The organism is Pseudomonas brassicacearum subsp. brassicacearum (genome assembly GCF_008801605.1).
Taxonomy (GTDB): domain Bacteria; phylum Pseudomonadota; class Gammaproteobacteria; order Pseudomonadales; family Pseudomonadaceae; genus Aquipseudomonas; species Aquipseudomonas brassicacearum.
Window position 1 is genome coordinate 230,687 of record NZ_VZPJ01000006.1, and the last position, 57,671, is coordinate 288,357.

Below are 57,671 nucleotides of genomic sequence, written 5' to 3' on the forward strand. Positions count from 1 at the left end.
AACTTTGACAGTGGCGAGCCCTTTGAAAACCAATGCAATTGAACGCGATCTTGTATTAGCCACAACAGGTGATGGGGGGGAGTAATGTCATCACGAGGCGCCGCAGACGGCAGCTCGGCGATTAGTTTTGAAGTGCAAGATCATGGGGACGGAACAGTAAAAATTAAAGCGGGATACTATAATTTGTGGGTGCAACTTACCGCCTATGACGTTAAAAACGCTCAATGGGACCTAACAGTCCTTACCAAAGATTGACTCAGCGCGACGCAGGGAACGGGTATTATTCTTTTACTGTAGATTTTTTATTTTCATGGAGTAGAAGACTCCTACATTTTTTGAAATACATTGAAGTACCTTGCGACGGTCTTTTTTTGGATGGAATGGGGTGGGGTGGGGTGTATATCCGTTTCTTCGGTAACGGCTGCTTACGGCTCCGCTCTTACAGCGGGTCACTTTTGGAAGAGCCGGGGGACAGGCCCACCAAAAGCGCTTTGCCCCACCACTCGGCGCCTCGCCTAGGCTCGGCATGCCCGCGTTCGGCCATCGCGGTTAACGGGGCGCCGAGATCAACGTCCACCGCGAGGCGGCCTAACGGCCGACCTGGCTCTCCTGGTCGTACACCTGTCAGATCTGAGGGAGCAAAGCTTGCTCGCGAGGCGGCCTGTCAGCCGACCTGGTCCTCCCAGATGAACCCAATCCCAGTGTGGGAGCTTGCTCGCGAAGGCGGCAGTGCATTTCACACCTGAATCCGCCCCCGCTTCTCGACCTGAAGGTCTATGCAGTCCGTGGCGAGGATGCATCGGCGACCTCAAGTGAACAGCTGGGTCTTCACTTGTGGTTCATAGGGTGGACGAGGCGCTATCGACTGTTTTGGGCACCCGCTGATCAATCACCCGATACAGCGCACTGTCCTGTGGCCAATTGCGCATGAACCGCGCGCGATCCCGGGCGTAGGCCTGGGCGAAGCTGGCGTGGGTGCGGTGTTGGCACATCGAGTCGAGGTCGATCAGCGCCCAGCGGTCGTGCTGCCAGAACAGGTTGTGGCCCTTGAAGTCGCCGTGGCTGATACGTTCACGGATGAGGTCGGCGAACAAGCGATCCAGCGCCAGCAATTCCGCCTCGGGGGCGTCACCGTTTTGCACGTAAGGGCCGAAGCGCTCGATGATGTCCGGCCCCGCCAGGTATTCGGTTACCAGGTAAGCGCCGCGGCGCAGCCACAGGAAACGCTTTTCCAGCAGCGCCAGGGGCTTGGGCGTAGCGATGCCGAGAAAGGCCAGGCGATGGCCTTCGCGCCAGGAATGCCAGGCGCGACTCGGGCGCCAGAAGCGCTTGAGCCAATGGGCGAAGTTCTTGATGTTGTAGCGCTTGATCACCAAGGTGCGACCGTTCGCCTCGACTTTGCCAACACTGGCCGCGCCGCCGGTCTTGTACAGGTGGCCCTGGTCGAGCAATGCATCGGCCTGCTCCAGCACCGGTATCATGGCCGCTTCTTCATCACGGCGGATCGCCCGCAGGCCAAAGGCCCCGCGCTGCACGCTGAACAGGCTGCAGTCGCGCCCGACTTTCGCGAGGAAATCCTTCAGGCGCCAGGCTTGCACTTTGTCGATCTGTTTTTGCAGCGCTTCCATGGGCAGCGCGTGTTCGGCGTTGCCCAGCAGGTAATGCACCAACAGCTCTTCATTGAACGGCTGGAGGGCTTTGGGAAGCTGGGCGAAAAACACCCCAAGGTTCTCCAATACTTTCTGCCGCGACAGCGGCTGCCCTGGGGTTTCAGCGCGGATGCCGGCGCCGTCGATCAAATAGAGCTTGCCGTCGTGACGCAGCAGATTGTCCAGGTGCAAGTCTTCCTGCCACAGGCCTTTGCTGTGCAATTGCGCGATAGCGCCCAGGGCTTCGGCCAGCACCGCCGTCTGTTCGTCGGCCAGCAATGGCAGGTGTTCGACCTGTTTCCAGGCATCCCCCAGGCTCTCGGCGTCTTCGAGCAATTCGAACAACAACCAGCCGCCTTCACCCTCTTTCAGTCCATCGGCCAGCAACAACGGCGTGGTCAGCCCCTGCTCTGCCAGCAGGCGAACGCCTTGCAGTTCCCGCTGGAAATGCCGGGCGGCCTTGTTGCCCACCAATAACTTGGCCAATACCGGCCGGCCACGCCAGACGCCCGCGCCGACGTAACGCTGCCCCGGCAACACCCGTAACAGCGAAAGCAGTTGCAACTTCGCCGGGCCGGCGGCATCGGCCAGTTCCAGGCTCATGGGCAGGCTGGGGCTGCGGCCGGCATTCTTCAATTCGGACAGATGCATCAACGGGCTTCCTTATGGCTGCGCCGAGCGTTCAGACGGGTCATCCAGCGGTCGACCAGCCCACTGTCGAGCGGCTGGTCCAGATAACTGGACAGCAACTGGCGCACATCGGCATCACTCCAGACAGAGGCGCGCCGCAGCAAAGGCTCCAGGTCCTTGACCCGATCACGCAGGCCGAACAATAGCGGCCGGGTCTTTTCCAGGTCGATCAATTGCGCCTGATAGCCGTCGGCGGTGGCTTGCAGGAAGATGTGTTTTGGATAGAAGCAACCGTGCACCTGATGCATGCCGTGCAGGCGCCGCGCCAGCAAACCGCAGGCGTTGAGGATGGTGGTGCGCTGCGCCGCCGTCAGGCTCGACCAACGCTGCACCAGTGAATCCAGGTCATCCCAGCCGTCCAGGGCACGGGTCAGCAGGACCGCCCGCACCTCGCCGTTCACCTTGCGCTGACCATAGAACACCGCTTGCAGGGCCGGAATGCCCAACTGGCGATAGCGGCTGATGTTGCGAAACTCCCGGGAGAAGCTTGGCTCGCCAAACGGGTGGGACAAGGTCCGGGTCAGGTAATTGCTCTGGCGCTTGAGGTAATAACCCTGCCCCTCCAGGTCCAACCGGAACACACTGCTCCAGCCGTCACCCGAGGTGTTGGGTTCGTCCACCGCGTCCAGTTGCCGCGTCCACAAGGCCTCGAAGCTGTCCAGGCCATGACGTTGCAACAACGCCTGGTCTTCAGCGGCCAGAAAATCAGTCATTCACGCCCCTCGAAAAATCTCACCACGTGACGGATGCGTTTCTTGTCGCACGCATCGAGCCGGTCGCGCTGGCGGTATTGCAGGTAGAACCGCAGGCGCTGCGTGGCCGACAAGTGATACTTGGCCACCTTGTCCAGGCATGCCAAATCCTTGGTAATACGGTACTTGAGCCAGAAACCGCGCCAGAAGTCGCCGTTCGGGCAGTCGATCAGGAACAGCTTCGCCTGGTCATCGACCAGCAGGTTGCGCCATTTCAGATCATTATGGGTGAAGCGCTGCTCGTGCATGGTCCGTGTGTAACCGGCCAGTTGCCGGCTCACCCCTTCGACCCAGGCCCGGTCGGCCAGCCTTGGATCGCGACGGTCGGCCAGGGCCGAAAGGTCTTCGGTATGCGGCAGCTCGCGGGTGATCAGCGCGCCACGGGCATAGGTCGCGCCGCTTCGCTCCAAGCCCCAGCCCACGACTTCGGCGGTGGGAATGCCCCATTTGGCGAAGCGCTTGAGGTTCTGCCATTCGGACTTGACCCGGGGTTTGCCCAGGTAACGCCGCAAGCCTTTGCCGGCCCCGACGTAGCGCTTGACGTAGTAATTCACGCCATTGCGCTGCACCCGGATCACCTCCGACAACGGATCACGGGTCAAACGCTCCCCTTGCAACGCGAACACCGCCTCGAGGCTGCCGAAATCCTGCGCCAGATCGGCGTAGGCCGGTTCCAGTTTCCAGCCTGACATCAGAGCGCGTCCCCGTATCGCTGCTTGCGGGCATACAGCTTGTTGGCCTTGCCTTCGAGCCAGGCCAGCAACGACGCCTCTTCGGCGAGGATCCGGCGCAATGGCTGCTGGAAATAGCCCTTGAGGAAACGCAGCTTGTCGCGGCGGGTCAAGCCGATGTCCAGCGCCGAGAAATACAGCGCCGCCAGGTCCTTGTTGCGCCAGCGAGTGGTAATGGCTGGACGGGTCTGGGCGCGGTGCAGGTCGATCACCGAAAGTTTGAAATCGGCAGGTGTCACCGGCTTGTCGGTGTGCAGCAGGAAGTGGCAGATGTAGCAGTCACGATGGTTGACCCCGGCGCGGTGCATCATGCCGGTCATGCGCGCCACTTCGGCGATCAGGGCACGCTTGAGTGCCGGTTGCGGCGGCTGCTTGACCCAGTCGATGCTGAAGTCTTCGAGGCTGACGGTCGGCGCCAGCTCTTCGGTGACGATGAACGAGTGCTGGTCTGCCGGGTTGCTGCCCTTCTCGCCGTACGCAACAGCGGTCATGGTCGGCACGCCGACTTCCTGCAAACGCTGGATCGCTTTCCATTCCTGACCTGCGCCGAGTACCGGCAGCTTGGCGGTGAACAGGTTCTTGAAGATCTCGCCCCAACCGATGCCGCGATGGATCTTCACGAAAAATCCACGACCGTCCACCTCCGTGCGCAAGGTGCGCCGGGCTTCCAGTTCGCGATAGACCTCGCCCTTGAGCGCCTCGACTTCGGCGAACGCATCGCGCCCGGCCCAAAGGCTCTTGAACGGTTCGGCCAGCATCAACTTCATTGTGCGTGCTCCGCCAAAATCACATCGGCCGCGTGCTGCGGCATGCTGTAGAGGTCGGCCGTCTCGGCGAAGGCCAGACCGTTGCGGCTCCAGGCCGCCCGGGCATCGGCATCGTTCAACATGCGACCCAGGTACTCGGTGAGTTGCGCTTGTTCAAACGGCTCGTCCAGCACCAGGCCACTGTCGGCCTCCGCGATGTAATGGGCGTACCCACACACTGCGCTGACCAGCACCGGCAACCCGGCCACCAGCGCTTCGAGCAGTACGGTGCCGGTGTTCTCGTTGTACGCCGGATGGATCAACAGGTCGGCGCCCAGCAGGAAACGCGGGATGTCACTGCGGCCCTTGAGGAACCGCACGTTGTCACCGAGCCCCAGTGCGGCGCTCTGCAGTTGGAATACCTTGGGGTCGTCCTGGCCGATTACAAACAGCCGAGTGCGTTTTCTCAATTCGGCGGGCAGCGCGGCCAGGGCCTTGAGACTGCGATCCACGCCCTTGGTCTTGAACCCGGAACCGATCTGCACCAGCAGCAGGTCGTCATCGGCCAGCTCGAATTCGGCCCGGAACGCCGTACGGATCTGGTCGGCGTCGGCGGGCCGCCGCCGGTCCTGGGCGATGCCCGGTGGCAGCAGGTGAAAGCGCTCGAGCGGCGTGCCGTAGTGCTTGATGAACAGTGGCTGCTGGACTTCGGAAATCATCAGCACGTCGGTCTTGGCGTCCTTGGCGAACACTGCCCGCTCGTACTCGGCGAAATGCCGGTAGCGGCCCCAGCGCCGGTACAGCGAATTGCGCAGGTTCTGCGCCTTGTCTTCGAAGCAGCCGTCGGCGGCGTAGTACACGTCCAGGCCGGGCATTTTGTTGAAGCCGATCAAACGGTCCACCGGGCGCTTGGCCAGGTCGGCCTCCATCCACGCGCTGAGCTTCTCGTTGCGGCGATGATTGAACAGCGCCTTGACCGGCGCCACCAGCACTTCGAAGCCGGGCGGCACGTCGCCTTCCCAGATCAGCGTGTAGACGCGGATCTGGTGACCGCGTCGCTGGCACTCCAGGGCGATGCGCATGAAGTCACGCTGCAGGCCACCGAAGGGGAAGTACTTATAAAGGACAAAAGCCAATTGCATCAGCGCGGCTCCTCAGCCAATAACGTGCTCAGGTGGCTGGCAACACGCTCGGGGTTCAGACGCGTGAAGCACAGGGGCTGCTCGCGTTTCAGGTCAAACCGCCGGGCATCTTCGGCGGTCGGCGGGTAAGTGCATTGTTTCTGCATGCACGGCGCGCAAGGGAAATCACTGGCAAGGTGAATCTGGCCCTTGCCGTAGGCGCCGGTCAGCACCGGATTGGTCGGGCCGAGCAGCGAAATGGTCGGTACGTCCAGGGCCGCGGCCAGATGACCGAGACCGGTGTCCACCGCCACACAGGCCTGGGCACCGGCAAGCACCTTGCCCATCCCGCCGAGGTTCAGCTTCGGCAGCACCAGGGCGTTGCGCAACCCGTTGGCGATGCGTTCGGCCCGGGCCTTCTCGGCGGGGTTGCCCCACGGCAGTTTTACCACCACGCCGAACTGCCCCATGCGTTCGGTGAGCTGGCGCCAGTAGAGCTCGGGCCAATGCTTGGACTCCCAGGTCGTGCCGTGCAGGAACACCACGTAGGGATAGGGGCGTGGCAATTCCACCAATCGGTCGACGTTGAGGCCATAGCTACCCAGCGTCTGCGGCAAGTCATAGCCCAGCGCCAGGGCAAATAGCTGCCGTACGCGCTCGACCGCATGCTGACCGCGAGCCACCGCCAGGCGCCGGGAATAAAAGCGCGCCGCCAGGGGCTCACGCGCCGAATTTTTATCCAGACCGGCCACCGGGGCCTTGACGTAACGGGTCAGCCAGGCACTTTTCAGCAGGCCTTGGGCGTCGATGACCAGGTCGTACTTTTCGGCGCGCACGCTCTGTTTGAAGCGTCGCCATTCGCCACTCTTGATGGTTTGCCAGAGGTTCTTGCGCCAGCGACGGATCGCTACCGGAATGACTTTGCCCACGGCCGGGTGCCAGATGGGGATTTCGGCGAAGCCTTCTTCCACCACCCAATCGAACTTGATGCCAGGAATCGCCCGCGCCGCGTCGGTCAGCGCCGGCAAGGTGTGGACCACATCCCCCAGCGAAGAGGTCTTGATCAGCAATACCCGCAAGTTACCGAACCTCCACGGGTGTGCCCTGCAGACGCTCCAGGGCCTCGTTCACCGACGACGGCATGAGCTGGCGCAAGCAATTGTAATGACCGAAGCGACAGGTGCGGTCGAAGCACGGACTGCACTCGATGCCCAGGCGCACGACTTCGACCTTGTCGGCCAGCGGTGGCGTGAAGCCCGGCGAGGTGGAACCGTAGACCGCCACCAATGGGCGGTTCAGGGCCGCGGCCACGTGCATCAGGCCGGAGTCGTTGGAGACCACCGAATCGGCGCAGGACAGCAGGTCGATGGCCTCGGCCAGGGAGGTGTCGCCGCTGAGGTTTACCGACTCTTCCCGAAGGCCCGGGATCAGCCGCGAGCGGATGTCTTCCCCCACCGGGTGATCTTTTTTCGAGCCGAACAGCCAGACCTGCCAGCCTTCGCGAATCTTCGCCTCGGCAACCTGGGCGTAATGCTCGGCCGGCCAGCGCTTGGACTCACCGAACTCGGCGCCCGGACACAGGGCCAATACCGGACGGTCCAGGCTCAGGCCGAACTTGGCCAGCGCTGCTTCGCGGGTGACCGGGTCGATCTGCAGGCTCGGTCGTGGATACGGCTTGGGCAACTCGGTCCCAGGCTCGTAGGCCAGGGCCATGAAGCGCTCGATCATCAGCGGATAACGTTCTTTGTCCAGCGTGCGCACGTCGTTGAGCAGGCCGTAGCGAAACTCGCCACGCCAGCCGGTGCGCTTGGGGATGCCAGCGAAGAACGGCACCAGTGCCGATTTCAACGAATTGGGCAACAGGATCGCCTGGTCGTACTGACCGGCCAGGGATTTGCCAATGCGCCGGCGGGTCGCCAGCTCCAGCACGCCGTGGCCGAGCGGGAAGCTCAAGGCCTTGCGTACCTCGGGCATACGCTCAAGGATCGGCCGGCTCCACTCGGGGGCCAGGACGTCGATTTCGCACTGCGGATGACGCTGCTTCAGACACTGGAACAGTGTCTGCGCCATCACCATGTCACCGACCCAGCTGGGCCCAACGATCAGAATATTCATGTGCTTTCCAAAAACGATACGGGGAGGCCTACGCCTCCCCGCCTCGAGAATCACTGTGGCTTAGGTCGTTGCCTGTTGCCCTAATCTACAACACACCACCCATCTACTGTGGAAGCGGGCTTGCTCGCGAAGAGGCCGGCACATCCAGCATCAATGTTGCCTGACACTCCGCTATCGCGAGCAAGCTCGCTTCCACAAGGGGTCTGTATATGTCTTCAGCACGGTGCAACACCGCAAATCCACTGTGGGAGCGAGCTTGCTCGCGATGAGGCCGGCACACTCAACATCAATGTCGCCTGACACTCCGTCATCGCGAGCAAGCTCGCTCCCACATTTAAATCTTCAGCTCAGCCCCAGCTCCCGCCAGATCCGCAGTACCTGCCGACGCTCATCCACGAACTGGTCGCCTGCGATCACCCCGGCATCTTTCTGCAAGGCCTGGCGGTGGGCGGCGGAGCGGTAGGCTTTGTAGGCTTCGCGCAACAGCGTGGCATCTTCGGCCGGCATCAGCCCGACCTCCTGCAACCCGTCCAGAATGCGGATGTTATCGGTGTAGCGCACCAGCGACGGGTGTTCCTCGGACCACGCCAGGGCCGCGTATTGCACCATAAATTCAATATCGACGATACCTCCGGCATCCTGCTTGAGGTCGAAGGGCGCCGTCGCCTCGAAGGCATTCGGCGCGGTCCCGGCGGCGGTGGCCTTGCTGCCAAGGTTGTCGCGCATCTTGGCACGCATCTCGCTGACCTCCTGACGCAGGGTCGGCAAGTCACGCTTGCATCCCAACACCAGGGCGCGGACCTTCTCGAACGCCTGGCCCACGTCCTGGCTGCCCACCAACACCCGCGCCCGCACCAACGCCTGATGCTCCCAGGTCCAGGCTTCGTTCTCCTGGTAACGGGCAAACGCCCCGAGTGAACTGACCAGCAACCCCGACGCCCCGGATGGCCGCAGGCGCATATCCACTTCATACAGCTGCCCGGAGTTGGTCTGGGCAGTCAGCAGGTGAATGATCCGCTGGCCGAGCCGGGTGAAGAACTGTGCACCGTCAATGGGTTTCGGGCCGTCGGTTTCCGCCTGAGGATCGCCATCGTGGATGAACACCAGGTCCAGGTCGGAACCATGCCCCAATTCCAGGCCGCCGACTTTCCCATAACCGACAATAATGAAGCCCGGATCGCACAAGCTGCCATCGGTGCGCAATGGCACGCCGTGCTTGGCGGCCGTCTGGCGCCAGGCCAGGGCCAGCACTTGTTCGAGAATCGCCTCGGCCAGCCAGGTCAGGTAATCGCTGACTTTCATCAGCGGCAGGCTGCCGGCGATTTCCGAGGCGGCCACCCGCAGGCGGTGCGCCAGCTTGAAATGCCGCAGCGCCTCCATTTGTTGCTCAAGGTCATCCTCGGGGATGCGCGTCAGGCGCTCTCGCAACTCCGCCGCCAACTCCGGTGCCAAGGGCGGCTTGAACAGCCGGCCCTCATTGAGCAATTCATCGAGCAGCAAGGGGAAACGGGTGATTTGTTCAGCAATCCACGGGCTCGCCGCGCACAACGTCAGCAAACGACGCAGGGCGCCGGGGTTTTCCGTCAACAGCACCAGGTAGGCCGAACGGCGGGCCACCGCCTCCACCAAAGGCAGCACCCGCTCCAGCACCAGGTCCGGATCGGCATGTTCCACGGCCTGGGCCAGCAGACGCGGGATGAAGGCGTCCAGACGCTCGCGCCCCAGGCGCTGCATGGCGCGCAGTTGCGGGCTGCCGCGCAGGGCGGCCAAGGCCTTGAGGGCTTTGGGTGCATCGACGAAGCCGCCCTCTTCCAACTGACGACACGCCGCCTCTTCATCCTGGCTGTCTTCCCACAATGGCAACCATTCGCCACCCACCACCACTTCGCTTTCGCCACCCGCCTCTTCATCAGGGTCGGCGATGACCTGGCCGAAATGCCAGGCCACACGCCCGCGCCAGTACATCAATTGCTCGTGAAAGGCCGACCAGTCGGCAAAACCCAGCATGAACGCAATGCGCGCCTGGTCCTGCGGGTTGTCCGGCAACATCTGGGTCTGGCGGTCGGCAATCGCCTGGATCGCATGTTCGGTATAACGCAGGAATTCATAACCCTGGCGCAGCTCGTCGATCACCTTGGCCGGCAGATAGCCCTGGCCTTCCAGAGTCCCCAGCACCTTGAGCAGCGGACGCTGCTGCAAGCTCAGGTCGCGACCGCCGTGGATCAACTGGAACGCCTGGGCAATGAACTCCACCTCACGAATGCCGCCCGAGCCCAGCTTGATGTTGTCGGCCATGCCCTTGCGCCGCACCTCCTGCTGGATCAGTTGTTTCATGGTGCGCAGCGCTTCGATGGCGGAAAAATCCAGGTAACGGCGATAGACGAACGGGCGCAGCATGTCGAGCAATTGCGCACCCGCCACCTGGTCACCCGCCACCACGCGCGCCTTGATCATGGCGTAGCGTTCCCAGTCGCGGCCCTGGTCCTGGTAATACTGCTCCAGGGCGTTGAAGCTCAGCACCAGCGCCCCGGCCGAGCCGTAGGGGCGCAGGCGCATGTCGACGCGGAACACAAAACCGTCGACGGTCATCGGGTCCAGGGCCTTGATCAGGCGCTGGCCGACACGGATGAAAAACTCCTGGTTATCCAGCGGTCGCTTGACGCCAACGGTTTCGCCGCCCTCGGGGTAGGCGAAGATCAGGTCGATGTCCGACGACAGGTTCAGCTCCACGGCACCCAGCTTGCCCATGCCCAGGATGACCATCTGCTGCGGCTCGCCGCTGCGCCGTCCGGTGGGTACGCCGAATTGCTGGCTGAGGCGCCGGTACAACCATTGATACGCCTGGTCGATGCAGGTGTCGGCCATGTCCGAGAGGTCGCGGCAGGTCTGGACCAGGTCGGCCTGGCGGGTCAGGTCGCGCCAGATGATCCGTACCTGCTGGCGGGTGCGCTGGCGGCGCAGGACGCGGCCCAGTTCTTCTTCAGTCTCGGCGGCCTGCACGGCGGCACCGATCTGCGCGCACATTTCTCCGGGCGCCAGGCTGCGGTCCAGTTCGCCGCTGCGCACCAGCTCCAGCAGCATCACCGGGTCACGGAGACTCTGCTCGATGACAAAGTCGCTGGCAGCGGCAATACGGTTGAATGCCTCCCAGCGCTGCGGGGTCCAGGCCGATAGCCCGTGATCGTCGTCGAGCAAGGCGACCACCGCACGGAACGACTGCTCGGCACGACTGACCAATGACTGGAGAATGGCCGGTACCGTTTCCAGTATTGGGGCAAGCGAGGGCAGGCTCATGGTCTATCCTTGATCGGCGCGGGGGAGGCTGGATGTAGTGTTTTTTCGAAAGACACTACCTGATCGACTGTCGAACAAAGATGATAAATAGCTGAAAATCTGATTTTATTGGCAGCCGGCATCAAGTTTTTACCTGTTCGAGTTGGCTAAAGACCAACAGTAACGATTATTCTCACAACGAAACGAGGGGCCATAAGCCGCTCATGTGTAGTTTTACTACTCGTCTATACATTCGAAAGGCTGAAACGGCCGACGATTTGTAGTAAAACTACACGCCGCCGAAACAACCTTCGGCAATCCAAGAATTTATATCGTCTGCCCACAAGGCCAGTCGCAAACTCAGGCAACCGATTCTGGTAGCCTTTCCGCCCTGGAGCAAGCCATGCAAGACCTCGATCCCGTCGAAACCCAGGAATGGCTGGACGCCCTGGAATCGGTTCTCGACAAAGAAGGCGAAGACCGTGCTCATTATCTGATGACCCGTATGGGCGAACTCGCAACCCGCAGCGGTTCGCAACTGCCCTACGCCATCACCACGCCGTACCGCAACACGATCCCCGTTACCCACGAAGCACGCATGCCTGGCGACCTGTTCATGGAACGCCGCATTCGCTCGCTGGTACGCTGGAACGCGTTGGCCATGGTCATGCGTACCAACCTGAAAGATTCTGACCTGGGCGGTCACATCTCCAGCTTCGCCTCCAGCGCGACGCTGTATGACATCGGCTTCAACTACTTCTTCCAGGCCCCGACCGACGAACACGGCGGCGACCTGATCTACTTCCAGGGGCACGCATCGCCAGGCGTCTACGCCCGTGCGTTCATGGAAGGCCGTATTTCCGAAGACCAGATGAACAACTTCCGCCAGGAAGTGGACGGCAACGGCCTGTCTTCGTACCCGCACCCTTGGCTGATGCCGGACTTCTGGCAGTTCCCGACCGTTTCCATGGGCCTGGGCCCGATCCAGGCGATCTACCAGGCACGCTTCATGAAGTACCTGGAAGCCCGTGGCTTCATCCAGCCAGGCAAGCAGAAAGTCTGGTGCTTCATGGGTGACGGCGAGTGCGACGAGCCGGAATCCCTGGGCGCAATCTCCCTGGCCGGCCGCGAGAAGCTGGACAACCTGATCTTTGTCATCAACTGCAACCTGCAGCGCCTCGACGGCCCGGTTCGCGGCAACGCCAAGATCATCCAGGAACTCGAAGGCGTGTTCCGTGGCGCCCAATGGAACGTCAACAAAGTCATCTGGGGCCGCTTCTGGGACCCACTGCTGGCCAAGGACGTCGACGGCATCCTGCAACGCCGCATGGACGAAGTCATCGACGGCGAATACCAGAACTACAAGGCCAAGGACGGCGCGTTCGTCCGCGAGCACTTCTTCAACTCGCCTGAACTCAAGGCCATGGTTGCCGACTTGTCCGACGACGAGATCTGGAAGCTCAACCGTGGCGGCCACGACCCGTACAAGGTCTACGCGGCGTACCACCAGGCGGTCAACCACAAAGAGCAGCCAACCGTCATCCTGGCCAAGACCATCAAGGGTTATGGCACCGGCGCCGGCGAAGCGAAGAACACCGCGCACAACACCAAGAAAGTCGATGTCGACAGCCTGAAGTTGTTCCGCGACCGCTTCGACATTCCGGTCAAGGACAGCGAGCTGGAAAACCTGCCGTTCTTCAAGCCCGAAGAAGGCAGCGCCGAAGCCCGTTACCTGGCCGAGCGCCGTGCCGCACTGGGCGGTTTCGTGCCGCAGCGTCGCGCCAAGAGCTTCAGCGTTCCGACCCCGCCACTGGAAACCCTCAAGGCGATCCTGGACGGCTCGGGCGACCGTGAAATCTCCACCACCATGGCCTTCGTGCGGATCCTCGCGCAACTGGTCAAGGACAAGGAAATTGGCCAGCGCATCGTTCCGATCATCCCGGACGAAGCCCGTACCTTCGGTATGGAAGGCATGTTCCGTCAGTTGGGCATCTACTCGTCCGTCGGCCAGCTCTACGAGCCAGTCGATAAAGACCAGGTGATGTTCTACCGCGAAGACAAGAAGGGCCAGATCCTCGAAGAAGGCATCAACGAAGCGGGCGCCATGAGCTCCTTCATTGCCGCCGGTACTTCGTACTCCAGCCACAACCAGCCGATGCTGCCGTTCTACATCTTCTACTCGATGTTCGGCTTCCAGCGTATCGGCGACCTGGCCTGGGCGGCCGGCGACAGCCGTACCCGTGGCTTCCTGATCGGCGGTACCGCGGGCCGGACCACGCTCAACGGTGAAGGCCTGCAGCACGAAGACGGCCACAGCCACATGCTGGCCGGGACCATCCCGAACTGCCGCACCTATGATCCGACCTACGGCTACGAGCTGGCGGTGATCATCCAGGACGGCATGAAGAAGATGACCGAAGAGCAACAGGACGTCTTCTACTACATCACCGTGATGAACGAGTCCTACCAGCAGCCAGCCATGCCGGCCGGTGTCGAGGCAGGCATCGTCAAGGGCATGTACCTGCTCGAGGAAGACACCCGCGAAGCGGCGCACCACGTCCAACTGATGGGCTCGGGCACCATCCTGCGCGAAGTGCGTGAGGCAGCGAAGATCCTGCGTGAAGAGTTCAACGTCGGCGCCGACGTCTGGAGCGTCACCAGCTTCAACGAACTGCGTCGCGACGGCCTGGCCGTAGAGCGCAGCAACCGCCTGCACCCTGGCCAGAAGCCAAAGCTGAGCTACGTCGAAGAATGCCTGAACGGCCGCAAAGGTCCGGTCATCGCGTCCACCGACTACATGAAGCTGTTCGCCGAGCAGATCCGCCAGTGGGTTCCTTCCAAGGAATTCAAAGTGCTGGGCACCGACGGTTTCGGCCGTAGCGACAGCCGCAAGAAGCTGCGTCACTTCTTCGAAGTCGACCGTAAGTTCGTTGTGTTGGCAGCCCTGGAAGCCCTGGCTGACCGTGGCGATATCGAACCTAAAGTGGTGGCCGAAGCCATCGCCAAGTTCGGCATCGATCCGGAAAAACGCAACCCACTGGACTGCTGAGGAGAATTTTCGTGAGCGAACTCATTCGCGTACCTGACATCGGCAGCGGTGAAGGTGAAGTAATTGAACTGTTTGTGAAGGTCGGCGACCGTATCGAAGCCGACCAGAGCATCCTGACGCTTGAATCGGACAAGGCCAGCATGGAAGTGCCTGCGCCGAAGGCCGGTGTCATCAAGAGCCTGAAAGTGAAGCTGGGCGACCGCCTGAAAGAAGGCGACGAACTGCTGGAGCTGGAAGTCGAGGGCGCCGCTGCGGCGCCTGAAGCGCCCGCCCCTGCTGCTGCCCCGGCCGCGGCTGAAAAGCCTGCCGCCGCACCGGCTGCCGAAGCGGCTCCCGCGCCAGCTGCTGCGCCTGCCGCTGCCACGGTCCAGGACATTCATGTCCCGGACATCGGCTCGTCGGGCAAGGCCAAGATCATCGAAGTGCTGGTCAAGGTTGGCGACACCGTCGAAGCCGACCAGTCGCTGATCACCCTGGAATCCGACAAGGCCAGCATGGAAATCCCATCGCCGGCTGCCGGCGTGGTGGAAAGCATCGCGGTCAAGCTGGAAGATGAAGTGGGCACAGGCGATTTCATCCTCAAGCTGAAAGTAGCCGGTGCCGCCGCACCTGCCGCGCCCGCCCAAGCCGCAGCGCCTGCCGCCAAAGCTGAAGCCGCTCCGGCTCCGGCTCCGGCTGCCGCGCCAGCCGCCAAGGCCGAGGCTGCTCCGGTTGCCGCCGCGCCTGCGCCAAGCGGTGCCAAGGTGCACGCCGGCCCTGCGGTGCGTCAGTTGGCCCGTGAATTCGGTGTCGAGCTGTCCGCCGTCGGCCCAAGCGGTCCTCACGGTCGCGTGCTGAAAGAAGACGTGCAAGCCTACGTCAAGGCCATGATGCAGAAGGCCAAGAACGCACCAGCCGAAGGCGCTGCTGGCGGCGCAGGCATTCCGCCGATCCCGGCGGTGGATTTCAGCCGCTTCGGCGAAACCGAAGAAGTGGCCATGACTCGCCTGATGCAGATCGGCGCGTCGAGCCTGCATCGCAGCTGGCTGAACATTCCGCACGTGACTCAGTTCGACCAGGCCGACATCACCGAGCTGGAAGCTTTCCGCGTTGCGCAGAAGGCCGTGGCGGAAAAGGCCGGCGTCAAGCTGACCGTGCTGCCGCTGCTGCTCAAGGCCTGTGCGCACCTGCTCAAGGAACTGCCGGACTTCAACGCCTCCCTGGCCCCGAGTGGCAAGGCTGTGATCCGCAAGAAATACGTGCACATCGGCTTTGCCGTCGACACCCCGGAAGGCCTGCTGGTACCGGTCATCCGCAACGTCGACCAGAAGAGCCTGCTGCAACTGGCTGCCGAAGCCGCTGCCCTGGCCGAAAAAGCCCGGAACAAGAAGCTCACCGCCGACGACATGCAAGGCGCCTGCTTCACCATCTCCAGTCTCGGCCACATTGGCGGCACCGGCTTCACGCCGATCGTCAACGCGCCGGAAGTGGCGATCCTGGGTGTTTCCAAGGCCACCATCCAGCCGGTCTGGGACGGTAAAGCCTTCCAGCCGAAGCTGATGCTGCCACTGTCGCTGTCCTACGATCACCGTGTGATCAACGGCGCCGCCGCTGCACGCTTCACCAAGCGTCTGAGCGACCTGCTGGGCGACATCCGCACCATCCTGCTGTAACACCGGGCGGCCCTCCCTTGCGGAGGGCCATTCGGAGCACTGTTTTCCGAGCGCCACGCTCGTACCTCAACCCCGTCCGTTTGGCGGGGCTTTTTTTTGCCTGGAATTCAGGCCAGGTGCATGGATGTTGGCTGTGCCGGCCGCATCGCGAGCAGGCTCGCTCCCACAATAGATTTTTGGCGCTGCACAGCACTTTAAACTGACACCTCTCCCCCTGTGGGAGCGAGCCTGTTCGCGATGGCGGTCTGTCAGGCAACCCCGGCATTTTCCTACCCCGCAAGTTTTAAATGACTACACCCCCTGTTAGTCATTACCCACAACCTGCGCCCCCTTCCCTATCGATATTTATGGCGCGCCGGGCTTTAGCATCAAGACCGCCAAGGCAACTTGATGCTTGCCCCCACTACTAAAACTTCGAATGGATTCGAATATGTTCAAACCTACCGTTGGCCCCATCGTCGGCCACACGACAACGGACCACGCGCGGATATTCCTGCGCGGCGATCGCGGCAACAACCGGGTATTCGCCGGTATTCGCCACCGGCGCCAAGGCGATACACGCTGGTCGAAAGGGCATTTTGTCCATTTGAAGGCCTACCGCGACATGTCCGATGTCATCGTGTTGAAAGGCCTTCAACCCGATACCGCCTACGAGTACCAGGCCGGCTGGTTCAGCCCCTTGAGCCCGACCCATACCGTGGAAACCGTCCAGGAACTGCCGCTGCAATGGCCCGGGAACACCTACTGCTTACGCACGCCGGCCAGCAAAACCGACGCACCACGCGCTTATATCGTGGGCTCTTGCCGCTACTTGCGAATCGCCGCCGGCACCCCGTTGCTACCGGGGCTTGGGGACCGCACCTTTGCCGGCATCAACCGCATCGTGGCGCAGGCCGACCCACCGATCAGCGCGATATTGATGACCGGCGACCAGGTTTATCTGGATGACCTGAATGTCATAGGACCGGCCCAAACCTATCAGAACATCCTTTTCAGATACCGATCGGTATTTAGCCAGCCACATATCCGGAAACTGATGTCTGGCGTCCCGACCTACATGATCCTTGACGACCATGAGATCGAAGACAACTGGCCCGCCAGGAAAACCGCTAACGACGATGTTCTATACGCCAATGCCATGGGCGCTTATGGGCTTTATCAGGCCAGCCATGGGCCCGCCCACGAACTGTCGAGCGACGGGACATTGAACAAGTCGTTAACCCGCTACTGGTACACCTTCACCCACGGCGATATCCAATGGTTCGTCACCGACAGCCGGACGCAACGCAACCTGTTGGCGAATGACCGGCGCATCCTCGACGAGGAGCAGGAACAGTCCCTGCTCCAATGGCTCATCGACAGCCCCGCCCGGGTCAAACTCGTCGTGACCAGCGTCATGTTCTTCCCTGACAGCAAGCACGATGACGGTGACGCCTGGCAGGCCTTCCCGGAACAACGCCTGCGCCTGCTGGAAACCATACGTCGCCATCGGATCAAAAACGTGGTTTTCGTCTCGGGCGATGTCCACGGCTCCATGACCAGCCGCCTGCGTCACAGCGAGGATCCTGATTTCGAGGTCAACACCGTGGTTTCCTCGCCGTTCTACAACAGTAAATTGCTGCCTTTTGCGAAAGCCTCGGATTTTATTTTCCACAGGCCCATGGCCCGTACCCAAAGCGGTGAGTACCGCTATGAACTGACCAGCAAAGTGGTGAGCCAGGACAACTTCGCCCATCTGCAGGTCACGGCCCAGAGCCTTCAAGTCACCTTCCACGACCGGGACGGCAACCCTTTGCAGACCGTCGATATCCCACTGCAATGATCTTCCACGCCCTCTGATCGGTCGGCGACTGGAGAAATCCTCTCGTCGGCCGATAAAAGGTTTATAGCACTTGGCCTTCATGTCTCTTGTCAGCCAGTGCCGCAATGATGCAACCTTGCGCCAATCCGTAATAACGAGGGCGTCAGCCCGGCGCGATCAGCATTTTCGAAGCGAGTTTCCCCATGAAAAGCCAACCCGATGCCGCCAGCCGTATGGCGGCCGAGGTAGTGACGCAGTTACCGGTGCCCTCGCGGCTCGGTATGCTGCGTTTCGAACGGCTGAATGAAGCAAGCTGGGCGCTGTTGTTCCTCGATCCCAACTGCGAGCGATACTTCGGCCTGCCGGCGGTAGAGCTGTGCTCGCTGGTCAGTTCGCCCTACGCCAGCTTGATGGAACCCGAAGCACGCTATCAGTTGCACGACGCCATCCAGCAACAATTGGCCCAGGCCGCGCATTACCAGATTCGCTACACGCTCCACACCGCCAAGGGCCCGATGAACGTGCTGGAGACGGGTGAAGCCTATAAGCAACACAATCGTCATCTGTTGCGCGGCTACCTGCTGGCGGTGGACAATTTGTTGCAGGGCGAACCCTCTATGCCGGCCCTGGACCTGGAAACCCAGAATTCACGCCTGCAGATCGCCCTGGAACTGAACCAGCGCGCCCAGCAAGAGCAGCTCCAGCACCTGGACCGGGTACGCGCCCAACAGGACCTGATCCTGCTGCTGACCCGTCAACGCTACAGCGCCAACAACTCCCTGCTCGAAGCCGCCGAACTCATCACCCGCAGCGCCTGCGACATTTACCAGATCGACTGCGCCAGCCTCTGGAACCTGGACGATGGCAAACTGGTACCGATTTCCGCCTACAACCGCGCGTCCCAGGCGTATTTCCTGCCTGCGGTGATCGATGCCAACGACTTTCCCGACTACATGGAGGCGCTGCAGACCTGCCGCGCCATTGACGCCCACAATGCGATGCGCGACCCGCGCACCCGGGAAATGGCCGAGAGCCTGCGCGCCCGTGACGTCAATGCCATTCTCGACGCCAGCGTGCGTATCGACGGCCAGGTGGTGGGCGTGCTGTGCCTGGAGCAAGTGGGCGTCACCCGCGCCTGGCAGTCGGATGAAATCGCTTTTGCCGGCGAGCTGGCGGACCAGTTCGCCCAGGTCATCAACAACCACAACCGACGCACCGCCACCAGCGCCCTGCACTTGTTCCAGCGCGCCGTGGAACAGAGCGCCAACGCGTTCCTGCTGGTCAATTGCGACGGTGTGGTGGAGTACGTCAACCCGAGCTTCACCGCGATCACCCAGTACACCACCGAGGAAGTCCACGGCCAGCGCCTCTCCGAACTGCCAGCCCTGGAGAATCTCAGCGAGCTGCTGTTCGACGCACCCTCGGCGCTGGCCCAGAGCAACAGTTGGCAGGGTGAGTTCAAGAGTCGGCGCAAGAACCTGGAGCCCTACTGGGGCCAGTTGTCGATTTCCAAGGTCTACGGCGATAACCGCGAGCTGACCCACTACATCGGCATCTACGAAGACATTACCCAGACCAAGCTGGCCCAGCAGCGCATCGAGCGCCTGGCGTACACCGACAACCTGACCAACCTGGGCAACCGTCCGGCGTTCATTCGCAACCTCGATGAACGCTTCGCCCGGGACAGTGATTCGCCCATCAGCCTGCTGCTGGTGGACATCGACAACTTCAAGCGCATCAACGACAGCCTCGGCCACCAGACCGGTGACAAACTGCTGATCAGCCTGGCCCGGCGCCTGCGCAACAGCTTGAGCCCCAGCGGCAGCCTGGCGCGATTCGCCAGTAACGAATTCGCGGTCCTGCTGGACGACACGAGCCTGGAAGCCGGGCAGCAGATCGCCAGTCAGTTGCTGATGACCCTCGACAAGCCGATGTTCGTCGATAACCAGTTGATCAGCGTGACCGGCTCCGTCGGCCTGGCCTGCGCGCCGCTGCACGGCCGCGATCCGCAGACCCTGATGCGCAACGCCGGCCTCGCCCTGCACAAGGCCAAGGCCAACGGCAAGCACCAGGTCCAGGTGTTCACCGAAGCACTGAATGCCGAGGCCAGCTACAAGCTGTTCGTGGAAAACAACCTGCGCCGCGCCTTGACCCAGAACGAACTGGACGTGTTCTACCAGCCCAAGTTGTGCCTGCGCAGCGGTCGCCTGCTGGGCATGGAGGCGTTGCTGCGCTGGAACCATCCGGAAAAGGGCATGATCCGCCCGGACCAGTTCATCAGCGTGGCCGAAGAAACCGGCCTGATCATTCCCATCGGCAAATGGATCGCCCGCCAGGCTTGCCGCATGAGCAAACAGCTGACCGCAGCCGGCCTGGGTAACCTGCAAGTGGCGATCAATCTGTCACCCAAGCAGTTTTCCGACCCGGACCTGGTCGCCTCCATCGCCAGCATCCTCAAGGAAGAACAACTGCCGGCCCGGCTGCTGGAACTGGAGCTGACCGAAGGCCTGTTGCTGGAAGCCACCGAAGACACCCACTTGCAGCTCGACCAGCTCAAGCGCTTGGGGTTGACCCTGGCCATGGACGACTTCGGCACCGGTTATTCGTCGCTCAGTTACCTGAAGAAATTCCCGATCGACATCATCAAGATCGATCGCAGCTTCATCCACGAAATCCCGGACAACCAGGACGACATGGAAATCACCTCGGCGGTGATCGCCATGGCCCACAACCTGAAACTCAAGGTCGTGGCCGAAGGCATCGAAACCGCCCAGCAACTGGCGTTTCTGCGACGCCACCGCTGTGATGTCGGCCAGGGCTACCTGTTCGACCGGCCGATCCCCGGCGCCGAGCTGATCGAAAAGCTCAAGCGCTACCCCCGCGGGCCGCTCGTCTGACGGCCGTAGCCCCCCCTACGTCTATCCCCTCGCCACGGTTGTCGCTTTCTTAACGAATCGGCATTGGGCACACTGACGGTCTATTTCGCTCAACTCAATCTGACTGAGAGGACTGATAAATGGTCTTGCGCTCGGAAATCCTGGTGAACAAAAACGTGCTCCCTACTCAAGAACAAGCCCTGCCTGGCCGTGAAACCCCAATGACCGTGCCGGAAAAACACTTCGTCCACGACGCGCCGCTGCTGGGCCCGTTTGCCATGGACGTGGATTTCGCGATCTTCGGCCTCGGCTGCTTCTGGGGTGCAGAGCGCAAGTTCTGGCAGCACGAAGGCGTGGTCAGTACAGCGGTGGGTTACGCCGGCGGCTTCACGCCGAACCCGACGTATGAAGAAGTCTGTTCGGGGCTGACCGGCCACAGTGAAGTGGTACTGGTGGTCTATGAACCGGCAAAAGTCAGCTACGAGCAGCTTCTGAAAATGTTCTGGGAACTGCACAACCCGACCCAGGGCATGCGCCAGGGGAATGACATTGGCACCCAGTACCGTTCGGTGATCTATGCCACCAACCCGGCTCAACTGGCGGCGGCCAAACACAGCGAGCAAGTATTCCAGGCCGAGTTGACCAAGGCAGGCAAAGGCACCATCACGACCGAAATCGAAGAAGCACCGACGTTTTACTTCGCCGAGGCCTACCACCAGCAGTACCTGGCGAAAAACCCTGAAGGCTATTGCGGGATTGGCGGTACGGGCGTGACCTGCCCGATCTGACCTTTACACCCCAGACCCAGTGTGGGAGCTGAGCTTGTGGGAGCAAGGCTTGCCCGCGATGCAAACACCTCGGTGCATCTGATAGACCAAGGCGATGCCATCGCGAGCAAGCTCAGCTCCCACAGGGATTTTTGTCAGTTGCAGCTCTGTGAATACCCCACAACCCATGTGGGAGCTGAGCTTGTGGGAGCAAGGCTTGCCCGCGATGCAAACACCTCGGTGCATCTGATAGACCAAGGCGATGCCATCGCGAGCAAGCTCAGCTCCCACAGGGATTTTTGTCAGTTGCAGCTCTGTGAATACCCCACAACCCATGTGGGAGCTGAGCTTGTGGGAGCAAGGCTTGCCCGCGATGCAAACACCTCGGTGCATCCGATAGACCAAGGCGATGCCATCGCGAGCAAGCTCAGCTCCCACAGGGATTTTTGTCAGTTGCAGCTCTGTGAACACCCCACAATCCATGTGGGAGCTGAGCTTGTGGGAGCAAGGCTTGCCCGCGATGCAAACACCTCGGTGCATCCGATAGACCAAGGCGATGCCATCGCGAGCAAGATCAGCTCCCACAGGGATTTTTGTCAGTTGCAGCTCTGTGAACACCCCACAACCCATGTGGGAGCTGAGCTTGTGGGAGCAAGGCTTGCCCGCGATGCAAACCCTCGGTGCATCCGATAGACCAAGGCGATGCCATCGCGAGCAAGCTCAGCTCCCACAGGGATTTTTGTCAGTTGCAGCTCTGTGAACACCCCACAACCCATGTGGGAGCGAGCTTGCTCGCGATGGCGCCTCTCCAGGCGCCATCGATGCATCAGCTCTCAGCGATCAACCAATCCATCTGCCACCCACCCTGGGTCTGCCCCAGCTTTTTCGACAGCCACGGCAGCAGTTCACGCAACTCTTCCTCCAGCCCCCACGGCGGGTTGGCAATCGCCAGGCCGGAACCGTTCAGGCTGTTGGGCGTCGCCAATGGGTGCACCAACAGTTCCACCCGCAACAGCTTTGGCGCGCCCGTGCCGGCCAGGTCCTGGTAGAAGCGGCGCAACATCCGCTGGTCCTTCACCGGGTACCAGATCGCCGCCACCGTCTGGCGCATCCGGCCAATGGCCTCCTTGAGGGAGGCGGCGCAGCGCTGCATCTCGTCCAGCTGTTCGAAAGGCGGATCGATCAGCATCAGGGCACGCTTCTCTGCCACCGGCAGCAGCGCCCGCGGCACATGCCAGCCCTCACCCAGGTGGACCGCCACGCGACGGTCGCCTTTCATGTTGTCCTTGAGCAACACGCCGTCTTCAGGGTGTTTCTCATTGAGCAGCACACGGTCCTGCGAACGGGTCAGGCGCCGCGCCAACTCCGGCGAGCCCGGGTAGTAGCGCAACTGCCCGTCCGGGTTCATCTCGTGCAGCACCTTCATGTAATCGGCGGTCAGCGGCGGCAGATCGCTCTCGCCCCACAACCGCGCAATGCCTTCCAGGTACTCACCGGTACGGTTGGCCTGGTCACCCTGCAAGTCGTACAACCCTATACCCGCATGGGTATCGAGGTAGGCGAAGGGCTGCTCCTTGCGCGACATCAAGGCGATGAGGCGGGTCAAGGTCAGGTGTTTGAACACATCGGCGTGATTGCCGGCGTGGAAGGCGTGGCGATAATTCATGGCGGCTCCTGCGAAGGGCGACGAGTTTACCTTGAAGCGCGTCGGACGTCAGGGGTTCGCAGCCCAGCGGACAGGCCACCATCAGCCCAGCTCTCGCAGCAAATACGCCTGCAATGGCACCATTTTCGCCTCAACCGCCGCCGATCGCTCAAGAAAGTGGGCAACTTTGCAGTGCAGGACGCTGCCGTCGACCCGCTCGAACACATGCGGATGCTCTTCACCCAGCCAAGTGAGCACGTTGTCCAGCAGACAGTCCGTCGGGCCCTCGGCCATTGCGTCCAACAGCGCGACGGGCACTTGCCACCAGGGAAAAGCCTGGGCCTGCCGCTGGACATTTCCCACGACCTCAAGGGATTGCCCGTTGATCAGGCAGCGCTTGATGACCGGCAAGAGTTGCCCGGCCTCCACCGCCGTCGATTGCAGGATAGGCCGCATGAAGCGCCCATCCCAAAAACGCAGGAAGACCGGCTTGCCATCGGGCAACAGCACCTGTGTGAGCCCTCGCAAGTGTTCCGCAAGGGTTTCCTGGCTCACACACGAAACCGCCAGCCAGCCCCAATCGAGGGCGTCGGTGGCGGCGATCCAATCAAGCAATTCACTGTCTGCGCTGACCAGCCCTACATAGGGCATGACCGCTTCCCACTCGGCGTACGGTGTATCGGCCCAGATCGGGCTGGCTGTCGAGTTCATCGAGCGCCTCCAGGCCGACAACGCCCCGGCGCTACTGGCATTGCTGAAAATGGCGAAAAGTTGCTCGGAGGCCCGCAAGGGGTAGTCCTCAAGCCAGGCGCGAGGAGATTGATCGCTGTTCATGCACGCCCCCGGAGATCGACAGGTTTGCGAAAGGCCAGCGGCGCTGCGCAGGCGCCGCTTCTGCAACGCTCACACTCCTCGCAGAACGGCGCCGAACCTTGGAAACTGAGAATCTGCGCAAGGGAAAGCGCAGGTGCCGTCGCAGCGACCAGCTTCTCGGCGCCGCCTGGAGAGCCGGACGCCGCGCTCATGACCGCCATCGGCGCCCCACCGACCTCGATGGGTACACTGCTGAAAATCCCGCCAGCGCCGATGTTGATCCAATGTCCGCCGGCCTGAAGGGTCACGCTCGCGCCCCCGTCCAAGACCACTTGCTGGCCGGCGCTGACATGAAACTGCTGGCTGGCACTCAGGACCTGGCTGGTGACACGAATATGCCGCTCGCCGCTCACCAGCAGATGATCGTCCTGCCGCACTTCTGCCCGGCGTTGACCGTGGGTAAGGCGCTGCTCATCGGCCTTGAGCTCGTGCCGTGCCGTACCGGTGACAACGATGCTGCGCTCGTGATCGACCTGCACCCGCTGGTCATGCAGCACATGTTGGGTCCAGTTGCGCTGGGCCCGCAGGTAGATCTCCTCGGCGCCCTTGCGATCCTCGATGCGCAATTCGTTGTAGCCTCCCCCGCCCGGGCTGCTCAGGCTGCGCAACACGCTGCGGGTCTTGTCCGCAGGCAGGTCCAGCGGCACCGGGTTGGCGCCGTTGGGCAGGCATCCGACGACCAACGGCTTGTCCACGTCGCCATCGATGAACCCCACCAGGACTTCCATCCCGACCCTGGGGATCATCACGGCGCCATAGCGATCGTGAGCCCAACCGGAGGCCACGCGCAGCCAGCAACTGGAATGCTCGTCGCATTGACCGTCGCGATCCCAGACCAGTTGCACCTTGACCCGTCCGAATTCATCGCAATGGATCTCGCTGTCCACCGGCCCGGTCACCACCGCCGACTGATAACCATGGGCACGGGGCTTTTCGTGATGCAGGGGTGGCCGAAAGAACACGTCCCATGGCGTGGCGAGAAAGGTGTTTTTGTAGCCCTGGAATTCATCCGGGCCGGCGCCGGCCGTTTCTTCCAGCACCTGCGGTTGGCGGCCATGATGGTCGATCTGCGTCAGGAGCCAGAGATCATTCCACGGTTCCCGCGGATGTTCCTTGATCCGCATGAAGTGTCCGCTGACGAAGGCGCTTTCATCGCTGCCGCCTTCTGCCACGCAGTGGTCGGCGCCGTGGCGCTCAAGGGCGCGTCGGGTCAGATGCTTGCCGTCGTCACGGGCGCAGAAACCGCCGGGATAGTGATAGTCCTCGAGCACAGGGCGCTGTCGATTGTCGAGGTGGGTTTGCAGTAACAAACCGGGCCTGCGGAAGTCGTAATCGCGCAACGTCACGGCAGTGGTACGGGTCTGGAGCCGCACCGCCAGGCGCTTGATGGCCGGCTCGTCGACGGCCATGCCGCTGTCCGGCAGGTATAGCGTCGACTCAGGCAGGCGCGGAAACACCGTCTGGTCGTCACCGAACACCAGCAGATGACCGTCAGGGCGATGCCTGAAGTGATAATGGATGCCGACTTCGGCGCAGATCCGCTCGATGAAGGCCAGATCGCTTTCGCCATACTGCACGCAATACTCGCGCTCGGGGTATTGCCCGCCAAGCGTGAACTGGCAGGCATCCGCCAGGATCCCGTGCTCCTTCAACACCTGGGCGACGATATCGGGCACGCTCAGGTGCTGGAAAATCCGCTGGTTGATGCGATGGCGCAAGTAGGCCAGGCGAGGCACCAGGCTGATCTGATAACGGGTCAGGCGTTTGCCCGAATCCCCCTGGGCCACGCTATAGACCTGACCGTGTACGCCACTGCCCCAATCATCGAACCCCAGAAATGCCTGGCGATGCAGGAGCTCTTCCAGCGCCAGGTCAGACCGCTCGCTGATCAGTTCCAGATCAAAGCGATAGGGCTGGCTGATGGCTTCCTTACCCTTGAACTCGAGCACCTTGAGTTCATTCGGCCCGCTGTCGAGCGTCAGCGTGAAACGCGGTTGGTTGGCAGGCGGGAACATCCGATGTGCCTCTGCGAAATGGAAGCGGGCGATTCTGCACGAGCGATAGGGGGAGTGGATTGGAGGTCAGGAAAAACAGATTTGCCTTACAGCCGATGAGCCAAAAGCGGCAAGATGCGATGCATTTTCCGATAGACATTCGTGGCATCGTAGCCAACCGCAACCGTCCCACGAATGAATCAGCCGTTTCTTGCAACACGACGGATCTCGGCGCCGTGACAGCCGTGATAACGTGCGCTGGTCGCAAAAAAAGCAAAGGACGCACGAGATGACGACACGTTACGCAAAGATCGCAATGGCCCTGGCGCTCGCCGCATTCGCCTTCCTGACCGTGTTCAATAACATCACGGACTACAGCTCCAACTTCAATTTCGTCCATCACGTACTGAGTATGGATACCACCTTTCCCGACAATGCCGCCCGGTATCGGGCTATCGATCAACCGTGGATGTGGCACGGGGCCTATTGGCTGATTATTCTCGGCGAAGCGATGACGGCAGGGTTGCTGGGCTACGGCGCACTGGAGCTGTGGCTGGCACGCCAGGCCGAGGCCGCGGTTTTCGCCCGCGCCAAGCGCTGGGCCGTTGCCGGTCTGACGGTGGGCTTCTTCGTCTGGTTCTTTGGTTTCATGGTCGTCGGTGGCGAGTGGTTCCTGATGTGGCAATCAGAAATCTGGAATGGCCAGGACGCTGCATTCAGGTTCTATATGGCGATCCTGGGCGTGTTGATCTTTCTCAACCAGCCTGACGCCAACCCGGACTGAGCCCATGAAAAAAACGGCCCGCCTCCATTGGAGACGGGCCGTTTTTATGCAAGTCGCCCTGCGAGCCATCAAGGCCTCGCCGAAGGCCTTACTGGTTCAGGCGAAAATCTTTTTCCGCCGCGCCGAAGCGCTGCAGCATACCCGCGGTAGGCGAGCCCATCTTGCTGACAATGTAGATGGCCAGGCTGGCGAAGATGAAGCCCGGGATGATTTCGTACAGGCCCAGCAAGGCGAAATGCTTCCAGACAATCACGGTGATTGCACCCACCAGGATGCCGGCGAGCGCGCCATTGCGGGTCATGTTCTTCCAGATCACGGAGATCAGGACAACCGGGCCGAAGGCGGCACCGAAACCGGCCCAGGCGTAGCTCACCAGGCCCAGTACACGGTTTTCCGGGTTGGCGGCCAGGGCGATGGCGATCAACGCCACCAACAGCACCATGGCGCGGCCGACCCAGACGAGTTCCAACTGGGAAGCGCCCTTGCGCAGGAAAGTCTTGTAGAAGTCTTCGGTCAGGGCGCTGGAGCACACCAGCAACTGGCAGCTCAGGGTACTCATGACCGCCGCCAGGATCGCCGACAGCAACACACCGGCAACCCATGGGTTGAACAGGATCTTCGCCAGCTCGATGAACACGCGCTCAGGGTTTTCGGTCACCGGACCGGCCACGTCTGGGTGTGCCGAGAAGTAAGCGATACCGAAGAAGCCGACAGCCACGGTGCCGCCCAGGCAGAGGATCATCCAGGTCATGGAAATGCGCCGGGCATTGGCGATCGACTTGACCGAATCCGCCGCCATGAAGCGCGCCAGGATGTGCGGTTGGCCGAAGTAACCCAGGCCCCAGCCCATCAGCGAGATCACGCCGATGAAGGTGGTGTTTTTCAGCATATCGAACGAAGTAGGATCTTTTGCTTCAATGGCCAGGAACGTGGTGTCCACACCACCGGTAGCCAGCAGCACAATGATCGGCGTGAGGATCAACGCAAAGATCATCAGGGTGGCTTGTACGGTGTCGGTCCAGCTCACGGCCAGGAAACCACCGACGAAGGTGTAGGCGATGGTCGCTGCAGCACCGGCCCACAGCGCGGTCTCATAGGACATGCCGAAGGTGCTTTCGAACAGACGGGCGCCGGCCACGATGCCGGAAGCACAGTAGATGGTGAAGAACACCAGGATCACCACCGCAGAGATGATCCGCAGCACGCCGCTCTTGTCTTCGAAACGGCTGGAGAAGTAGTCCGGCAGCGTCAGTGCGTCACCGTTGTGCTCGGTCTGTACCCGCAGGCGACCAGCCACGAACAACCAGTTCAGGTAGGCACCGGCGATCAGGCCGATGGCGATCCAGCTTTCCGACAGGCCGGACATGTAGATTGCACCGGGCAAACCCATCAACAACCAGCCGCTCATGTCGGAAGCACCGGCAGACAGTGCCGTCACGACGCTGCCCAGGCTACGACCGCCCAGGATGTAATCGGAAAGGTTGTTGGTGGAGCGGTAAGCCATCAGACCGATCAGGACCATGGCTGCGATGTAGATCACGAAAGTGATCAAGGTGGGATTACTTACACTCATGAGTTACGCCCTGGCTTTGTTTTTATGTAGCGGTGGCAGTTTAAAGCGTCGACAACACAGACGTTGTAGCGACGATTTGCAGTCCCGCGAATTTATGACTGATGTTTCCCCAGGAAAGCCATCAGCCGATGCCCCTCGGTTTTTAACCGGTTGCACCTTGGCCGCGAATGCTATTCAACAAATCAAATAAGGTGCAACCAGTTTCGCTCGAATAAGTTGCACCTGATCGGTTTTATCGCAAAATCTGTGTTTTTTGCTCCCTTTTAGTGCAGCTCCCAGCGCTCAGCTAGAAGCCAAAGCACTAAGCCGGTGCAGGATTCACGGGGCAACATTCGCTTCCGGATGAGCTGCCTGTCATTTCGAGAAAAAAAGGGTTGCACCCGGTTGCACCTCAATCATCCCGCAGCTAATCTTGCCGCCAGCTGATGCCACGCGATACGTGGTAAACATGAGGATAAAAATATGGCTACCACCACCCTTGGGGTCAAACTCGATGACCCGACCCGCGAACGCCTCAAGGCGGCCGCAACCTCGATTGATCGCACGCCGCACTGGCTGATCAAGCAGGCAATTTTCAATTACCTGGAAAAACTCGAGGGTGGTGCAACCCTGACCGAGCTGAACGGTTCACCTCGCACCGACAGTGATGATGCCGGCGATGTACAGGTCGACCATGCTCACCAGTGCTTCCTCGAATTTGCCGAGAGCATCCTGCCGCAATCGGTCCTGCGCGCCTCCATCACTGCCGCCTACCGTCGCCCGGAACCCGAAGTGGTGCCGATGCTGATCGAGCAGGCCCGTCTGCCGGCGCAAATGGCCGAAGCCACCAATAAGCTGGCTGCTTCGATTGCGGAAAAACTGCGTAATCAGAAAAGTGCCGGCGGCCGTGCCGGTATCGTTCAGGGTTTGCTGCAGGAATTTTCCCTGTCGTCCCAGGAAGGTGTAGCACTGATGTGCCTGGCTGAGGCACTGCTGCGCATCCCGGACAAAGGCACCCGTGACGCGCTGATCCGCGACAAGATCAGCACCGGCAACTGGCAGCCACACTTGGGCAACAGCCCGTCGCTGTTCGTCAACGCCGCCACTTGGGGCCTGCTGCTGACCGGCAAACTGGTCGCCACCCATAACGAAGCGGGCCTGACCTCCTCCCTGAGCCGCATCATCGGCAAGAGCGGCGAGCCGATGATCCGCAAGGGCGTCGACATGGCCATGCGTCTGATGGGCGAGCAGTTCGTCACCGGCGAAACCATCGCCGAGGCCCTGGCCAACGCGAGCAAGTTCGAAGCCAAAGGCTTCCGCTATTCCTACGACATGCTGGGTGAAGCCGCACTCACCGAACATGATGCGCAGAAGTACCTGGCCTCGTACGAACAAGCCATCCATTCGATCGGCAAAGCGTCCCATGGTCGCGGGATTTATGAAGGCCCGGGCATTTCCATCAAGCTGTCCGCCCTGCACCCACGTTACAGCCGTGCCCAGTACGAGCGCGTCATGGACGAGCTGTACCCGCGCCTGCTGTCGCTGACCCTGCTGGCCAAGCAATACGACATCGGCCTGAACATCGACGCCGAAGAAGCCGACCGCCTTGAGCTGTCGCTGGATCTGCTGGAGCGTCTGTGCTTCGAGCCGCAACTGACCGGCTGGAACGGCATCGGTTTCGTGATCCAGGCCTACCAGAAGCGTTGCCCATACGTGATCGACTACGTCATCGACCTGGCCCGCCGTAGCCGCCACCGGTTGATGATTCGCCTGGTAAAAGGCGCGTACTGGGACAGCGAGATCAAGCGCGCCCAGGTCGAAGGCCTGGAAGGCTATCCGGTCTATACCCGCAAGGTGTACACCGACGTGTCCTACATCGCTTGCGCCCGCAAGTTGCTGTCGGTGCCGGAAGTCATCTACCCGCAGTTCGCCACGCACAACGCCCATACCCTGGCAGCCATCTACCACATCGCCGGTCAGAACTATTATCCGGGCCAGTACGAATTCCAGTGCCTGCACGGCATGGGTGAACCACTGTACGAACAGGTTGTAGGCAAGGTTTCCGAAGGCAAGCTGAACCGTCCGTGCCGTGTGTACGCTCCGGTCGGCACTCACGAAACACTGCTGGCGTACCTGGTACGTCGTCTGCTGGAAAACGGCGCGAACACTTCGTTCGTCAACCGTATCGCCGACCAGTCCATCTCGATTCAGGAGCTGGTGGCCGATCCAGTGGCCAGCATCGAGCAAATGGCGACGCTGGAAGGCGGTTTCGGCCTGCCGCACCCGCGCATCCCACTGCCGCGCGACCTGTATGGCAGCGACCGCGCCAACTCCAGCGGCATCGACCTGGCCAACGAACATCGCTTGGCGTCGCTGTCCTGCGCCCTGCTTGCCACTGCCCATAACGATTGGAAAGCCGTGCCGATGCTCGGCTGTGCCGCCAGCGAAGAAACCCCGGCCCCCGTACTGAACCCGTCCGATCACCGCGACGTGGTTGGCCATGTGCAGGAAGCCACGGTCGCCGACGTCGACAACGCCATCCAGTGCGCCCTCAACGCCGCACCGATCTGGCAAGCCACGCCGCCAGCCGAGCGCGCCGCGATCCTCGAACGTGCCGCTGACCTGATGGAAGGCGAGATCCAGCCGCTGATGGGCCTGCTGGCCCGCGAAGCTGGCAAGACCTTCGCCAACGCCATTGCCGAAGTGCGTGAAGCCGTGGATTTCCTGCGCTACTACGCGGTGCAGGCGCGCAACGATTTCACCAACGATGCCCACCGCCCACTGGGTCCGGTGGTCTGCATCAGCCCGTGGAACTTCCCGCTGGCGATTTTCAGCGGCCAGGTCGCCGCTGCCCTGGCCGCCGGCAACCCGGTCTTGGCCAAGCCCGCCGAGCAGACGCCATTGGTGGCTGCCCAGGCTGTGCGCCTGATGCTCGAAGCCGGCATTCCGGAAGGCGTGCTGCAACTGCTGCCGGGTCGCGGCGAAACCGTCGGCGCCCGCCTGGTGGGTGACGAGCGAGTCAAAGGCGTAATGTTCACCGGCTCCACCGAAGTCGCTCGCCTGCTGCAACGCAACATCGCCGGTCGCCTGGACAACCAGGGCCGTCCGATCCCGCTGATCGCCGAAACCGGCGGCCAGAACGCCATGATCGTCGACTCCTCGGCGCTGACCGAACAAGTGGTCATCGACGTGGTGTCGTCAGCCTTCGACAGTGCCGGCCAGCGTTGCTCGGCCCTGCGGGTCCTGTGCCTGCAGGAAGATTCCGCCGACCGCGTCATCGAAATGCTCAAGGGCGCCATGGCCGAATCGCGCCTCGGCAACCCTGAGCGTCTGTCCGTGGACATCGGCCCAGTGATCGACGCCGAAGCCAAGGCCGGCATCGAGAAACACATCCAGGCCATGCGCGACAAAGGTCGCACCGTGTACCAGATGGCAATCGCCGACAGCGACGAGTGCAAGCGCGGCACCTTTGTCATGCCAACCCTGATCGAGCTGGAAAGCTTCGACGAGCTGCAGCGCGAAATCTTCGGCCCGGTGTTGCACGTGGTGCGCTACAAGCGCAAGGAACTGGATCAGTTGATCAACCAGATCAACGCTTCCGGCTACGGCCTGACCCTGGGCGTGCACACGCGCATCGACGAGACCATCGCCAAGGTCATCGACAATGTGCATGCGGGCAACGTCTACGTGAACCGCAACATTGTCGGTGCTGTGGTCGGCGTGCAGCCGTTTGGCGGCGAAGGCCTGTCGGGCACCGGTCCCAAGGCCGGTGGTCCGCTGTACCTGTACCGCCTGCTGTCGACACGTCCTACCGATGCGATCCAGCAATCCTTCGTCCGTGGCGACGCCCTGACAGCGCCAGACCTGCGTTTACGCGACGCCATGAGCAAACCGCTGACCGCACTGCAAGCCTGGGCCGACAGCCAGAAGCTCGCCGAGCTGAGCGCCCTGTGCGTGCAGTTCGCGGCCCAGTCGCAGAGCGGTATTACCCGGACCCTGACCGGCCCGACTGGCGAGCGCAACAGCTACGCCATCCTGCCGCGCGAGCACGTGTTGTGCCTGGCCGACGTGGAAGGCGACCTGCTGACACAACTGGCGGCCGTACTGGCCGTGGGCGGCTCGGCCGTGTGGCCGGAAACCGACACCAGCAAGGCTTTGTTCGCACGCTTGCCGAAGGAGATTCAGGCACGCATCCAACGGGTTGCCGACTGGAACAAAGACGAGGTGCTGTTCGACGCGGTCCTGCACCACGGCGATTCGGATCAACTGCGCAGCGTCTGCCAGCAGGTTGCCAAGCGCGCCGGCGCCATCGTCGGGGTCCATGGCCTGTCCCAGGGCGAAACCAGCGTGGCGCTGGAGCGCCTGGTGATCGAGCGAGCGTTGAGCGTCAACACCGCCGCCGCGGGTGGTAATGCCAGCCTGATGACTATCGGCTAAACCGCTGTAAACCAGGCACCTGCAATGGGTGCCTGGTAGTAGGAAATCCCTGTGGGAGGAAATCCCTGTGGGAGCGAGCTTTGTGGGAGCAAAGCTTGCTCGCGATCCAGGCGCTGCGACCCTCAAGAGACCGCGGCGTTTTCATCGCGGGCAAGCCTTGCTCCCACAAAGCCCACTCCCACATTGGGATTAGTGTCGCCCGCACCTCTGCATCACTGTCATCAATCATCCTGTTCAGCCTCCATTCCCACGCCTAGACTCGGCCCACCCCAAAAAAAGGTAAGCCGCCATGTCCGAGACGCTGCTCAGTTCCCGCAATCTGGCTTTCGAGCTGTATGAAGTCCTCGATGCCGAGGGCCTGACTCAGCGCGAGCGGTTTGCCGAGCACAATCGCGAAACCTTCGACGCCGCCATCGGTACGGCCCGCAGCATCGCCGAGAAATTTTTCGCGCCGCACAACCGCAAGAACGATGAAAACGAACCGCGCTACGAGAACGGCGAGGCGATTCTGATTCCCGAGGTAAAACCGGCGGTGGATGCCTTCCTCGAGGCGGGTTTTTTCAACGCAGCACGCAGCTTCGAGGCGGGCGGCATGCAACTGCCGACGTTGCTGTCCCAGGCCTGCTTCGCGCATTTCCAATCGGCCAACGCCGCCTCGACCTCTTATCCGTTCCTGACCATGGGCGCGGCGAACCTGATCGAAAGCTTCGGCAGCGAGGAGCAGAAGCAACGCTTCCTGCAACCGATGATCGACGGCCGTTTCTTCGGCACCATGGCCCTGACCGAGCCCCATGCAGGCTCTTCGCTGTCGGATATTCGTACGCGCGCGGAGCCTGTATCCGACGGCACCTATCGACTCAAGGGCAACAAGATCTTCATTTCCGGCGGCGATCATCCGTTGTCGGAAAACATCGTGCACATGGTCCTGGCGAAACTGCCGGACGCGCCGCCGGGCGTGAAGGGCATTTCGTTGTTTATTGTGCCCAAATTCCTGGTCAACGACGACGGCAGCCTCGGCCCGCGTAACGACGTGCTGCTGGCCGGGCTGTTCCACAAGATGGGCTGGCGTGGCACCACCTCCACCGCGTTGAACTTCGGCGACAACGGCGAATGTGTCGGTTACCTCGTAGGCAAACCGCACCACGGCCTGAGCTACATGTTCCAGATGATGAACGAGGCGCGGATCGGCGTCGGCATGGGTGCGGTGATGCTGGGTTACGCCGGCTACCTGTATTCCCTGGAATACGCCCGCGAACGCCCGCAGGGCCGGGTGCCCGACAGCAAGGACCCGACCACCGCCCCCGTGGCGATCATCCAGCACGCCGACGTGCGCCGCATGCTGCTGACCCAGAAGGCCTACGTTGAAGGCTCGTTTGACCTGGGCCTGTACGCCGCGCGCTTGTTCGACGACACCACCACCCTGGAAAGCGAAGCCGAGCGTCGGCGCGCCCATGAGCTGCTGGATTTGCTGACCCCGATCGTCAAATCCTGGCCCTCGGAGTTCTGCCTGAAGGCCAACGAGCTGGCGATCCAGATTCTGGGGGGCCACGGCTACACCCGCGAATACCCGGTGGAGCAGTATTACCGCGACAACCGCCTGAACCCGATCCATGAAGGCACCCACGGCATCCAGTCCCTGGACCTGCTGGGGCGCAAACTGGCGCAGAACGGCGGTGCCGGGCTCAAGCAATTGATCCGCCTGGTGGCCAACACCACTGAACGCGCCCAGGCGCACGCATCACTGACACCGTTGCGCCAGCCGCTGGAAGCGCTGGTGGCGCGCCTGCAAACGGTCACCCTCGGCCTGCTGACGGACCTGGCCCAGGGCAAGGTCAACAGCAGCCTCGCCAACTCGGCGCTGTACCTGAAGGTATTTGGGCACATGGTGATCGGCTGGCGCTGGCTGGAACAGGCGATTCGTGCCGAGGAAGGCCTGGCCAGAGGGGATACCGCAGACAGCGACTTCTATAAGGGCAAGCTGCAAGCGGCGCGCTACTTCCTGACCTGGGAAGTGCCGGGTTGTCATCATGAGCTGGCGATTCTTGAGGCGCGGGATGATACGTGCCTGGGGATGCGGGATGAGTGGTTCTGAGCCAGATCATGCAGCGGGGCTGAATCCCATCGCGAGCAGGCTCGCTCCCACAGGGGGTTCCAAGTGAACACGACATCTGCGTTCACCACCATCCACTGTGGGAGCGGGCTTGCTCGCGAAGGCGGTGGATCAGGCAAATCAATTGCAACTGACATACCGCCTTCGCGAGCAAGCTCGCTCCCACAGTCAACCCTAACTGGCGGTTTCAGGCCTGCTGGATCGTCTTGGCAATCACATCGACCGTGGCGCTGACTTGCTCTTGGTAACGGTCGAGTTCCGCTTGATGTTGTTTCTGCATTTCCATCTGCTGCGAACACAAGTTCATGGCCGCCAATACCAACAGGCGATCACCGATCAGCGTCGGGTATTTCCTTTTCGTGTCGGCCAGTGCGGCCTTGAGCATCGAAGCGGCGTCCAGCAGGGCCTGTTCCTGCCCGGCCGGCGCCTTGATTGAATAGTCCTCTCCCAGGATCGAGATGACTGTCACCCCATCGGCGCCGTGCTTCATGCGCTGACAGGCCCGGCGCTGGCGCGCTCGATCAGGGCCTGGATGCGGGCGGCGGTGGTGCCGTGCAGTTCTTCCTGTTCCATCAGGCTCAGTTGCAGGCTTTCGTTTTCATCCTTGACCTTGGCAAGCTCCGCGCCCAGGGTTTCGTTCAGGCCGGTGAGGTGACGGTTCTGTTGCACCAGGTCATTGACCAGTTGCTCCAACTGGCTGAGGGATGTTTCCAACATATTGATTTCCAGGCATTTTCAAGGGGCGCGTACGATAAAGAAAAGTCACTGCCAATACCACGCTTTACGGGGTAGCAGGGCTTTGCGGCGAGTTTTAGAGACTGCAAATGGGGAATCTGGTTCCGACCCTTCGTCGCACCGCAACCTTTGCTCTGTGACAAAAGCACGCATGTCACTCAAGACTTTAGTCGTATGACCGATAAGTCAGGTAACAGCAGTCACAGCCCCGCACGGACGCGGCTACTTCCGGTACTTTCCATGTCCCTACGTAATATGAACATCGCGCCTCGGGCATTCCTGGGGTTTGCCCTGATCGGCGCCCTGATGCTCGCCCTTGGGGTATTTGCCCTGACCCAGATGAGCACCATCCGCGCATCTGGCGAAAGCATCGCCCGCAACAGCGTGCCCAGCATCAAGGCCCTGGATGAGTTCACCCAGCTCACCCTGCGCCTGCGGGTGCTGTCCTATCGCTTGTTGACCAACCGCGAACCGGACATCCAGCAGAAAACCTACGATCTGTTCGAGCAGCGCAACCAGCAGATCCGCGCGGCCCAGGCTGCCTATGAAAAGCTGATCAGCGCCCCTGAAGAACGGGCCGCCTATGATCAATACGTGCAACTGCTGGGGCAGTACCGTCAACTTGAAGATCGGATGAAAACCCTGTCGCGCAACAATCAGATCGAAGATCTGCGGGCTCTGCTCAACACCGAGCTGTTGAGCAACTCCGAAGCCGTCAACGCGGTACTCGGCCGCCTGCTGGAGATCAATAACCAACAAGCCGACGCGTTGAACAAGGGGGCAGAGCACCAATATTCAAAGGCCTTCAACTGGGTTGTCACACTGCTGGTCATCGCCACCGGCCTGACCCTGTTGTTCGCCTGGCTGCTGACCAACAGCATCACCAAGCCGATTGCCAACGCGCTGGATGCCGCCGAGGAAATCGCCAAGGGCAACCTGACCCGCCCGATTGTCGTCGATGGCAGCGACGAAGCCGGTCGCCTGCTGCGGGCGATGTCGACCATGCAGGAAAAACTGCGCGACACTTTGCAGCGGATCTCAGGGTCGGCCACACAGCTTGCGTCGGCGGCCGAAGAGCTCAACGCCGTCACCGACGAAAGTGCTCGTGGCCTGACCCAGCAGAACAACGAAATCGAGCAGGCCGCCACCGCGGTCAACGAAATGACCAGCGCCGTGGAAGAAGTCGCGCGCAATGCGGTGAGCACCTCCGAAGCCTCGAAAAACGCCACCACCTCCGCAGGCGATGGTCGCGACCTGGTACAGGAAACCGTCAGCGCCATCGAACGCATGAGCGCCGATGTGCAAAGCACTGCCGCCTTGATCGGCAACCTGGCCGATGAGTCCCGTGACATCGGCAAGGTGCTGGACGTGATCCGCGGCCTGGCCGACCAGACCAACCTGTTGGCGCTGAACGCCGCCATCGAAGCCGCCCGTGCCGGTGAGGCTGGTCGTGGTTTTGCCGTGGTCGCCGACGAAGTCCGCGCCCTGGCCCACCGTACCCAACAGTCGACCAGCGAGATCGAGCGCATGATCGGCAGCATCCAGAGCGGCACCGAACACGCTGTGGATTCGATGCGCAACAGCACCGAACGCGCGGAGTCGACGCTGAACATCGCCCGCGGTGCCGGCATGTCCCTGGACACGATCAACACCGCCATCGTCGAGATCAACGAACGCAACCTGGTGATCGCCAGTGCCGCCGAAGAACAGGCCCAGGTGGCCCGTGAAGTGGACCGCAACCTGGTGAACATCCGCGACCTGTCGGTGCAATCGGCCACCGGCGCCAACCAGACCAGCGCCGCCAGTGCCGAACTGTCGCGCCTGGCCGTGGATCTGAACAGCATGGTTGGGCGGTTCAGCCTTTAACCCCTGATGATCGGTCCCACGCTCCGCGTGGGACCGATCAGCTCCCCTCCCTCCCAACCTTTTTTGACAGCATCACATTTCAACAGGTTAGAATCGCTGGCACGCAGACTGCATGGTCAGCCTGTGCCCGCCCTTCAGTTTTCCCGGAGTAACGCCTTTGACTGCGACGACCATCAACAGCCTGTTCTTGATCGGCGCGTTGCTGGTAGGTGCGAGCATTCTGGTGAGTTCTCTTTCGTCTCGCCTGGGCATCCCGATCCTGGTGATCATCCTGGCCGTGGGCATGGTGGCCGGTGTCGACGGCGCCGGTATTCTTTTCGATAACTACGCCACGGCCTACCTGGTCGGCAACCTCGCATTGGCCGTCATCCTGTTGGACGGTGGCTTGCGCACGCGGGTGTCGAGCTTTCGCGTCGCACTGTGGCCGGCGTTGTCGCTGGCCACCGTCGGTGTATTGATCACCACCGGGCTGACCGGCCTGGCGGCGGCGTGGCTGTTCAACCTGAACCTGATCCAGGGGCTGCTGATCGGCGCCATCGTCGGTTCCACCGATGCCGCGGCGGTGTTCTCGCTGCTGGGCGGCAAGGGCCTGAACGAACGGGTCAGCGCCACCCTCGAGATCGAGTCCGGCAGCAACGACCCCATGGCGGTGTTCCTGACCGTTACCCTGATCGGTATGCTCGCCAGCGGCGAAACCGGCCTGCATTGGAGCCTGCTGGGGCATCTGGTGCGCGAGTTTGGCATCGGCGCGGTGCTTGGCCTGGGCGGCGGCTGGCTGATGCTGCAACTGGTCAATCGCATCAACCTGGCCAACGGCCTGTACCCGATCCTGGTCATCAGCGGCGGCCTGGCGGTATTCGCCTTGACCAACGCCCTGCACGGCAGCGGCTTCCTGGCGGTGTATCTGTGCGGCCTGGTGATCGGCAACCGCCCGGTGCGCAGTCGCCACGGCATCCTGCATATGCTCGATGGCATGGCCTGGCTGGCACAGATCGGCATGTTCCTGGTGCTGGGGTTGCTGGTCACCCCCCACGACCTGCTGCCCATCGCCCTGCCCGCCCTGGGCCTGGCATTGTGGATGATTCTGTTTGCACGTCCGCTGTCGGTCGTGGTCGGCCTGCTGCCATTCAAGGCGTTCCACGGTCGCGAAAAAGCTTTTATCTCCTGGGTCGGCCTGCGCGGCGCGGTGCCGATCATCCTGGCGGTGTTCCCGCTGATGGCTGGCCTGCCCCACGCCCAGCTCTATTTCAACCTGGCGTTCTTTATCGTGCTGGTCTCGCTGTTGGTGCAGGGTACCAGCCTGCCGTGGGTCGCCAAGTTGCTGCACGTGACCGTCCCGCCCGAGCCGCTGCCGATTTCCCGGGCGGCGCTGGAAGTCCATGTCACCAGCGAGTGGGAGTTGTTCATCTATCGCCTGGGCGCGGAAAAATGGTGCATCGGCTCGCCCCTGCGGGACCTGAAAATGCCGAACGGCACGCGCATCGCCGCCCTGTTTCGTGGCCAGCAATTGCTCCATCCGTCGGGTAGTACCGTGCTGGAAGTCGGTGATTTACTGTGTGTTATCGGCCATGAACACGACTTGCCGGCCCTGGGAAAACTGTTCAGCCAGGCGCCGCAACGGGGCCTGGATCTGCGTTTCTTCGGCGACTTCGTACTCGAAGGAGACGCCCAGCTGGCCGCGGTTGCGGCGCTGTACGGACTGAAGCTGGACGGCATCGATCCCGACATGTCCCTGGGCCGCTTCATTGCCCAGAAAGTCGGCGGTGCGCCGGTAGTCGGCGACCAGGTGGATTGGAACAACACCCTATGGACCGTCGCGGTCATGGACGGGAACAAGATCGCCAAAGTGGGCGTCAGATTCCCCGAAGGAAGTCGCCCGGGTCCCGGCTTGTTCCTCTAAACTGCTCCCACTCTCACTTGCTCGACCGGTCTTTATGCCTACCCTGCGCTCCTTTTTCGCCATCGCCCTGCTGGGCCTGAGTCTCTCCGTCTGCACACTGCAAGCCGCTGACCTTCCCGCCAGCGCTTCAGTGCAGTCCAGCCTGGACAAAATCGCCGACCGCAAACTGCCGGAAGCCGAGCAGAAAGCCCTGCAGGCGATCTTGCAGAACACGCTGACCCAGCTCAGCAACAAGGCCGACTACGAACAGAAGCTGCAGGCGCTCAAACAGCAACTGGCCACTGCGCCCAAGCAGAACATCGAGAACCAGCGCGAACTGGCGCGGCTCAAGGGCACCACGGTGGTGCCGGTGGCGCAACGCTACGCCAACCTGCCAATTCCCCAGCTCGAGCAAATGCTCACGGATCGCTCCACACAGCAGGGTGACCTGCAAAAAGCCCTGGCTGACGCCAACAGTCTGATCATCACCGCCCAGACCCGCCCCGAGCGGGCCCAGGCGGAAATCTCCAACAGCCAGACCCGCATCCAGCAGATCAACGCCATCCTCAAGGCCGGCCGAGACGCTGGCAAAACCCTGAGCGCCGAGCAGCGCGACCAGCTCAACGCCGAGCTGGCGGCGCTCAATGCGCTGATTCCGCTGCGCCGCCAGGAGCTGGCCGGCAACAGCCAACTGCAGGACCTGGGCAACGGTCAGCACGATTTGCTGATGGAAAAAATCGCCCGCACGGAGCAGGAAATCCAGGACCTGCAAAACCTGATCAACCAGAAGCGCCTGGCCCAGTCCCAGGAAACGGTGACCCAGCAATCCATCGAAGCCCAGAAGGCCGGCGGCAGCAGCCTGCTGGCAACCGAAAGCGCGGCCAACCTGAAGCTCTCCGACTACCTGCTCAAGAGCACCGACCGCCTCAACGAGGTCACCCAGCAGAACCTGCAGACCAAGCAACTGTTGGACAGCGTCACCCAGACCGACGCCGCCCTGGACGAGCAGATCAGCGTGCTCAAGGGCAGCCTGCTGCTCTCCAAGATCCTCTACAAGCAACGCCAGACCCTGCCGCGCCTGAAGCTGGACCAGAACCTGGCCGACCAGATCGCCGACATCCGCCTGTACCAGTTCGAAGTCAGCCAACAGCGCGAGCTGCTGAACAATCCCAGCGCCTATGTCGACAGCCTGCTGGCCTCCCAGCCGTCGGAGCAAGCCACACCGCAACTGCGCAAGACCTTGCTGGAACTGGCTCTGACCCGCGTCGACCTGCTGGAACGCCTGAACCGCGAATTGAGCGCAGTGCTCAACGAATCCATCACCCTGCAGCTCAACCAGAAACAACTGCTCAGCACCGCGCAAAACCTGCGCGAGACCCTTGAAGAGCAGATGTTCTGGATCCCCAGCAACAAACCATTGGATTTCGACTGGATGCGCGGCGTGCCGCTGCGCCTGGAGAAACAGATCGACTCACTGCCCTGGGCTTCGAGCCTCAGTGAGCTGGCCGATGGCCTGACCCAACGGCCGTTGCTGTTCCTGCCCCTGGCGCTGCTGATCGGTGCGTTGCTGTGGCGGCGCAAGAGTCTCTATGCCCGACTGAACAAGGTTCACCAGGACGTTGGCCACTTCAAGCGCGACAGCCAATGGCACACGCCCCAGGCGATCCTGATCAATATTCTCCTGGCGATGCCGTTGGCGTTGGCGCTGGCCCTGTGCGGCTACGCCCTGCAGATCGACGCTCGTGGCCAGAACGCCAACCTCGGCGCGGCGCTGCTGCAGATCGGCCAAGCCTGGCTGGTGTTCTACACGGCCTATCGAGTACTGGCCCCCGGCGGCGTGGCCGAATTGCATTTCCGCTGGGAGAAACCCCAGGTCGAATTCCTCCAGGGCTGGATCCGCCGTCTCGGGCTGGTGGTGCTGGCGCTGGTAGCCGTGGTGGCCGTGGCCGAACTGCAACCCTCGGCCCTGGCCGATGACGTGCTGGGCATGCCGGTGGTGCTGACCTGCTACGCGTTGATGGCGTGGTTGCTCAGCCGCCTGCTGCTGAGCAGCCCTACACACAAGAACACCTCGCTATTCCGCAAGGCGGTCGGGGTGCTGTTCACCGCCCTGCCGATCGCGCTGTTCGTGGCGGTGTGCTTCGGCTACTACTACACCGCGCTGAAGCTCAGTGACCGGTTGATCAACACCCTGTACCTGCTGATGTTCTGGCTGGTGATCGAGGCCACCTTCGTCCGCGGCCTGTCGGTCGCGGCGCGGCGCCTGGCCTACCAGCGTGCCCTGGCCAAGCGCCAGGCCGCCAAGGAGGCCGGCGACGGCGAAGCGGTGGTCGAGGAACCGACCCTGGACATCGAAAAGGTCAACGAGCAGTCCCTGCGCCTGATTCGCCTGGCGCTGCTGGGCGGTTTCATCGCCGCGCTGTACTGGGTCTGGTCGGACCTGATCAGCGTGTTCTCGTACCTGGACAACATCACCCTCTACGAATACACCAGCGGCACTGGCGCGAACATGAGCATGGTGCCCATCAGCATCGGTGACATGCTCGGGGCGCTGATCATCATCGGCATCACCTTCGCCCTGGCGCGCAACCTGCCGGGCCTGCTGGAAGTGTTCGTGCTGTCGAAACTGAACCTGGCCCAGGGCAGTGCCTATGCCACCACCACGCTGCTGTCCTATGTGATCGCCGGCGTCGGTTTCGTCACCACCCTGTCCACCCTGGGTGTGAGCTGGGACAAACTGCAATGGCTGGTGGCCGCGCTGTCGGTGGGCCTGGGCTTCGGCATGCAGGAGATCTTCGCCAACTTCATCTCCGGCATCATGATCCTGTTCGAGCGTCCGGTGCGCATCGGCGACACCATCACCATCGGCAACCTGTCGGGCACGGTCAGCAAGATCCGCATTCGGGCGACCACCATCACCGACTTCGACCGCAAGGACATCATCGTCCCGAACAAGACCTTCATCACCGGGCAACTGATCAACTGGTCGCTGACCGACACCGTCACCCGGGTAACCCTGAAACTGGGCGTGGACTACGGTTCGGACCTGGACCGGGTGCGCGAATTGCTGCTCAAGGCCGCCCGCGAGAACCCACGTGTGCTGAAGGAACCGGAACCGATCGTGTACTTCCTCAACTTCGGTGAAAGCACCCTGGACCATGAGCTGCGCATGCACGTGCGCGACCTCGGCGACCGCAACCCGGTATTGGACGAGATCAACCGGTTCATCAACCGTGAGTTCAAGAAGGAGCACATCAACATCTCCTTCCGGCAGATGGAAATCTATCTGAAGAACCTGCAAGGCCAGGAATACAAACTGGTGCCCGCCGAGCCTGATAAAAAGACCCTCACGCCCGTGCCCTCGACCGTAGCCAACATCAAACCGGTGCCCGAGCCGCCGCAAGACACACTCGACTGATGCGCGCTGCCTGAGGGCGGCGCGCCGGAGACGGCCATGAAAACGCTGGAAACCTTGACCTTCGATAACCGCTTCGCCCGCCTGGGCGACGGTTTATCGACCCACGTGCTGCCCGAGCCCATCGACAATCCGCGGCTGGTCGTCGCCAGCCCGGCCGCCATGGCACTGCTGGACCTGGACCCGGTGGAAGCCGAGGCACCGCTGTTTGCCGAGATCTTTGGCGGCCACAAGCTCTGGGCCGAAACCGAGCCCCGGGCGATGGTGTATTCGGGGCATCAGTTCGGTCACTACAACCCGCAACTGGGCGATGGCCGCGGGCTGCTGCTGGGCGAGGTGTACAACGAGGCCGGCGAACACTGGGACCTGCACCTCAAGGGCGCCGGCCAGACGCCGTTCTCACGGATGGGCGACGGGCGCGCGGTGCTGCGCTCCTCTATCCGCGAATTCCTCGCCTCCGAAGCCCTGCACGCCCTGGGCATCCCCACTACCCGCGCCTTGTGCGTGATCGGCTCCGACACCCCGGTGTGGCGCGAAAAGCAGGAGCGCGCCGCCATGGTGCTGCGCCTGGCACCCAGCCACGTACGCTTCGGGCATTTCGAATATTTCTACTACACCAAGAAACCCGAGCTGCATGCGGCCCTCGCCGAGCACGTGTTGAACCTGCACTTTGCCGAGTGCCGTGAACAACCGGAGCCGTACCTGGCGATGTTCCGCGAGATCGTCGAGCGCAACGCCGAGCTGATTGCCAAATGGCAGGCTTACGGTTTCTGCCACGGCGTGATGAACACCGACAACATGTCGATCCTGGGCATCACCTTCGACTTCGGGCCGTTCGCCTTCCTCGACGACTTCGACGCCAACTTCATCTGCAACCACTCCGATGACCAGGGCCGCTACTCGTTCAGCAACCAGGTGCCCATCGGCCAGTGGAACCTCAGCGCCCTGGCCCAGGCCTTGACGCCGTTCATCAGCGTCGAAGCCCTGCGTGAGACCCTTGGCCTGTACTTGCCGCTATACCAGGCCCACTACCTGGACCTGATGCGCCGCCGCCTCGGCCTGACCCGCGCCGAGGAGGATGACCAGAAACTGCTGGAGCGCCTGCTGCAATTGATGCAGAACAGCGGCGTCGACTACAGCCTGTTCTTCCGCCGGCTGGGCGACCAAGCCCCCGAGCAAGCCATCGCCACCCTGCGCGATGACTTTGTCGACCTCAAGGGATTCGATGCCTGGGGCGAGCTTTACATCGCCCGCGTCAACCGCGACGGCGCTGTCGAGCAAGACCAGCGCCGCGCCCGGATGCACGCGGTGAACCCGCTGTATGTGCTGCGCAACTACCTGGCGCAGAAAGCCATCGACGCCGCCGAATCCGGCGACTACGAAGAAGTCCGCCGCCTGCACACAGTGCTGAGCAAGCCGTTCGAGGAACAACCGGGCATGGACAGCTACGCGCAACGTCCGCCGGAGTGGGGCAAGCATCTGGAGATCAGTTGCTCGTCGTAACCCTCCCTCGCCAAAGGTTCAGGGTTGTCTGAACGACAGTCATCGCGAGCAAGCTCGCTCCCACATTGGGAACTGTGTTATCGCGATATTTGCGACAACAACCAACCCCTGTGGCAGCGAGCTTGCTCGCGATGGCGATCTTCAATTCACCACAGACTTCTCAGTCCAGCACTTGCACATGAAGCCAATCCACTCCCCGTGACGATCACCACGTTTATTTCGATGTAGGACCATTCAGGAGCAGGCTACGCCGCCTTGCGCCATTGCCTACAACTACGCCAGAATCCGCCGGCTTGTGCGCCTTGGGGTCGGGCTTTATCGTTTCCCCGTCGCTGAAAATCAGCGATCGGGTTTAGCGATCCGACTCAACACAGACGCAACAATGCCCAGTCTCGATTGCAGTCCTTTACGTCTGCAACTCGCTTAATGGTGGCTGTGCGTGGGAGACCTTCTGGTCTACCCGGGGTTTCTGTGACCCGGATCGCTAACCTGCGTACAGCCGCCACCTTTACTTGTTTAGCGATAGGTCGTGGTGGCTCAACCAATCACGGAGATTCACCATGTTCAAAGCAACCCCCAACCCGCCAGATACCGATGCAGGCCACCCAAACTCAAAAGAATTCGACGAAACGGCTGACCGCGTCCTCGACTACTACCTCAACCCAAAACCCAGCAAACCCGAGGCTGATCCAAGCCAACTGTTCACCGTCGTCAATGGCGTCGACACCGAAACCTTGCTCGCCAATCTCAGCGAAAACCTGGCTTCGGCCAACGCCATGATCAGTGACCTGGCATTCGATCTGAAAGGCTCCAGGCGGCACGTTGCCATGGGCGTTCAGCAGTTGATCGAACTGAGCAGCTTATTGGCGAACCGGGCACTGGACAATGTCGAGCCCCGCCAGCCGACATAGCGCCTCCCCCTGTGGCGCGGGAGCAAGCTCCCTCGCCGCAGTTAGTGCGCCGCGCCAAGCCATCAAATAAAGGTCTCAACCGATACGCCGAAGCGCTCCGCCAACCAGCGGATCTGCCTTAAATTGAGCTGGCGCTTGCCGCTCAATATCTCCGATACCACCGACTGGGCGCCTATGCCCGGCAAATCGCTCTGGCTCAAACCGTGTTCGCGCATCAGATAACGAAGCGCCTCAACACCAGTGGCCTTGGGCATCGGCCGGTGTTGATGATCCCAGGCCTCGATCCATTCACCGATGATGTCCACCAGGCTCATCAGCGGATGGGCTTCTTCTTCGCCAACCAACTCCAACAATTCATCGAGCGCTGCAACCAACCGGTCGTAATCCTCTTCGCTCCTGGGCTTACGCAGCAGGGGCGACACAAACTCCCAATGGGCGGCGACTTGTTCGATCAGTGCACTCATCCCTTTTCCTCCTTCCACTTGCCTCTGTCGTATTCCCGATGGTCAAGCACGCATTTGATATACAGACGCTGCGCTCGGTATCGAATCACCGCAATCAGCCGCAACTTGTTTCCACCGATGTCAAACACATGCAGCGGACCGACCTTATCGGTTGCCGGAAATATGGATTTCATCGCCGCGAAATCAGCCGGACTATTGCGCTTGATCAGCCGATACCATTGATCCAACGCATTCGCTGAATGTGGCCATTTATCCTTGGCCTCCCAAATGCGTTTCTCAGTGATCACATGCATGCAACGTCCTTATCGCATTTTGCTATGGGGAAGTTAAACACAAATCTGGCGCATCGCAAATTGCGATAGCGCCAATTAGACAAATGGTTAGCTCTTGCTGGTTTCCAGCCTAGTCGCCAAAAGCTTTAGGCCTCGGTAAGAAATGTGAGCAGATATGAGTCCTGCTCATCCAACCTTATCGTTCCCCTGCTCAGGCGTCTCGATCCCCGGCTCTGCCTCTTCACCCCCCTTCTCCTTGGGTTTGGCCGCTGGCTTTTCCTCGGGATAGCCGGGCATGCCGCGGGCGTCTTCAGGGGTCAGTTCGTCCCGGTCGTGGCGACGATCGATGGCATAAGAAGGGGCGGCGTTGGGGTCTTCGTCGCGACCGGCGGTGCCGAGGACGAAGCCGTCGTCGTTGGGGTTGTCCACTGCCTGGGGAGTGGCTGGGTCTTGAGGATGGCTCATGGGACCTCCTGAGTCTGCAAACAGATACGTGGTGTCTTTTTGAGGCCGTGACACCTTTTCAGTGCGGCGCACCTGATGAATGGCAGCCTTGGATAACTTTGGCGAACCCCGGAAGGAAGGTCGGTGAACAGCCTGTGGGAGCTGAGCTTGCTCGCGATGAAGGCACCCTCGACCTACCGGAAGACCGCGTTATCGTTCATCGCGAGCAAGCTCAGCTCCCACAGAAGCACGCTCACTCAAGGGAGTCTGCCCTACGCCATATCACTCTGACTGAATTCCTCGGCCAGAAAATCAATCAGCGTACGCACCGACGGCAGCAACCCGCGTCGTGAAGCAAAGATCGCATGGACGATCCCGCACTTGGGTGTCCAGCCCGGCACCAGCTCCACCAGCCGGCCGGCCGCTATGTCTTCGCGGACCACCACGGTGGGCAGATGGGCAATGCCAATGCCGGCCAGCACGGCGTGACGCAGGGCGAGCAGGTCGTCGGTGACCATGCGCGGTTCATGGCGGATCAGCGCACGGGTGCCGTCCGGGCCGAACAATTCCCACTGGTATTCACGCTGCGCCGCGCCCCAATGCACGCTGGGCAAGCCGTTGAGGTCTGCCGGGGAAGCCGGTGAAGACAAGCGCTCCAGGTAAGCCGGACTGCCCACCAGGCACTGGGTACTGTTGCTCAGCACTTTCATGACCATGTCGGTGTTTTCCAGCGGCGGAAAGCGTACCCGCAAGGCGATATCGAACCCTTCATGGATCAGGTCCACCCGGCGGTTGGTGCTCTCGATGAACAACTCCACCCGCGGATACTTGAGCATATAGCGGGTCAGCATCGGCCCGACCCAACTGTTGAGCAGTGCCGTCGGGCAACTGATGCGCACCAGCCCTTGGGGCTCGGAGCGATTGCGCTCGATCACTTCCGCTGCACTCTCGGCTTCGACCCGCATCGCCAGGCAGCGCTGGTAATAGGCCTGGCCGATCTCCGTCAATGTGCAGTGGCGGCTGGTGCGATGGAGCAAGCGTACCCCGAGCCGATCTTCCAACTGGGCGATACGCCGGCTGAGCTTGGACTTTGGCATGTCCAGCGCCCGGCCCGCAGCGGCGAACCCACGGTGCTCGACCACCTGGGTGAAGTAGTAAAGCGTGTTGAGGTCTTCGATGATCGTTCTCCAAATAGAACGCTAAGGCGGATTTTTGCAGTCTAGCGCATCAAAGGTGCCAGTTTTAATCTACACCCATCGAAACGCAACACGGGTTGAAGCCGGGGCGCTTCGACCGGATGAGTCACCGAACATCGCTACACCGACATTGAAAACCTTAACCACGCCGACACCTTCGGCAACCAAAACTTAATGAGGACTACGCCATGACCACTTCCTACAACCGTCTCGACAAAGATAACGCCGCCGTCCTGCTGGTGGACCATCAAGCCGGCCTGCTGTCCCTGGTGCGCGACATCGACCCGGACCGTTTCAAGAACAACGTGCTGGCCCTGGCCGATCTGGCGAAGTACTTCCAGCTGCCGACCATCCTCACCACCAGCTTCGAAACCGGCCCCAACGGCCCGTTGATGCCCGAGCTCAAGAGCCTGTTCCCGGACGCGCCGTACATCGCTCGCCCCGGCCAGATCAACGCCTGGGACAACGAAGATTTCGTCAAGGCCATCAAGGCCACCGGCAAGAAGCAACTGATCATCGCTGGTGTGGTTACTGAAGTCTGCGTGGCCTTCCCGGCACTGTCGGCCCTGGCCGAAGGTTTCGACGTGTTCGTGGTTACCGATGCGTCCGGCACGTTCAACGAACTGACCCGTCAATCGGCCTGGGACCGCATGTCGTCCTCGGGTGCTCAGTTGATGACCTGGTTCGGCCTGGCTTGTGAACTGCACCGCGACTGGCGCAACGACGTGGAAGGGCTGGCGACGTTGTTCTCCAACCACATCCCGGACTACCGCAACCTGATGACCAGCTACAACACGCTGACCAACGCCAAATAACAGCCACACCGATTTACCCCTGTGGGAGCGAGCTCGCTCCCACAAGTTTTTGTGGTGGTTTCTATATAGTGTTCAATCTGTACCCATGATTTTCTGGAGACTGACCTGATGCTGATCCCCTGCCCCCATTGCAACGGGCTCAATCGCATACCCGCCGAACGCCTGGGCGACCAGCCCAAGTGCGGGCGCTGCAAGGCCCAGGTGTTATTGAGCAAACCGTTCGAACTCAAGCAAGGCGACTACGCCAGCCAGATCAAAGGCGACCTGCCATTGCTGGTGGATGTATGGGCCGATTGGTGTGGGCCGTGCAAGTCCTTCGCGCCCGTGTTCGAACAAGCCGCTACGCAGCTGTCGGGCAAATGCCGCTTGGCCAAGCTCGACAGCGAGGCCAACCAGCAATTATCGGCGCAGCTGGGAATCCGCTCGATTCCCAGCCTGATCCTGTTCAAGAACGGCCGGGAAGTGGCGCGCCAGAGTGGGGCGCTGCCGTTGCCGCAGTTGATGGCTTGGTTGCGCAGCCAGGGGATTTGAATCAAATCGCTCATGCGGGAGCGGGCTTTGTGGGAGCAAAGCTTGCTCGCGATCCAGGCGCTGCGGTCCTCAAGAGACCGCGGCGTTTTCATCGCGGGCAAGCCTTGCTCCCACACAGTTGCTCCCACATTGGTTTTACACAGGCCAGATCAGGCGCTTTCCAGCAGGCTATGCAGCTCCATGAACTGCAAGGTCAGCTTGTGCCGTGGGTCGAGGTGGATCAGCGGCAGGCTGGCCTGGTGGGATTCGCGCATGCGCACCGAACTGCTCAGGTACACCGGCAATACCGGCAGCCCTTCGGCGATCAGTTCGTCGAGAATCTGCTGCGGCAGGCTGGCCCGGGCCTGGAACTGGTTGACCACGATGCCTTCGACTTCCAGGCCTTCGTTATGGTCGTCCTTGAGCTCTTCGATTTCCGCCAGCAGGCCATACAGCGCCTGCCTGGAGAAGCTGTCGCAGTCGAAGGGGATCAGTACCCGATCGGCGGCGATCAATGCTGAAACCGCATAGAAATTCAGTGCGGGCGGGGTGTCCAGGTAAATCCGGTCGTAATCTTCCTCCAGCTCTTCAAGCAGTTTGCGCAGCTTGTTGATCTTGTGCTTGGCCTCAAGCTTGGGCTGCAGATCCGTCAGCTCCGCCGTGGCGGTGATCACGTGCAGGTTGTCGAACGGCGTTTCGTAGATATCCACCTTGTTCTTTTTCGAGAACGGCCCGGACGACAGGGTTTGCTTGAAGAAGTCGGCAATGCCCATGGGAATGTCATCGCCGGTCAAACCAGTCAGGTATTGAGTGGAGTTGGCCTGGGCATCCAGGTCCACCAACAGCGTGCGATAGCCTTCGCTGGCGCTCACTGCCGCCAGATTGCAGGCGATACTGGATTTGCCCACGCCACCTTTCTGATTGAACACCACACGCCGCATGTCAAAACCTCCGTGTATCAAAGATTCCCGAGTGTAGTAGGCAGCGACACCGCTTAGCTACCTTCTGCGTAGAAGGACTACAAGCAACAGTGGCTTTTCCAACGATTCAGGCGTCAATTCGTCCAGACCGTGACAGAAACAACCGACAGACAGGCTCATGATGATCGCGACAATGGTCCAAGCCTGGCCTTGAGCGGACCAACTCGTACATTTCGTTGGGCAAAATGTAACCAATATTTGCTACAAGCCAGTCGCACCGGGATAATGCGCGCCACTTGGGTCTCAAGACCATGCAGGGATGGACGCGGGTCAAGCCACTGAACCGTGACAATAAAAGCCCGCAGGGGTGGGATGAATTTTTGTGATCAATTTCAATATCGCCCAATGGCGCGCATGGGCCCCTGGGCTCGAAAGCGTGGACGATTGGCAGGCATGGAGCCGACAGCCGGTCGTATTGCCGGCCAGCGATGCCGCCCCTGACGTTTCGTTCCTGCCGGCCATGCAGCGCCGGCGCCTCAGCCGCCTGGCGCGGATGGCCTTCAGTGTTGGCTGGCCGCTGGCCGAGGGCCGGCCGGACCTACCGTTGGTCTTTATTTCCCGCCACGGCGAAACCCCGCGCACTTTTGAGATTCTCAAGGACCTGGCAGCCGACCAGCCTTTGTCGCCGACCCAATTCAGTCTGTCGGTGCACAACGCGGTGATTGGCCTGTGGTCGATCATGCGCGGCGAAACCAGCGAAATGACCGCCCTGGCCGCCACTGGCGATGGCCTGGAACACGGCGTGCTGGAGGCCGTCGCGCTGTTGAACGAAGGGTCGCCTGCGGTGCTGCTGGTGATCACCGAAGAACAACCTCCGCAAGTCTATGCACCGTGGGTCGATGACGTGCCGTTTCCCTATGCCATGGGCCTGCTGCTGACCCCGGGCGATGACTGGCAACTGGACCTGTGCGCGCAGGCCGGCCAATCGCCGGGCAGCGACTGGCCCCATGCCCTGGATCTATTGCGTACGCTGCTGGACGACAGAACCACCTGCCAACATGCCTGGAAGAATCGTGTATGGACCTGGCAACGCAACCGGTGACCGGGAAACATCGCGACGCCTATTACTGGCGCCTGATCGCGACCGCTGCAAGCTTCGCCCTGTTCGGGCTGGGCGGGCTGTGCCTGCGTTTGCTGGTGTTCCCGCTGCTGGCCTGGTGGCCCGGCGATGCCCAGGCCCACCGCCAAAGGGCGCGCCGCACGGTCGGGCGGTTGTTCTGGTTCTTTATCCGGTTCATGGCCCGCACCGGCGTGCTCACCTACAAAATCGATGGCGCCGAACGACTCGGGCGCCCCGGGCAGATGATCATTGCCAACCACCCGTCGCTGATCGACGTGGTGTTCCTGATCGGGCTGGTGCGCGACGCCAACTGCGTGGTCAAGCAAAGCCTCTGGGACAACCCCTTTACCCGGGGCCCGTTGCATTCGACCCAATACATCAGCAACGACGGCAGCATGGACATGCTCGATGCCGCCAGCGACGCCCTGCAAGAGGGCCAGACGCTGATCGTCTTCCCCGAAGGGACGCGCACCCAGCCAGGCCAGGTGCCGGCCTTTCATCGGGGGGCGGCGGCCATCGCCCTGCGGGGTGCGAAAATCCTCACACCCGTCACGATCAAGGTCTGCCCCACGACCCTGACCAAGGCTGAACCCTGGTATCGCATCCCCCAGCGCCGCGTGCACTTCAGTTTTCACGTCGGGGCCGATATAGACCCACAGGCGTTCGCCGCGCTCGGCCCGCCACCCCAGGCTTCGCGCAGGCTCAACGATTTTCTGCATCACTATTACATCAAGGAGCTCGCCGAAGATGAGCGATCTGCACCGTGACATCAAACAGCTGATCATCGAAGCGCTCGGCCTGGAAGACATTGAAGTCGATGACATCGGCGACCATCAGACCCTGTTCGGCGAAGGCTTGGGCCTGGACTCTGTGGATGCCCTGGAACTAGGCCTGGCGATCCAGAAGAAGTACGGCATCAAGATAGACGCCGACGCCAAGGACACCCGTAACCATTTCAGCAATGTGGCAAGCCTTGCGGCCTTCGTCACTGCAAAACGCCCCTGAGACCGGATCATGCAAACTCGTGACGATATTTTCCACACCCTGCGCGATGCTCTGGTCGAGCTTTTCGAGCTGGACCCTGAGCGTGTGACGCTGGAATCGAACCTGTACCAGGACCTGGAAATCGACAGCATCGACGCGGTCGACCTGATCGACCACATCAAGCGCCAGACCGGCAAGAAAATCGCCGCCGAAGAATTCAAGTCGGTGCGCACCGTCAATGACGTGGTCGAGGCAGTTTATCGACTGGTTCAACCGGCCGCATGACCCGGCTGATTGGCCTCGGCTTGCTGCTGGCGGGCCTGCTCTACCCCTTTGCGGTGTATTTCGGCATGGAGCACTTCGCCCCGTGGCAGTTCGGGCTGCTGCTGGGTAGCCTGTGGCTGGCCCGGGCGTTGCTTGGCAAGGGTGGGGCCGGCAGCCGCTGGATGGCGGCCACGGCAATCGTGTTTTGTATATTGCTCGCGCTGTTCGACAGCCCGCTCCTGCTGCGCTGGTACCCGGTGCTGATCAGCGCGTTCATGTTCGGGCTGTTCGTGCTGAGCCTGAAATACGGCCCGCCGATGATCGAACGCCTGGCCCGCCTGCGCGAACCGCAGCTGCCGGCCAAGGCGGTGGTGTATACGCGCCAGGTCACGGTGGCCTGGAGTGTGTTTTTCCTATGTAACGGTTTGCTCGCCGCCGCCCTGACCCTCTGGGCGCCGCTGAGCTGGTGGATGTTGTACACCGGCCTGATTTCCTACGGATTGATGGGGCTGCTGTTTGCCATTGAATGGCTCATACGACAACGGGTAAGAGGCCGCCCATGAATTGGATAACACTTGAGCAGATGCTGCTCAAGGCTCAGCCGGAACGCGCCGTTGCGGTCGATCCGGCGCTGAATCACTCGCAACTGCGGGACGCGGCGTTGCGCCTGGCGGCTGGCCTGCAAGCTCGGGGCGTGCGGCATGTGGCGGTGCACCTGGAAGATGCCGCCGACCTCGCCGTCGCCCTGCTCGGTGCCTGGCGCGCCGGGGTCCGAGTCCTGCTTCCGGCCGACCTGCAAGCGCAGACACGCCAGCGCTGGGCGGCGGACGTGGACCTGTGGCTGACCGACCAGCCCGGCGATACACATCCCGGCAACTTGCAACAGGCGCCGATGGACGCCGCCGAACTGGACCTCGATCACTGCTGGCTGAGCCTGTGCACCTCCGGCTCCAGCGGCGAGCCCAAGCGCATCGAGAAAACCCTGCGCCAGTTAAGCAACGAGGTCCAGGCCCTGGAACACCTGTGGGGCGCCGACCTGGGCCCGGCCTGCATGATCGGCAGCGTTGCTACCCAGCACATCTACGGGTTGCTGTTCCGGGTGCTGTGGCCGCTGTGCGCCGGGCGTGCGTTCGTGCGTCGGCAATTGGCCTTCCCGGAAGACCTGCAACGCGCCAGCCGCGAGCAACCGACCTTCGCCTGGGTCGCCAGCCCGGCACTGCTCAAGCGCATGGGCGACAACCTCGATTGGCCGGCCTTGAGCTGCGTGCGCCGGGTGTTCTCCTCTGGCGGCGCCTTGCCCCCCGAGGCAGCGCAAAGCTTGCAGCAGCGCCTGGGGCAATGGCCGACGGAAATTTTCGGCAGTTCGGAAACCGGCGGCATCGCCTGGCGCCAGGGCAGCGGATTGTGGCAACCCTTTGCCGACGTCGAACTGAGCCAGGACAGCGACGGCGCCTTGCTGATCGCCTCGCCCTATCTGCCGGCCGGGCATGTGGAACACACCGCCGACGCGGCACGAATCGCCGAAGATGGGCGCTTTGAGTTGCTCGGGCGACTGGACCGTATCGTCAAGCTCGAAGAAAAACGCATCTCCCTGCCGATGCTCGAACAAGCGCTGGTGGCCCACGACTGGGTCAGCGAAGCGCGGCTGGGGGTGGTGCAGGAGAACCGCGCCTCCCTCGGCGCACTGCTGGTGCTGAGCGACGCCGGCCTGCGAGCCTTGCGCAACCAGGGCCGGCGCGCCGTTACCGAAGGCCTGCGCCGGCACCTGAGCGAACATTGCGAAACCCTCGCCCTGCCACGGCGCTGGCGCTGGTTGCGGCAGTTGCCGCTCAACCCCCAGGGCAAGCTGCCCCAGGCCGAAGTCGAGGCGCTGCTGATGGCGCCACGGCCCAAGGTTCCCGAAGTGTTGGAACACGTCGAAACCGACGGTGAGTGGAGCCTGCAACTGGTCGTGCCGCCAGACCTGGCGTACTTCAGCGGCCACTTCCCCACCGCGCCGGTACTGCCGGGCGTGGTGCAGGTCGATTGGGCCTTGAGCCTGGGCCGTCAATTGCTGGACCTGCCGCCCCGGTTTGTCGGCATGGAAGTGCTGAAATTCCAGCAACTGGTGCGCCCCGGCGATGAAATCCAACTGCACCTGCGCTTCGACCGCGAGCGCGGCAAGCTGTACTTCGCCTACCGCAATGACACGGCGGCCTGCTCCAGCGGGCGGATTGTGCTGGGGGAAAGGGATGAGCATGCATAACCCCTGCGCCGTCATACCGGTCTACAACCATGAAACCGCCATCTCGACGGTGGTCCAGGCGTTGCTCGCCAACGGCCTGCCCTGCGTGCTGGTGGATGACGCCAGCAGCCCGGCGTGTGCCGCCGTGCTCGATCGGCTGGCCGAGGGCGAGCGGGTTCATCTGGTCAGGCTGGCGGTCAACCAGGGCAAGGGCGGCGCGGTAATGACCGGCCTGCGCGAGGCTTCGCGCCTGGGTTTCAGCCACGCCTTGCAGGTGGACGCCGACGGGCAGCACGATCTAGGCGACGTGAAAGTCTTCATCGAACAATCCCGTGCCCACCCGGACGCGGTGATCTGTGGTTATCCGCGCTACGACGCCAGCGTGCCGAAAGGTCGCCTGTACGCGCGCTACCTGACCCACGTGATGGTCTGGATCAACAGCCTGTCCTTGCAAATCCGCGACTCCATGTGCGGCTTTCGGGTCTATCCGCTGGCACCGACCCTGGCGCTGATCGACTCGGCCAATATCGGCAAGCGCATGGATTTCGATTCGGACATCCTCGTGCGCCTGGCCTGGCGCAATCAGCCGATGCACTGGCTGCACACGCGGGTCCACTACCCCCAGGACGGGGTCTCGCACTTTCGCCTGTTCCACGACAACGTGCTGATTTCCAGCATGCACACCCGGTTGTTCTTCGGCATGCTCGTGCGCTTTCCCCTGATTCTCTGGCGACGGTGGCGGGCATGAGCCTTCAGCAAGACAAGCAACATTGGGCCGACCGCCAGGAGCGCGGCAGTTTCTGGCTGATGAAACTCACCGCAGTCGCCGCCAAGGTGCTCGGCCGGCGCTTGCTGACCCCGGTGCTGTACGGCATCGTCCTGTACTTCTTCATTTTCGGCCGCAGCGCGCGCCAGGCGGCCTGGCAATATCAGCAGCGCCTGGCCGACTGGAGCGCACGTCCCGAGCTGCGCCCGACCCGCTGGCGGGTGTTCGGGCAGTTCATGGCCTTTGCCGACTCCCTGCTGGACAAGCTCGACGTCTGGAACGGCAAGCTGAGCATCGACCAGATCGAAATCGTCGATAAGGCGCTGCTGCGCAATCACTTGCGAGACACCCGCGGGCAAATGCTGGTGGGCGCGCACCTGGGCAACCTGGAAATGTGCCGGGCCCTGGCCGAGCTAGGCGAGAAAGTGACCATGAACGTGCTGGTGCACACCAAGCACGCCGAGCAGTTCAACCGTTTGCTGGGCGAAGCCGGTGCCACGCATCTGCGGCTGATCCAGGTCAGCGAGCTGGACCCGGTGATCATGTTGCAGTTGAGCGAACGCCTGGAGCGCGGCGAGTGGCTGGCAATTGCCGGCGACCGCGTACCGCTGCACGGCGGGCGCAGCGTGACCGTGGACTTCATGGGCCACCCGGCCGCCTTTCCCCAGGGCCCCTGGCTACTGGCCGGCCTGCTGAAATGCCCGGTCAACCTGCTGATGTGCCTCAAGCACGAGGGGCGCTATCGCGTCACCCTCGAACCTTTCGCCGATGCCGTGGTGTGGAAACGCAACGACCGCGAGCAAGTGATCGCCCACTGGGCTGGCCGCTATGCCGAGCGTCTGGCGCAATACTGCCTCCAGGCCCCCCAACAGTGGTTCAACTTTTACCCTTTCTGGAAGACCGATGACGATGCCCACTCTTGAGCCGGTAACCTTCGGCGAACGCCCCTTGCGCATCGAAGATGTGCTGGCCCTGGCCAACCGTCAGGCACCGACGCAGTTGCAGGATGACCCGGCGTTCCGCCAGCGCATCGCCAAGGGTGCGCAATTCCTCGATTCCTTGCTGGACAAGGAAGGCGTTATCTACGGCGTGACCACCGGTTACGGCGACTCCTGCGTGGTGGCCGTGCCGTTGCACCACGTCGAGGCCCTGCCGCGTCACCTGTACACGTTCCACGGCTGCGGCCTGGGCAAGCTGCTCGACGCCCAGGCCACCCGTGCGGTGCTGGCGGCGCGTCTGCAGTCGCTGTGCCACGGCGTGTCGGGGGTGCGGGTGGAACTGCTGGAACGCCTGCAGGCCTTTCTCGAACACGACATCCTGCCGCTGATTCCGGAAGAAGGCTCGGTGGGCGCCAGCGGTGACCTGACGCCGCTGTCCTACGTTGCCGCAACGCTGTCGGGCGAGCGGGAAGTGATGTTCCGTGGCGAACGGCGCCTGGCCGCCGATGTGCACCGCGAACTGGACTGGACCCCGCTGGTGCTGCGGCCCAAGGAGGCCCTGGCGCTGATGAACGGCACCGCCGTGATGACCGGCCTGGCCTGCCTGGCCTTCGCCCGCGCCGACTACCTGCTGCAACTGGCGACGCGCATCACCGCGCTGAACGTCGTCGCCCTGCAAGGCAACCCGGAACACTTCGACGAACGCCTGTTCGCCGCCAAGCCGCACCCGGGGCAGATGCAAGTCGCCGCGTGGCTGCGCAAGGACCTGGCGATCGACGCTCCAACCGCGCCGCTGCATCGCCTGCAGGACCGCTATTCCCTGCGCTGCGCGCCCCATGTGCTTGGGGTATTGGCCGACAGCCTGGGCTGGCTGCGCGCGTTCATCGAAACCGAACTCAACAGTGCCAACGACAACCCGATCATCGACGCCGAAGCCGAGCGCGTGCTGCACGGCGGGCATTTCTACGGTGGGCATATCGCCTTCGCCATGGACAGCCTGAAGAACCTGGTGGCCAACGTCGCCGACTTGCTGGACCGCCAGCTCGCGCTGCTGGTGGACGAGCGCTACAACCATGGCCTGCCAAGCAACCTGTCCGGCGCCAGCGCCGACCGGGCGATGCTCAACCATGGCTTCAAGGCCGTGCAGATCGGCACCAGTGCCTGGACCGCCGAAGCCCTGAAAAACACCATGCCGGCCAGCGTGTTCTCGCGTTCCACCGAGTGCCACAACCAGGACAAGGTGAGCATGGGCACCATCGCCGCCCGCGACGCCATCCGCGTACTGGAGCTGACCGAACAAGTCGCCGCCGCCACCTTGCTGGCCGCCAACCAGGGCGTGTGGCTGCGCAGCCGTGCCGAAGACGCCCGCCCACTGCCACCGGCCCTGGCCGCCATGCACGAGCAACTGGCCGAGGATTTCCCGCCAGTGATCGAGGACCGCGCCCTGGAAGGTGAACTGCGCCTGTGCCTGCAACGCATCGCCAACCAACACTGGAGGCTGCATGCGTAACCAAGGTGTCTTGCACGTCGACACGCAGGTCGTGGTGCCATTTTTCGATGTCGATTCGATGAACGTGGTCTGGCACGGCCACTACGTCAAATACCTGGAAGTGGCCCGCTGCGCCTTGCTCGACCTGATCGGCCACAACTACAACGACATGCTCGAATCCGGCCACGCATGGCCGATCATCGACCTGCAACTGCGCTACGTGCGCAGCGCCATGTTCGGCCAGGCCCTGACCGTGCGCGCCAGCCTGGTGGAGTGGGAAAACCGGCTGAAGATCAATTACCTGATCAGCGACGCAACCACCGGCGACCGCTTGACCCG

43 protein-coding genes and 2 pseudogenes (1 of these 45 cut by a window edge) are annotated in these 57,671 nt (G+C 61.9%); 26 read left to right on the plus strand and 19 right to left on the minus strand.

Going from position 1 to position 57,671, the window contains the following annotated elements:
* Nucleotides 1-839 precede the first annotated feature (839 nt).
* The 8 genes from F7R20_RS16245 to glnE form a co-directional block, all read right to left on the minus strand.
* The gene (locus F7R20_RS16245; RefSeq protein ID WP_003197113.1) at nt 840-2,300 is read right to left on the minus strand and encodes a lipopolysaccharide kinase InaA family protein; all 1,461 of its coding nucleotides are present in this window, start codon (nt 2,298-2,300) and stop codon (nt 840-842) included.
* Nucleotides 2,300-3,052 (minus strand): lipopolysaccharide kinase InaA family protein, encoded by a 753-nt coding sequence (locus tag F7R20_RS16250; RefSeq protein ID WP_003197112.1) that lies wholly within the window; start codon nt 3,050-3,052, stop codon nt 2,300-2,302. Before F7R20_RS16250 ends, F7R20_RS16245 begins: the two co-directional genes overlap by 1 nt.
* Nucleotides 3,049-3,783, minus strand: coding sequence for a lipopolysaccharide kinase InaA family protein (locus tag F7R20_RS16255; RefSeq protein WP_003197110.1), 735 nt, complete (start codon nt 3,781-3,783; stop codon nt 3,049-3,051). Before F7R20_RS16255 ends, F7R20_RS16250 begins: the two co-directional genes overlap by 4 nt.
* Nucleotides 3,783-4,589 (minus strand): lipopolysaccharide core heptose(I) kinase RfaP, encoded by an 807-nt coding sequence (gene rfaP / locus F7R20_RS16260; RefSeq protein ID WP_003197105.1) that lies wholly within the window; start codon nt 4,587-4,589, stop codon nt 3,783-3,785. Before rfaP ends, F7R20_RS16255 begins: the two co-directional genes overlap by 1 nt.
* Nucleotides 4,586-5,710, minus strand: a complete 1,125-nt coding sequence (locus F7R20_RS16265) for a glycosyltransferase family 4 protein (RefSeq protein WP_003197103.1) — start codon at nt 5,708-5,710, stop codon at nt 4,586-4,588. The genes rfaP and F7R20_RS16265 overlap by 4 nt, the downstream gene beginning before the upstream one ends.
* A complete protein-coding gene (gene waaC, locus F7R20_RS16270; protein ID WP_081352601.1) occupies nt 5,710-6,768 on the minus strand; it encodes a lipopolysaccharide heptosyltransferase I in 1,059 nt (352 codons plus the stop codon). Before waaC ends, F7R20_RS16265 begins: the two co-directional genes overlap by 1 nt.
* A 1-nt stretch (nt 6,769) precedes the next feature.
* Complete coding sequence (gene waaF / locus F7R20_RS16275; protein WP_003197099.1) at nt 6,770-7,804, minus strand: lipopolysaccharide heptosyltransferase II; 1,035 nt, start codon at nt 7,802-7,804, stop codon at nt 6,770-6,772.
* Nucleotides 7,805-8,146: 342 nt separating this feature from the next.
* Nucleotides 8,147-11,098, minus strand: a complete 2,952-nt coding sequence (gene glnE, locus F7R20_RS16285) for a bifunctional [glutamate--ammonia ligase]-adenylyl-L-tyrosine phosphorylase/[glutamate--ammonia-ligase] adenylyltransferase (RefSeq protein ID WP_003197097.1) — start codon at nt 11,096-11,098, stop codon at nt 8,147-8,149.
* A gap of 382 nt (nt 11,099-11,480) precedes the next feature.
* Between glnE and aceE the strand changes: the two genes are divergently transcribed.
* The 5 genes from aceE to msrA all read left to right on the plus strand — a co-directional run bounded on the left by aceE (nt 11,481) and on the right by msrA (nt 21,243).
* On the plus strand, nt 11,481-14,126 hold the full coding sequence (aceE, locus tag F7R20_RS16290; protein WP_003197095.1) for a pyruvate dehydrogenase (acetyl-transferring), homodimeric type: 2,646 nt from the start codon (nt 11,481-11,483) through the stop codon (nt 14,124-14,126).
* 11 nt (nt 14,127-14,137) lie between these two features.
* Nucleotides 14,138-15,778 (plus strand): dihydrolipoyllysine-residue acetyltransferase, encoded by a 1,641-nt coding sequence (gene aceF / locus F7R20_RS16295; RefSeq protein WP_003197093.1) that lies wholly within the window; start codon nt 14,138-14,140, stop codon nt 15,776-15,778.
* Nucleotides 15,779-16,208: 430 nt separating this feature from the next.
* On the plus strand, nt 16,209-17,600 hold the full coding sequence (locus F7R20_RS16300; RefSeq protein ID WP_003197091.1) for an alkaline phosphatase D family protein: 1,392 nt from the start codon (nt 16,209-16,211) through the stop codon (nt 17,598-17,600).
* A gap of 182 nt (nt 17,601-17,782) precedes the next feature.
* Nucleotides 17,783-20,476 carry a putative bifunctional diguanylate cyclase/phosphodiesterase gene (locus tag F7R20_RS16305; RefSeq protein WP_003197090.1) on the plus strand — a complete coding sequence of 898 codons (2,694 nt, stop codon included), beginning with the start codon at nt 17,783-17,785 and terminating at the stop codon, nt 20,474-20,476.
* Between the two features lie 119 nt (nt 20,477-20,595).
* Nucleotides 20,596-21,243 carry a peptide-methionine (S)-S-oxide reductase MsrA gene (gene msrA, locus F7R20_RS16310; RefSeq protein ID WP_003197088.1) on the plus strand — a complete coding sequence of 216 codons (648 nt, stop codon included), beginning with the start codon at nt 20,596-20,598 and terminating at the stop codon, nt 21,241-21,243.
* Between the two features lie 805 nt (nt 21,244-22,048).
* Here msrA and F7R20_RS16315 read toward each other — a convergent pair.
* The 3 genes from F7R20_RS16315 to F7R20_RS16325 form a co-directional block, all read right to left on the minus strand.
* A complete protein-coding gene (locus tag F7R20_RS16315) occupies nt 22,049-22,888 on the minus strand; it encodes a 23S rRNA (adenine(2030)-N(6))-methyltransferase RlmJ (RefSeq protein ID WP_003197086.1) in 840 nt (279 codons plus the stop codon).
* 81 nt (nt 22,889-22,969) lie between these two features.
* Complete coding sequence (locus tag F7R20_RS16320; RefSeq protein WP_003197084.1) at nt 22,970-23,701, minus strand: DUF4123 domain-containing protein; 732 nt, start codon at nt 23,699-23,701, stop codon at nt 22,970-22,972.
* Entirely contained in the window at nt 23,698-25,755 is a 2,058-nt protein-coding gene (locus F7R20_RS16325; protein WP_003197082.1) for a type VI secretion system Vgr family protein, read from the minus strand. The genes F7R20_RS16320 and F7R20_RS16325 overlap by 4 nt, the downstream gene beginning before the upstream one ends.
* Before the next feature lie 268 nt (nt 25,756-26,023).
* Here F7R20_RS16325 and F7R20_RS16330 point away from each other — a divergent pair, with 268 nt between their 5' ends.
* The gene (locus F7R20_RS16330) at nt 26,024-26,518 is read left to right on the plus strand and encodes a DUF2165 family protein (protein ID WP_003197080.1); all 495 of its coding nucleotides are present in this window, start codon (nt 26,024-26,026) and stop codon (nt 26,516-26,518) included.
* Between the two features lie 88 nt (nt 26,519-26,606).
* Here F7R20_RS16330 and putP read toward each other — a convergent pair whose 3' ends face one another.
* On the minus strand, nt 26,607-28,091 hold the full coding sequence (putP, locus tag F7R20_RS16335; protein ID WP_003197077.1) for a sodium/proline symporter PutP: 1,485 nt from the start codon (nt 28,089-28,091) through the stop codon (nt 26,607-26,609).
* Between the two features lie 462 nt (nt 28,092-28,553).
* Here putP and putA point away from each other — a divergent pair, with 462 nt between their 5' ends.
* Together putA and F7R20_RS16345 are read left to right on the plus strand one after the other, a co-directional pair.
* Entirely contained in the window at nt 28,554-32,507 is a 3,954-nt protein-coding gene (putA, locus tag F7R20_RS16340) for a trifunctional transcriptional regulator/proline dehydrogenase/L-glutamate gamma-semialdehyde dehydrogenase (RefSeq protein ID WP_003197076.1), read from the plus strand.
* 289 nt (nt 32,508-32,796) lie between these two features.
* Complete coding sequence (locus tag F7R20_RS16345; protein ID WP_003197074.1) at nt 32,797-34,599, plus strand: acyl-CoA dehydrogenase; 1,803 nt, start codon at nt 32,797-32,799, stop codon at nt 34,597-34,599.
* 205 nt (nt 34,600-34,804) lie between these two features.
* On the opposite strand, the gene F7R20_RS16350 is transcribed toward F7R20_RS16345, so the two are convergent.
* A complete protein-coding gene (locus F7R20_RS16350) occupies nt 34,805-35,107 on the minus strand; it encodes a cell division protein ZapA (RefSeq protein WP_003197073.1) in 303 nt (100 codons plus the stop codon).
* Nucleotides 35,104-35,334, minus strand: a complete 231-nt coding sequence (locus tag F7R20_RS16355; RefSeq protein ID WP_003197071.1) for a hypothetical protein — start codon at nt 35,332-35,334, stop codon at nt 35,104-35,106. The genes F7R20_RS16350 and F7R20_RS16355 overlap by 4 nt, the downstream gene beginning before the upstream one ends.
* 324 nt (nt 35,335-35,658) lie before the next feature.
* Between F7R20_RS16355 and F7R20_RS32460 the strand changes: the two are divergent.
* The 6 genes and pseudogenes from F7R20_RS32460 to F7R20_RS16380 all read left to right on the plus strand — a co-directional run.
* Nucleotides 35,659-36,315, plus strand: a pseudogene (locus F7R20_RS32460) (MCP four helix bundle domain-containing protein); the annotation flags it as partial.
* A 303-nt stretch (nt 36,316-36,618) separates the two neighbouring features.
* A pseudogene (locus F7R20_RS32465) lies at nt 36,619-37,218 on the plus strand (methyl-accepting chemotaxis protein); the annotation flags it as partial.
* A 157-nt stretch (nt 37,219-37,375) separates the two neighbouring features.
* On the plus strand, nt 37,376-39,118 hold the full coding sequence (locus F7R20_RS16365; protein WP_013692106.1) for a potassium/proton antiporter: 1,743 nt from the start codon (nt 37,376-37,378) through the stop codon (nt 39,116-39,118).
* Between the two features lie 34 nt (nt 39,119-39,152).
* Entirely contained in the window at nt 39,153-42,515 is a 3,363-nt protein-coding gene (gene mscK / locus F7R20_RS16370) for a mechanosensitive channel MscK (protein WP_003197066.1), read from the plus strand.
* A 36-nt stretch (nt 42,516-42,551) separates the two neighbouring features.
* Nucleotides 42,552-44,015, plus strand: a complete 1,464-nt coding sequence (selO, locus tag F7R20_RS16375; RefSeq protein WP_003197064.1) for a protein adenylyltransferase SelO — start codon at nt 42,552-42,554, stop codon at nt 44,013-44,015.
* A 560-nt stretch (nt 44,016-44,575) separates the two neighbouring features.
* Nucleotides 44,576-44,926: a DUF6124 family protein gene (locus F7R20_RS16380; RefSeq protein ID WP_003197063.1), complete on the plus strand. Its 351-nt coding sequence runs from the start codon at nt 44,576-44,578 to the stop codon at nt 44,924-44,926.
* Nucleotides 44,927-44,988: 62 nt separating this feature from the next.
* Here F7R20_RS16380 and F7R20_RS16385 read toward each other — a convergent pair whose 3' ends face one another.
* The 4 genes from F7R20_RS16385 to F7R20_RS16400 all read right to left on the minus strand — a co-directional run bounded on the left by F7R20_RS16385 (nt 44,989) and on the right by F7R20_RS16400 (nt 47,284).
* Nucleotides 44,989-45,390: a helix-turn-helix domain-containing protein gene (locus tag F7R20_RS16385; RefSeq protein WP_003197061.1), complete on the minus strand. Its 402-nt coding sequence runs from the start codon at nt 45,388-45,390 to the stop codon at nt 44,989-44,991.
* Entirely contained in the window at nt 45,387-45,683 is a 297-nt protein-coding gene (locus F7R20_RS16390) for a type II toxin-antitoxin system HigB family toxin (protein ID WP_003197059.1), read from the minus strand. Before F7R20_RS16390 ends, F7R20_RS16385 begins: the two co-directional genes overlap by 4 nt.
* Nucleotides 45,684-45,848: 165 nt before the next feature.
* A complete protein-coding gene (locus tag F7R20_RS16395; RefSeq protein ID WP_003197057.1) occupies nt 45,849-46,127 on the minus strand; it encodes a hypothetical protein in 279 nt (92 codons plus the stop codon).
* 251 nt (nt 46,128-46,378) lie between these two features.
* Nucleotides 46,379-47,284 (minus strand): LysR family transcriptional regulator, encoded by a 906-nt coding sequence (locus tag F7R20_RS16400; RefSeq protein WP_193384111.1) that lies wholly within the window; start codon nt 47,282-47,284, stop codon nt 46,379-46,381.
* Between the two features lie 206 nt (nt 47,285-47,490).
* On the opposite strand from F7R20_RS16400, the gene ycaC reads away from it, so the two are divergent.
* Complete coding sequence (gene ycaC / locus F7R20_RS16405) at nt 47,491-48,117, plus strand: isochorismate family cysteine hydrolase YcaC (RefSeq protein WP_003197053.1); 627 nt, start codon at nt 47,491-47,493, stop codon at nt 48,115-48,117.
* A gap of 108 nt (nt 48,118-48,225) precedes the next feature.
* On the plus strand, nt 48,226-48,648 hold the full coding sequence (gene trxC / locus F7R20_RS16410; RefSeq protein ID WP_003197051.1) for a thioredoxin TrxC: 423 nt from the start codon (nt 48,226-48,228) through the stop codon (nt 48,646-48,648).
* A gap of 149 nt (nt 48,649-48,797) precedes the next feature.
* On the opposite strand, the gene F7R20_RS16415 is transcribed toward trxC, so the two are convergent.
* Nucleotides 48,798-49,568: a ParA family protein gene (locus F7R20_RS16415; protein WP_003197050.1), complete on the minus strand. Its 771-nt coding sequence runs from the start codon at nt 49,566-49,568 to the stop codon at nt 48,798-48,800.
* Nucleotides 49,569-49,923: 355 nt separating this feature from the next.
* Here F7R20_RS16415 and F7R20_RS16420 point away from each other — a divergent pair, with 355 nt between their 5' ends.
* The 10 genes in view from F7R20_RS16420 to F7R20_RS16465 are tightly spaced (at most 9 nt apart) and all read left to right on the plus strand, a layout consistent with a single transcriptional unit that may run on beyond the window.
* Nucleotides 49,924-50,649, plus strand: coding sequence for a beta-ketoacyl synthase chain length factor (locus F7R20_RS16420; protein ID WP_033028049.1), 726 nt, complete (start codon nt 49,924-49,926; stop codon nt 50,647-50,649).
* Nucleotides 50,625-51,434, plus strand: coding sequence for a lysophospholipid acyltransferase family protein (locus tag F7R20_RS16425; RefSeq protein WP_003197044.1), 810 nt, complete (start codon nt 50,625-50,627; stop codon nt 51,432-51,434). The genes F7R20_RS16420 and F7R20_RS16425 overlap by 25 nt, the downstream gene beginning before the upstream one ends.
* Entirely contained in the window at nt 51,415-51,672 is a 258-nt protein-coding gene (locus F7R20_RS16430; RefSeq protein ID WP_003197042.1) for a phosphopantetheine-binding protein, read from the plus strand. Before F7R20_RS16425 ends, F7R20_RS16430 begins: the two co-directional genes overlap by 20 nt.
* Nucleotides 51,673-51,681: 9 nt before the next feature.
* On the plus strand, nt 51,682-51,936 hold the full coding sequence (locus tag F7R20_RS16435; protein WP_003197040.1) for an acyl carrier protein: 255 nt from the start codon (nt 51,682-51,684) through the stop codon (nt 51,934-51,936).
* Entirely contained in the window at nt 51,933-52,478 is a 546-nt protein-coding gene (locus F7R20_RS16440) for a COG4648 family protein (RefSeq protein WP_003197038.1), read from the plus strand. The genes F7R20_RS16435 and F7R20_RS16440 overlap by 4 nt, the downstream gene beginning before the upstream one ends.
* Nucleotides 52,475-54,160: an AMP-binding protein gene (locus tag F7R20_RS16445; RefSeq protein WP_003197036.1), complete on the plus strand. Its 1,686-nt coding sequence runs from the start codon at nt 52,475-52,477 to the stop codon at nt 54,158-54,160. The genes F7R20_RS16440 and F7R20_RS16445 overlap by 4 nt, the downstream gene beginning before the upstream one ends.
* Complete coding sequence (locus F7R20_RS16450; RefSeq protein WP_003197035.1) at nt 54,153-54,887, plus strand: glycosyltransferase family 2 protein; 735 nt, start codon at nt 54,153-54,155, stop codon at nt 54,885-54,887. Before F7R20_RS16445 ends, F7R20_RS16450 begins: the two co-directional genes overlap by 8 nt.
* The gene (locus F7R20_RS16455) at nt 54,884-55,828 is read left to right on the plus strand and encodes an LpxL/LpxP family acyltransferase (protein WP_003197033.1); all 945 of its coding nucleotides are present in this window, start codon (nt 54,884-54,886) and stop codon (nt 55,826-55,828) included. Before F7R20_RS16450 ends, F7R20_RS16455 begins: the two co-directional genes overlap by 4 nt.
* Nucleotides 55,809-57,353 carry an HAL/PAL/TAL family ammonia-lyase gene (locus F7R20_RS16460; RefSeq protein ID WP_003197031.1) on the plus strand — a complete coding sequence of 515 codons (1,545 nt, stop codon included), beginning with the start codon at nt 55,809-55,811 and terminating at the stop codon, nt 57,351-57,353. The genes F7R20_RS16455 and F7R20_RS16460 overlap by 20 nt, the downstream gene beginning before the upstream one ends.
* On the plus strand, nt 57,346-57,671 hold the 5' portion of the coding sequence (locus F7R20_RS16465; RefSeq protein WP_003197029.1) for an acyl-CoA thioesterase. 100 nt of this gene lie beyond the right edge of the window; 326 of the gene's 426 nt are visible here — the first part of the coding sequence; the start codon lies at nt 57,346-57,348; its stop codon lies off the right edge, out of view. Before F7R20_RS16460 ends, F7R20_RS16465 begins: the two co-directional genes overlap by 8 nt.

What these genes read in the sequence shown, in the direction of transcription:
- F7R20_RS16245 (WP_003197113.1), bottom strand. Translation starts at nt 2,300, where the DNA reads ATGCATCTGTCCGAATTGAAGAATGCCGGCCGCAGCCCCAGCCTGCCC.
- F7R20_RS16250 (WP_003197112.1), bottom strand. Translation starts at nt 3,052, where the DNA reads ATGACTGATTTTCTGGCCGCTGAAGACCAGGCGTTGTTGCAACGTCAT.
- F7R20_RS16255 (WP_003197110.1), bottom strand. Translation starts at nt 3,783, where the DNA reads ATGTCAGGCTGGAAACTGGAACCGGCCTACGCCGATCTGGCGCAGGAT.
- rfaP (WP_003197105.1), bottom strand. Translation starts at nt 4,589, where the DNA reads ATGAAGTTGATGCTGGCCGAACCGTTCAAGAGCCTTTGGGCCGGGCGC.
- F7R20_RS16265 (WP_003197103.1), bottom strand. Translation starts at nt 5,710, where the DNA reads ATGCAATTGGCTTTTGTCCTTTATAAGTACTTCCCCTTCGGTGGCCTG.
- waaF (WP_003197099.1), bottom strand. Translation starts at nt 7,804, where the DNA reads ATGAATATTCTGATCGTTGGGCCCAGCTGGGTCGGTGACATGGTGATG.
- glnE (WP_003197097.1), bottom strand. Translation starts at nt 11,098, where the DNA reads ATGAGCCTGCCCTCGCTTGCCCCAATACTGGAAACGGTACCGGCCATT.
- aceE (WP_003197095.1), top strand. Translation starts at nt 11,481, where the DNA reads ATGCAAGACCTCGATCCCGTCGAAACCCAGGAATGGCTGGACGCCCTG.
- F7R20_RS16300 (WP_003197091.1), top strand. Translation starts at nt 16,209, where the DNA reads ATGTTCAAACCTACCGTTGGCCCCATCGTCGGCCACACGACAACGGAC.
- F7R20_RS16305 (WP_003197090.1), top strand. Translation starts at nt 17,783, where the DNA reads ATGAAAAGCCAACCCGATGCCGCCAGCCGTATGGCGGCCGAGGTAGTG.
- msrA (WP_003197088.1), top strand. Translation starts at nt 20,596, where the DNA reads ATGGTCTTGCGCTCGGAAATCCTGGTGAACAAAAACGTGCTCCCTACT.
- F7R20_RS16315 (WP_003197086.1), bottom strand. Translation starts at nt 22,888, where the DNA reads ATGAATTATCGCCACGCCTTCCACGCCGGCAATCACGCCGATGTGTTC.
- F7R20_RS16320 (WP_003197084.1), bottom strand. Translation starts at nt 23,701, where the DNA reads ATGAACAGCGATCAATCTCCTCGCGCCTGGCTTGAGGACTACCCCTTG.
- F7R20_RS16325 (WP_003197082.1), bottom strand. Translation starts at nt 25,755, where the DNA reads ATGTTCCCGCCTGCCAACCAACCGCGTTTCACGCTGACGCTCGACAGC.
- F7R20_RS16330 (WP_003197080.1), top strand. Translation starts at nt 26,024, where the DNA reads ATGACGACACGTTACGCAAAGATCGCAATGGCCCTGGCGCTCGCCGCA.
- putP (WP_003197077.1), bottom strand. Translation starts at nt 28,091, where the DNA reads ATGAGTGTAAGTAATCCCACCTTGATCACTTTCGTGATCTACATCGCA.
- putA (WP_003197076.1), top strand. Translation starts at nt 28,554, where the DNA reads ATGGCTACCACCACCCTTGGGGTCAAACTCGATGACCCGACCCGCGAA.
- F7R20_RS16345 (WP_003197074.1), top strand. Translation starts at nt 32,797, where the DNA reads ATGTCCGAGACGCTGCTCAGTTCCCGCAATCTGGCTTTCGAGCTGTAT.
- F7R20_RS16350 (WP_003197073.1), bottom strand. Translation starts at nt 35,107, where the DNA reads ATGAAGCACGGCGCCGATGGGGTGACAGTCATCTCGATCCTGGGAGAG.
- F7R20_RS16355 (WP_003197071.1), bottom strand. Translation starts at nt 35,334, where the DNA reads ATGTTGGAAACATCCCTCAGCCAGTTGGAGCAACTGGTCAATGACCTG.
- mscK (WP_003197066.1), top strand. Translation starts at nt 39,153, where the DNA reads ATGCCTACCCTGCGCTCCTTTTTCGCCATCGCCCTGCTGGGCCTGAGT.
- selO (WP_003197064.1), top strand. Translation starts at nt 42,552, where the DNA reads ATGAAAACGCTGGAAACCTTGACCTTCGATAACCGCTTCGCCCGCCTG.
- F7R20_RS16380 (WP_003197063.1), top strand. Translation starts at nt 44,576, where the DNA reads ATGTTCAAAGCAACCCCCAACCCGCCAGATACCGATGCAGGCCACCCA.
- F7R20_RS16385 (WP_003197061.1), bottom strand. Translation starts at nt 45,390, where the DNA reads ATGAGTGCACTGATCGAACAAGTCGCCGCCCATTGGGAGTTTGTGTCG.
- F7R20_RS16390 (WP_003197059.1), bottom strand. Translation starts at nt 45,683, where the DNA reads ATGCATGTGATCACTGAGAAACGCATTTGGGAGGCCAAGGATAAATGG.
- F7R20_RS16395 (WP_003197057.1), bottom strand. Translation starts at nt 46,127, where the DNA reads ATGAGCCATCCTCAAGACCCAGCCACTCCCCAGGCAGTGGACAACCCC.
- ycaC (WP_003197053.1), top strand. Translation starts at nt 47,491, where the DNA reads ATGACCACTTCCTACAACCGTCTCGACAAAGATAACGCCGCCGTCCTG.
- trxC (WP_003197051.1), top strand. Translation starts at nt 48,226, where the DNA reads ATGCTGATCCCCTGCCCCCATTGCAACGGGCTCAATCGCATACCCGCC.
- F7R20_RS16415 (WP_003197050.1), bottom strand. Translation starts at nt 49,568, where the DNA reads ATGCGGCGTGTGGTGTTCAATCAGAAAGGTGGCGTGGGCAAATCCAGT.
- F7R20_RS16425 (WP_003197044.1), top strand. Translation starts at nt 50,625, where the DNA reads ATGGACCTGGCAACGCAACCGGTGACCGGGAAACATCGCGACGCCTAT.
- F7R20_RS16430 (WP_003197042.1), top strand. Translation starts at nt 51,415, where the DNA reads ATGAGCGATCTGCACCGTGACATCAAACAGCTGATCATCGAAGCGCTC.
- F7R20_RS16435 (WP_003197040.1), top strand. Translation starts at nt 51,682, where the DNA reads ATGCAAACTCGTGACGATATTTTCCACACCCTGCGCGATGCTCTGGTC.
- F7R20_RS16440 (WP_003197038.1), top strand. Translation starts at nt 51,933, where the DNA reads ATGACCCGGCTGATTGGCCTCGGCTTGCTGCTGGCGGGCCTGCTCTAC.
- F7R20_RS16445 (WP_003197036.1), top strand. Translation starts at nt 52,475, where the DNA reads ATGAATTGGATAACACTTGAGCAGATGCTGCTCAAGGCTCAGCCGGAA.
- F7R20_RS16450 (WP_003197035.1), top strand. Translation starts at nt 54,153, where the DNA reads ATGCATAACCCCTGCGCCGTCATACCGGTCTACAACCATGAAACCGCC.
- F7R20_RS16455 (WP_003197033.1), top strand. Translation starts at nt 54,884, where the DNA reads ATGAGCCTTCAGCAAGACAAGCAACATTGGGCCGACCGCCAGGAGCGC.
- F7R20_RS16460 (WP_003197031.1), top strand. Translation starts at nt 55,809, where the DNA reads ATGACGATGCCCACTCTTGAGCCGGTAACCTTCGGCGAACGCCCCTTG.